Consider the following 44,513-nt stretch of genomic DNA (forward strand, 5'->3'; position numbering starts at 1 on the left):
GAACGGTATCGATCGCCGGTGTCATCGGCTGATGCCGGACCACCGGCTGGAGCCAGCCCGGATACTCGCCGACGGGTGCGAAACCTCCGTTGAAGAACAACAGCAGGAGGAAGAACCCATTGAGTTGCTGGACGGCCTGCCGGCCGGAGGCGACCGTGGCCATGGCGATCACCGGCACCGCGATTCCTACCGCGAATACCATCGCCACCAGGACAGCGCCGATTCCGGCGGCGATACCCTGCTCGAACCGGAACCCGAGCGGGATCGCCACGGCGAACAGGACAACGGTGGCTATCCCGGTGCGCACCGCTTCGGCGAGCAGCCGGCCGGCGAGGAAACCCGGGCGCGGCACCGGCAGCGTCCACATGCGGGCCAGCAGTCCGGTATCGCGTTCGTGGATAAGGCTGATCGCCGTGGCCAGAGTGCCGAACAGGGCGCCCACCAGCGCCACCAGACCGGTGTTGCCGAAGATACTGTCGCCGCCGCCCATCGACGTCACGGTCTTGCCCAGGACCAGCTGGAACATCAGCAGCAGGAAGGCGGGAAAAACTATCGACTGCACCACGATTCCCGGATCACGCGACCAGGAACGCAGGAGCGCACTCGCCTGGACGACCGATTGACGCAGTATCGGCACGGTCTGCCGGGCCGGCCAGGTTGCTGTGTCTGTCATTGTCTCCGTCATCGTTTCACCTGTGCTCGGCCCGCGATCACAATTGCCGCACCGCCGACGGCGAGCAGTGCCACCGACCAGAGCACAACCGCGGTCAGTTCGACATCGGCGCCCGAGGCGAGCGCCCGGAGCGCGTCGGCGTAGACCGACATCGGCTGGTTGCGAACGAACGGCTGTATCCAGTCGGGGAATGCCGCTGCGGCGACCAGGCCGGTGGACGCCATCACCAGGATCAGCTGCGGAATCATGAGAACGCTCGCGATCGATACCGAATTGCGGGCCACGGTGCCGATCGCATCGGTGACCATGCTCACTGCCAGTCCGAAAACAACGACCAGAGCGACGAAGACCAGCGATTCCACGATCGTGCCCTGAAGCCGGAAGCCCAGGGCGCAGCCGATGGCGAGCCCGCCGCCGAGTGCCAGAACCATCCGCACCACCACCCAGGCCATGCGCCCGAGGAACGGCGCGGCGCGCGGGATCGGCAGCGACATCATCCGCTCGTGCACCCCGGCTCGTGCGTCCTGCCCGGCGGACTCGGTGGCGGTGATGGCGGTGAAGAGCCCGGCCTGCAAAAGGATTATCGGGGTGAGGAACTGCGCATAATCGGCCCCACCGAGTTCGAACTGGCGGTGCAGCGGCGTATAGAAACAGAGGAAGAACACGACCGGCCCGAAGACAGCGAAGACGACATCACCCGAACGGACCGCGGCCGAAATCTTCTGGCGGGCGAGAGTCGCAGTGGCCGGTACGAGCCCGACCGTACTCCGAGGCATAGTTGTGCCGGGGGCGCTCGGGGTGGGCGCGTATTCGACTGCGGTCACCATCAGCTCGTCTCGGTGAGTTGGAGGAACACCTCGTCCAGCGAGGGCTGGCGCAGGCCGATATCGACCACGTCGATTCCCGCGGTGTCCAGTCGGTCGATAACGCCGGCGACCGTCGCCATTCCGTTCGGGGCCCGGACCACGAGCCGAGGATGCGCCTGCGCCCCCGCGGCCGTGCCGTCCGATGGTGATTCGACGAGGTCCAGCCCGTCGAGCAGGCCGACGACCCGGGCCGTATCGGTGCGTTCCACGAGGGTTACTTCGCAAACAGCAGCGCCGGCCTGTTTTTTCAGCTGACCCGGTGTGCCGGCGGCCACCACCGAACCACGGTTGAGCATCACGATACGATCGGCGAGCCGGTCGGCTTCCTCCAGATACTGGGTGGTCAGCAGGACCGTGATCCCTGCGTCCCGAAGGCCGGCGACGGTGTCCCAGACCGAGGCGCGGCTGCGCGGATCCAAACCGGTGGTCGGTTCGTCGAGGAACAGGACCTCGGGCCGGGTGACCAGGGCGCTCGCGATATCGACCCGGCGCTGCATTCCGCCGGACAGGGCACCGACCCGCCGGTTGCGCACCGCGGCGAGATCGAACTGCTCGACGAGTTCGTCGATCCGGGTGCGCAGACCCGGGCCGCGTATACCGGTGAGCCGGCCGAATACGGACAGGTTCTCCACGGTGGTCAGACCCTCGTCCAGCGCGGCGTATTGCCCGGTGAGCGAGATGGTTTCGCGTACCCGGGCAGCCTCTGCGATCACATCGTGGCCGCAGATGCGGGCGCTACCGGAGGTGGGTCGTTGCAGGGTGGACAGCAGTGTGACCGTGGTGGTCTTCCCGCTGCCGTTGGGGCCGAGGAGGCCGAGTACCTCTCCGCGGGCAACCTCGAACGAGATCCCGTTGAGGGCCGTCACCTCGCCGTATTTCTTGACGAGATCGACGACCTGGATCGCTGCCACATGTGCTCCTTCTGCGGAGGTCATCGCCTGGGCACCGGATTCTCTGCGGCGTCGAACGATTCTCCGGCCCGCCTCTCGGCACGCGGTAGCCACTCGGTGTGTGGTGACATGGATTTCTGCCTCCCCTGGGAGGGCCCCCGCCGGGGACCCCTGCCGGTACTTAGGGAAGGCTACACTACCTTTTGGTGGTGTGGTGGGGCATCTTTCGTGCAGCGGTCACGCCGGCTCACGCGGCAGGGCTGCCGGGATCAGATCGTCAGTGGCGCGGAACCGGGAAACGTCACCGGCAACGCGGTGAGCGCACGTTGGAAAGCCCCCGGACGCCAGGTGAGATCCCCGGACGGTACGGCGAGACGTATTTCGGGTAATGCGTCGAGCAGTTGGTCGATGGCCGTCTCTGCCACGAGGTAGGCCACCTCTTTCGCCGGGCACATATGCGCGCCGACGCTCCACGCGAGGTGGGCACGGTTATCGGTGTACTCCCCGGTGTCGATCGCCGGATCGTTGTTGCACGCGGCGATGCTGATCATCACCGGCTGATGTGCGGGTAGCCAGACGCCGTCGATCAGGACGGGCCGGCGGGGGAAGGAGACCGCGTAGTTCGCCACCGGCGGATCGGTGAACAACACCTCGTCCACGGCATCCCGGGTCGAAAGGCTCCCGCCGAGCACGTCGCCCGCGAAACGCTCGTCGGTGAGCATCAGCCGGAGCGAATTGACGATCAGGTTCTGCAGCGGTTCGATACCCGCTCCGTAGAAGCTGTATACGTTGTGGAGCATCTCCTCGTCGTCGAGGTTCGCCGGGTCCTGCACCATCCGGGTGACGATGTCGTGACCGGGTTCGTTCTTTTTCAGGTTCACCAGGTCCGCCATGGCCTGTTCCAACATGGCGTTGCCTTTGCCGGCCGCCGCTGTCGATCCCTCGATCATCGTGGCCATTCCTGCCGCCGCGCGCCGGCTGATCTCGGGCGGACAGCCCAGTATGTCGTTGATGAGCGCGAAGGTCAGCGGAAACGCGTACTGCGTGATGAGTTCCGCCGAGCCGGTGGTGCAGAACGCGTTGATGAGCGGTACGGCGATTCTTTCCACTCGACTGTGCAGCGAATACAGATCGACCCCGTTCACCCCGGCGACGGTCGCTTGCCGGTAACGGGCATGCACACGACCGGAGTTCCGGACAGCCGACGGGCGCCATTCCAGCAGGGGCAGTACAGGACAGTCGCGCGGGATATCCTTCTGCCAGATACGAGAATCCGCCGGGAAGTGCTCCGGATCATTGAGGATGCGCACAGCGGTGTGATAGCCCACGACGAGTGTCGCCGGGACGCCGGGAGCCAACTCGACCGGCACCAACGCGCCGTATCGGCGGCGCATTTCGCGATAGGCGGCGTGCGGCGCCTGGGCGATCTCGTCGCGGTAGAACGGAACTCGGGGCTCGTCGGGGGTGGTCTGCGGTGACCCTTGAATGAGCGGAAGTACGGCCGACTGGGAATCGGACGGGGGCGAAAACAACGGTGTCACTCCATATGTAGAGGCGAATGTGGCGCCCGGAAGCGGCTGTGCCGACGCCACCGGACGACCGCGGTGAGACTAATCGACGGAGACTCCTGACCCATACCGACCGCCCGGCATTTGATCACTTCGTAATCGATCCGAGTGTCCGCTACGAGGTCGCCCTCGGAGGTTTTCGCGCGTAGCCGCGAATATGCTGACGACCGCCCGGACACGCAACGGGCGCCCCTGATGATTTCGTCGCGGTCGAGCGCATTTCAGGGACCAGCCGACCAGCGACCGGAGTGCCTCGGCCGCGAAACGTACGGAGGCGACCGGCCGTAAAACCTTCGTAGACTTCGCGCGGCCGAGTGTGTCAACGTTGTAGGTCTACACTCGATCGCGCGTGTCCCGAGGAACGGAGCCTTGTCGTGGCCGGATCGCCGAATGACCGCAGGAAAGCCGGGGCCGGACGCCGGGGCAGTCCGGTTACTCGGGCGGCGGTGCTCAGCGCGGCGGTCGAGATCGTCGACCGCGATGGGGTCGACGGGTTGTCGATGCGGCGGCTGGCCGAGGCGGTGGGCCGCGATCCGATGGTGATCTATCGGCATCTGCCGAACAAGGCCGCTGTTCTCGACGGTATCGCCGAGGTGGTGTTCGGGACCTTGTCGGTCGACGCCGAGGCCTCCGATTGGGTCGCCGAGGTGCGCCGGGTGGCCCGGGAGTTCCGTCGGATGGCATCGGCGCATCCGAGAGTGGTGCCGCTGCTGGTGACGCGGCCGCTGGGCACGCCGCTCGGCTTGCGGCCCCCGGCGGTGGTTCGACCGCTGGAGGATATGCTCGCGCTGCTCACGCGGGTCGGGTATACCGAGGTCGATGCCCTGCATATCTACCGGGCGCTGTTCGGGTTTCTGTACGGCCATGTGCTCAACGAATTGCAGGAGATCGTGGAGCGTCCGGAGGAAACCGACGATCTGTTGCGGCTCGGGTTGTATCGGCTACCGATCGGTGAGTTCCCGCTGATACGCGCATTGGCGCCGGTGCTGGCGGCCTACGACGGGGCGGTGGAGCTCGAGCGTGGTCTGGATATCCTGCTGGCCGGATTGGCGGCGACCTTGCCGGGGCCGGATCACGCGCCGTTGCCCGGTTCCGGTGCTGCCGTTCTCCCCGGACCGGAGGATGCGCCCGCCGCGCGATGACGGGGTGCGTCCGGTCCGCTGGATTGCTCCGGTTGCGGTGCGGCCGGGGTGAGGGTGGCGCTGAGACCGGTGATCAGGATGTCGAGGCCACGTTCGAGTTCGGCGCCGCCGTCGTAGCCGGCCTGCTCGGCGGCCAGTCCGCGCAACAGCGGGAACTCACCGATCGGGAGATGATCCATGCCGAGTCGCGGCAGATCTGTGCCCTCCTCCGGCCGGTCGACGATCTCGTGCAACTCGTTCAGCGCGTGCCCGTACAGGAATCCGAACAGGGCGCGGTGAATGAACAGTGCGTCGCTACCGCTGAATTCGGCCCGGATGAGCAGTTCCAGTATCCGTTCCATCGGACGCAGGGTGCCCAATGGCCGCCGGCCGAGCGGGGTGACGAGCGGGTGGGTGGCCAGTAGTGGCACCACATGTGGGTGTGCGACGGCGAGCCGGCGGAAGTCCCGGGCGACGGCGCGCAGTTGGTGGCGCCAGTCGGGGTCCTCGATATCGACTCTCAGCTGCTCGAGCACGAATTCTGTGACGCCGTCGAGTAGTGCGGATTTATCGGCGGCGTGCCGGTAGGGCGCCATCGGATCGTGGCCCAGCCGCTTGCCCAGGCGTCGCATCGTCAGCTGCTCGACGCTGTCGCGGTCGATGATCTCGAGCGCGGCGGCCAATACCGTCACGCGGGTCAGTGGACGGGCGCGACGGACGCCGCGCTGATCGTCCGATCGGTCCTGGCTGCGGAAGGGGCCTGCCCTTGTGTCGTTCATTGCGCGCACCACCCGTTCATCTGCTGTTGATAACAACGTATGTCTACACTGTAGACATACGTCGTATACGCGTCTACGCTGGTCGCATAACCGGATATATGCGTCGACCGGTCGGCCGATCCGGGCGACCGCGGCCAGACCGCGCATCCGGAGACGGGATCGTCCCGATGGCCGGCAAAAACATGATCATGCACCGGATTCAGGCGGCGAGAGCGAGCCTGAACAAGCTGTCCGGCAAAACGGGCAGCGGCAGTCGCGATCGAGCGCAACGGAGCGTCCCACCGGCACGGATTTTCATCGACCGGGCCAGGAACGCGGCAGGAAACGCGTTCAGACGCTGACCGGTGCGCATATGCACCGGCATCGGTTCGGTCGTGGCACAACACTCGGCAAACTCGAGGTTATGAGCAATGGCAATTACCGAAGTCGGTGTCTACGCACACCTGAGTCCCGCCGATGTCGAAGCGTTCGGCAACGAGCTCGATGCGATACGGCGCGATATCGTGGATCAACGGGGCGCGCGGGATGCGGCGTACATCCGCCGCACCATCGCCTTCCAGCGGGGGCTGGACGTGGTCTCCCGCCTCATCATTGCCCTGAGCAGGGGTAAGACCGGCTGGCTGCTGGGAGCCGGCGGCCTGGCAGTGGCCAAGAGTGTCGAGAACATGGAACTCGGTCACAATATCGGCCATGGTCAATGGGATTGGATGAACGATCCCGAAATCCATTCTCGCAATTGGGAGTGGGATATGGCCGGGGTGTCGGCGCAATGGCGCTACGCCCACAACTTCCGCCACCACGTGTACACGAATGTGCTCGGCATGGACGACGATATCGGTTTCGGCGTGATGCGGGTGACTCGCGATCAGCCCTGGCGACCACGGCTGCTGTTGCAACCGCTGCAGAACCTGTTGCTCGCGGCCACGTTCGAATGGGGGATCGCCTTGCACGATCTGGACTCCGAACGCGACCGTGCGGCCACACCCGCGAAAAAGGACGCGCAGACCAAGGCCTTCGTCCAGAAGATCGGCCGGCAGGCCGGTAAGGATTTCCTGCTTTTCCCGGTGTTGAGCGGGCGGCGGTGGCGGCGCACTCTCACGTCGAAGCCCGAGTGGTATCTGCGGCAGATGCTGGGCACTGCCAACTTCGACGCCGGTCCGCTGCCGGCGTTCTCGAGCGGGAACCTGTGCTATCAGATCGAACACCACCTGTTCCCCGACCTGCCCAGCAACCGCTATGCGGAGATGAGCCACCGGGTGCGGGCGTTGTGCGAGAAGTACGACCTCCCATACACCACGGGACCGCTGTGGCGCCAGTATCTGCTGACCCTGCGCACCATCCACAAACTCGCTCTACCGGACAGCTTCTTGACCGCGACCAGCGACGATGCACCCGAAACGGCCTCGGAGCGAAAATTCCTCGGACGCAATGAATCCGAGGGCGACCACGCCGACAGCAGCGACCGGGCAGTGTCGGCCGACCGGACAGGCTTGCGTTCGACGCTACATGCGATTGCGGCCCGCCCAGCCCGTGTCCGGCCTTCGGCCGGCACCCGCCACCGTGCCCACCGGCGGCATCGCCGAATGGCATTGCAGCGCTGATACCTCCTGGTGGCGCGGTCCGCCTCTCCCGACGAAGAAAGGCAGATATGCACAGATTCGCACCTACCGATCGCCGATTGCCGCACCGCCGCGTTGGCGCGGACGGTCACAGACAACCCGGGAACGGGGTGGACTCATGCCCATGACCACGCAAACCATCTCCTACACGCACTTGTTCCGGCTCAGTGACGACCGGGGAATATTCGAGCACGCGCGGCTTACCGAACCTCGTGTCGACGGCGGCTACTGCGTCGACGATGTGGCACGCGGTGTCGTGGTCGCTGTCCGCGAACCCGAGCCCTCCCAGCAGCTGCTCGACCTCACCACCGTGTATTTCGACTTCCTGATCGACGCGCTCACTCCGGATGGGCGGTGCCACAATCGATGCGGGTCGGATCGGCATTGGCAGGACGAGGCGAGCCTCGACGATCATTGGGGCCGCGCCCTGTGGGCACTCGGCGTCGTGGTCACACACAGACCCGATTTGGCGGAGATCGCGCTGGCGCGCTTTGCGGTTGCTGCCCGGCACCGGCCCCGGTCTGTTCGTGCGATGGCTTTCGGCGCCCTGGGAGCGGCCGAGATTTTGCGGGCGGATCCGAGGAATCGTTGCGCTCGTGAGTTCGCGAGCGATGCTGCGACGCTGATCGGTCCGCCGACGCGCCGACCCGATTGGCGGTGGCCCGAACCACGGCTGCAGTACGCCAACGCCGTACTGGCCGAGGCGTTGCTCGCCGTCGGCTCGCTTCCCGGCAAGGAGCGCATCCTGGCCGACGGGTTGGCGATGTTGCGATGGCTGCTCGCGACCGAGACCGCCGGTGATCACCTCTCCGTGACCCCGGTCGACGGCTGGGCGACCGGGGAGCCCAGGCCGGGCTTCGATCAGCAGCCCGTCGAGGTCGCATGCCTGGCCGACGCCTGCGCCCGTGCCTACGACGTGACCGGCGATCGGCAGTGGAAAGACGCGGTCATGCTGTGCGAAGCCTGGTTCCGCGGCAGCAACGATATCGGCGTCCCACTGCTCGATCCGGACAGCTTCGGATGCTCGGACGGGCTGGAAGCCATCGGTCGCAATGAGAACCAGGGTGCGGAGTCGACGCTGGCGCTGATATCGACCCAACAGCACGCTCGGCGCCTGGTACGGGAACCGTTGTAGCTGCCGAGCGCACCAGCACCTCGACCGAACAGGAGTAACGATTATGAGGTCACAATCGAACGCGATCGACACGCGTCGCCAGGACTGGTCCACTCGGCGGCTGCGGCTCGAACTCGATCCTGTCGGTATGGGGAACGCCGACGGGGCCTGGTGGCCGTACAGCCGTAATCTGGTCGCGGAGCTGGGGGAGTTGCTCTCCGCACTGCGGCCCGGGTTCGGTCCGGTTCTTCGCGTGAGCTATCACCGCGACGAGTGGACCGCCGCACCGGGGGAGCTGGTCAGCGGCGGGCATCGGACCCGGCTCGACGGATATCGGCATATGCCCGCGCGCACTCTCGATATCGCCGGAGTCGGCGCCACCCTGACTCTTCGGATCATCACCCCGGTCGCTGGGGCAGTAACGAGCGCGGTGCAGCACCGCTCGATCCCCGATGGCGGACCGGGGTCGGATATCGACAGGTGGCTGCGGTCACGGCGCCGGGCGACGCCCCGGCGCGGGCGGTGAACAGGCCAGATGCCCGGGTAGTATGGAGGAGCCCGGGCGTTTCGTATGAGACCTCCGAGGACTTGCCACACCCGGCGAATGCCAACAGCGGCGGGCGTGCGACCGAGGAATCGATGGCCGCCGTCGCCGGGCGCAACGCAGAGCGCGCTCAATACGCGTGCGCGTTACGTCGCTGGGACGACGAAGGCGGTCTCATCGCGCCGCTCCCGGAATCCCGGTGCCTACCCCCTCCGCGTCCAAGGCAGTTCCAGGAGCTTGATATGACCCAGAATCCACAGAGCCGGAGCGGTGGTCGCGCAGGCGACCGCGATCCGGGCCGATTCCAGCCCGCTGCCGGTGGCGGGCAACCATTCGCTGCGCCCACGCGCACCCCGCGATTGCTGCTCGGCGACCGTGCCGGGGGTGTCGAGGGTGTCGATGGCGCGTGGTGGCCCAGGACCGACAACCTGACCACCGAACTGCACGACCTGATTGCCGCTCTCACCACGCGGCTCGGAGCGACCACCCGGATCTCGTTCGACTGGAATGTTCTCAGTGCGGCCCAGCGGGGTATCGACCCACCCGACGGGATCGAGATCACCGGCCCGCTTCCGGACCAGCCGGCCCAGATGATGTACGTCTTCGGCCCGGACGATCGCCGGATCCGATTACTGGTGATCGATCCCGCCACCGACGCAGAACAAGCAGAGATGCAGATGCGCAGGGCGGTGCGCGCCACCACACACGATGCGGAGCGATGAACGGTCTGTTCACGGCCGCATGGAAGTAGCTCGCCTCCTGTCGCGCCAACCGGTGGAAAGCGAGCACGGCTTGCGCACAGTCCACCGATTCAGTCCACGGACGGACGGACGGCGGCACGGCGCCGAGTGCTGGAAGTGCGGGCCGTCGGTCCCCAGACCTTCGGTCTGCTTGCTTCGACGAGATCGCAACCGGTGAGCTCGACACCGGTGGGACGGCGGATGACGCTGCCGGAAAGCCCCTGCCTGCGCGGTGGGCCGTCCCATGGCGCACGGCACGGCATCGGTTGCCTGCGCTCTCGCCGTTCATTCGAATCGGGCTGATCCCAACCTGACCGGCCGCGCCGTGGGGTGGCGGAATAGCCGCGCCTCCGCGTGTCCACGCTGGTCGCGCCCATCGTACTCCCGGCGTAATCGCCAACTTGCATATCCGCTGTCTCTGCGGCCGCCCGGGACCGTGGCGAAACGCGGCTATCGTCACAGTTCATGCAGGTCAGTGAGATGAACACCGAGCGGTCCGGCAGCGGTGCGACTGTCCGCCGCGTGCGTGCGGACCAGGCGAGGCGAGTTGCCGATATCCTGCGCCACCAGATCCACGCCGGCACCGTCGGTGACACCCTGCCCGGCGAACAGCAACTGGCCGCGGAACACCGGAGCTCACGTAACACCATCCGTGATGCGCTGGCTCTCCTGCGTGACGAAGGTCTGATCGACCGCGCCCCCCGGGTCGGAACCCGGGTGGCCGCCCAGAAATTCGACCACGGACTGGACGCGCTGCTGGGCCTGCAGGAAACCCTGGAGGGGCGCGGAACAGTCCGCAACGAGGTCCGGGCCGGCCAGCGCATCATCGCCCCGCCGGTGGTCGCTCGACGGCTCGGCCTCGAACCCGGTGAGCAGGTCGTCTACCTGGAACGCCTGCGCTATCTCGGCGATCGGCCGTTGAGCCTCGACCTCACCTACCTGGCCCCCGATATCGGTGCCCGCATCCTCGACCACGATCTCGCCCACACCGATGTGTTCGTCCTTCTCGAACAGCTCAGCGGACACCCCCTCGGTTCGGCGGACCTGACCGTCGAGGCGATACCCGCCGACCGGCACACCGCCGCCACTCTCGACGTCCCCGCCGGCGCACCACTGCTGATGCTCGAACGGCTCACCCGTCTCGACGACGGTACACCGGTAGACCTCGAGTACATCCGGATGCGCGGTGACCGGATCACCCTGCGCGGCAGTCTCTCCCGCACGAACCCCGAATGGAAGGTCCTGTAGATGGCCCTGGCGAACCAGCGCACCGATATCCCCGTGACCATCGACGAATCCCTGTGTATCGAAGGCTGCACCCTGTGCGTCGAGATCTGCCCGCTCGACTCCCTCGCGATCAACCCCGACAACGGCAAAGCGTTCATGCATGTGGACGAATGCTGGTACTGCGGCCCCTGCGCGGCCCGCTGTCCTACGGGTGCCGTCACCGTCAACATGCCGTATCTCCTGAGGTAGACCCACCATGCCCACACTGAAACGCCTGGCCGCGTTGTTCGCGGCCGGGGCGCTCGCCCTCACCGGGTGCTCGCTGGAAGACGCCGCCACCGGCGATACGGTGCGTGTCGTCATCGGATACCAGTCCAAAACGATCAACACCGTCACCGCGGGAACCCTGCTGCGTGCCCAGGGGTATCTGGAGCAGCGGCTGGCGCGGCTCACCGAGAACGGGGGCCCGGCCTACGAGGTCGAATGGCAGGACTACGACACCGGCGCCCCGATCACCGCGCAGATGGTGGCGGAGAAGATCGATATCGGTTCCATGGGTGATTACCCGCTGCTGATCAACGGGTCACGCACACAGGCCGGCGAGCGATCTCGCACGGAATTCCTTTCGGTCACCGGATACAACGCCAAAGGCGCACTGAACATGGTGGTGGTTCCGCCGGATTCGCCGGCCACGGGCCTGCCGGACCTGGCGGGCACGAAGGTATCGGCCAGCGTCGGATCCGCCGGCCACGGCACACTGGTGCAGGCGCTGACCCGTGCGGGGATCGACCCGGTCACCGGTGTCGAGGTGCTGAACCAGCAGCCGCAGGTAGGGGCGTCGGCCCTGGAGTCGGGTCAGGTCAGCGGGCTGTCGCAGTTCGTGGCGTGGCCGGGACTGCTCGTTTTCCAGGACAAGGCGAAGCTTCTCTACGACGGTGCCGAGCTGAATGTTCCGACGTTCCACGGGGTCGTCGCCCGGCAGGACTACACCGCGCAGCATCCCGAAGTGGTCGATGCCTTCCTGCAGGCGCAACTGGACGCCACCGAATTCCTGTGGCGCCAACCGCTGGAGGCGGCGCGGATCGTGGCCGAGGGTTCGCAACTGCCGCAGGAAGTGGTCTACCTGTACAACGGCCCCGGCGGTACCTCCTTCGACACCACTCTCAAACCGAACCTGCTCGCCGCGTTCGCAGACGATGTGCGATACCTGAAGTCGATCGGCGATTTCGCCGACCTCGACACGGCCGCGTTCGCCGACGACCGCCTGATCCGCGCGGCGTTCGCCGCCCGCGGCCAGGACTACGACGCGGCGTTGGCCGACACCACGAACCGCACCAGCGGTTCCGGTAACGAACTCTGGGTCGAAGGGCAGGACACCACCCAGCCGGCCGGTGACCCCACCGACTTGCTGCGGGCGGTGAAAGCCGCCCGCGCACAGGGGAAAACGATCCGCGCCGCTTACGTGGTCGATTCCGAACTGGGCACCCGCTGGTTCGCCGACAAGGCCGTGTGGTTGCGTGACGGCGATACCTACCTGGCATTCACCACTCCGGCGGCCGCCGACCGTCACCGGCAGACGCACCCCACCGCCCGAACCGTCGGCTACGACCAGGCCGTCGCGGAGGTCCGATCGTGACCGTCGCCGCCCCCGCCGATTCCGGCACTGCCTTGCACAGCGACCACCCCCGGTCCCGGCGCGGCACCCGTTCACCGTGGCCGGGCCGGGCACTACGGGTGGGTTCGGTGGCCGGTGCCGTGCTGATCTGGCAGCTGCTGACCGCCGCCGATATCCGGCTGTGGCTGCGATTCGACACTCTGCCCGCCGTCACCGAGGTGCTCGCGGCCTTCGGGCGTCAGCTCGGTACCGAGGTCTACTACCTGGATCTCGCCCAATCGCTGATCCGGATCCTCACCGGGTTCGCCGTCGCGACCGTGCTCGGTGTCGCGAGCGGGATCGCGCTGGGCCGGTCCCGGGTGTTCGCCGGAATCCTCGGCCCGCTCACCGAACTCGCCCGGCCCATCCCCGCGATCGCGGTGGTGCCGATCGCGATCCTGCTGTTCCCCGACGACGAAGCCGGCATCGTCTTCATCACCGCTCTCGCCGCCTACTTCCCGATCATGGTCAGCACCCGGCACGCGGTGCGCGCCCTGCCCACCCTGTGGGAGGACTCGGTGCGCACCCTCGGCGGTAATCGCTGGGATGTGCTGGTGCGCGTGATCTTCCCCGGCGCGCTGCCCGGTATCTTCGGCGGGCTCTCCGTCGGACTCGGTGTCGCCTGGATCTGCCTGATCTCCGCGGAGATGATCTCGGGCCGCCTCGGTGTCGGCTACCGCACCTGGCAGGCGTACACCATCGTCGACTATCCCGGAGTGTTCGTCGGGATCATCACCATCGGCGCCCTCGGATTCGGTACCTCCGCGGCGGTCGAACTGCTCGGCCGCCGGGTCACGCGCTGGCTGCCCAGGGGAGAGGAGAACACCCGATGACCAGCACCCTCACCACCCGAGACCCGCAAACGGACACCGGCGAACACGGGATTGCCCTACAGCTGGACGCCGTTTCGCTGTCCTATACCGGTGACCCGGTGATCCACGATCTCACCCTGGATGTCCGGCCCGGCGAAATCCTCGTTCTCACCGGGCCGTCCGGCTGCGGGAAATCCACGGTTCTGCGGGCACTGGCCGGTCTGCTGACACCGGACTCCGGCCGAGTGCTGGCCGACGGCGATCCGGTCATCACCACCTCCCGCGACCGCGCGGTCGTCTTCCAGGACAACGCGCTGCTGCCGTGGCGCAGTGTGCGCGCCAATATCGAATTGGCGCTGCGGTTACGCGGCGAACCGAAGTACGGGCGCCGGACCGCTGCCGACCGCTGGATCGAGGAGGTCGGTCTCACCGGATTCGGCGATTTCCTGCCCAAGAGCCTGTCCGGCGGTATGCGCCAGCGTGTGCAGCTGGCGCGCGGCCTGGCAGGCGCGCCGCGCGCGGTGATGATGGACGAACCCTTCGGCGCGCTGGACAGCCAGACCCGCGCCACCATGCAACGACTGCTCGTCGAGACCTGGCGCACCCACCCCACCACCGTCGTATTCGTCACCCACGACGTGGACGAGGCGTTAGTGCTCGGCGACCGGGTCGCAGTGCTGGGTCGCGCCGGGCAGCCGCTGCGCGCCCTCGTCGATATTCCGAATCCGCGCGAAACCGCCGACCGGCGCGACGCTCGCGCCCGAATCATGGAGGCCCTGTCGTGACCGCACCCGCCCTGTTCACGGCGCCGGACCTCGCCGATACCGTCCGCCTCGACTGCGATGTTCTCGTCATCGGGGGCGGCACGGCCGGCACGATGGCCGCGCTGACCGCCGCCGAACACGGCGCGAATGTGCTGCTGCTGGAGAAGGCACACGTCCGGCACTCCGGCGCGCTCGCCATGGGGATGGACGGCGTCAACAACGCGGTGATCCCGGGGAAGGCCGAACCGGAGGATTACGTCGCCGAGATCACCCGCGCCAACGACGGAATCGTCGACCAGCGCACCGTCTACCAGACCGCGACCCGCGGTTTCGCCATGGTGCAGCGGCTGGAACGCTACGGCGTCAAATTCGAGAAGGACGAGTACGGGGAGTATGCGGTGCGCCGGGTACACCGGTCGGGGTCCTATGTGCTGCCGATGCCCGAGGGCAAGGATGTGAAGAAAGCGCTGTACCGGGTGCTGCGGCAGCGGAAGAACCGGGAGCGGATCCGGATCGAGAACCGGTTGATGCCGGTGCGGGTCCTCACCGCCGGCGGCCGGGCGGTCGGGGCGGCCGCGCTGAACACCCGGACAGGCGAATTCGTTACCGTCGCGGCAAAGGCCGTCGTCCTGGCGACCGGCCCGTGCGGGCGCCTGGGATTACCCGCCTCCGGTTACCTGTACGGCACCTACGAGAACCCGACCAACGCCGGCGACGGCTATTCGATGGCCTACCACGCCGGCGCGGAGCTGAGCGGGATCGAATGCTTCCAGATCAACCCGCTGATCAAGGATTACAACGGTCCCGCCTGCGCGTACGTGGCGAACCCGTTCGGCGGATACCAGGTGAACGCCCAGGGGGAGCGCTTCGTGGATTCCGACTACTGGTCGGGGCAGATGATTGCGGAGGTGAAACGCGAGATCGATTCTGCGCGTGGACCCATCTACCTGAAGGTGTCACATCTGCCAGACGAAACCCTGCGCACTCTCGAAGGGATTCTGCACACCACCGAACGCCCCACTCGCGGCACCTTCCACGCCAACCGCGGCCACGACTACCGCACCCACGATATCGAAATGCATATTTCCGAGATCGGTTTGTGCGGTGGGCATTCCGCGTCCGGGGTGTGGGTGGACGAGAACGCCCGGACCACCGTGCCCGGTCTGTACGCGGCCGGTGATCTGGCATGCGTTCCGCACAACTACATGATCGGCGCCTTCGTTTTCGGCGAACTGGCCGGTGCCCACGCCACCGGAACCCTCGCCGATGTGCCCGCCCCGGAAACTCTGCCCGCCGACCAGATCGCGGCCGCCCACGAGCTCGTCTACCGGCCGCTGCGTAATCCCGACGGACCGCCGCAACCCCAGGTCGAATACAAACTGCGCCGTTTCGTCAACGACTACGTGGCGCCCCCGAAAACCGCCGCCAAACTCTCGCTGGCGGTGGAAACCTTCGAACGGATGCGCGGCGACCTCGCCGACATGGGTGCGCGCACACCGCACGAACTCATGCGCGCCGTCGAGGTGTCGTTCATCCGCGACTGCGCGGAAATGGCCGCCCGCAGTTCGCTGACCCGCACCGAATCCCGCTGGGGTCTCTACCACGAACGCTCCGATCTCCCCGAACGTGACGACCAGCAGTGGCGCTACCATCTCAACCTCCGCAAACGCGCCGACGGTGCGATGGAGTTCCTGAAGCGTCCGGTCGCACCGTATCTGGTGCCGGTCCCCGGACTCGACGCTCTACCCTCCCTGGACGAGCCGGTCGTCGTCGCGCAACCCGACCTCGTCGGGCACCGCCGCGCCCCGGCAACCGCTACGCCAGAGCCGAGTGGTGTGGCCGCCGAACTCGCCTCCGCCGCCTCGCCGCGGCTCGTCGCGTTGCTCGCCCTGGACGCGCCCACCGCCGCGCAACTGGCGGAATACCTCGGCGATCCCGACGGCCGGGTGCGGGTCGCGGCGATCGCGGCACTGACGGAGAACACTCCCGACGGCTACGCGCCGCTCCTGATGCAGGCACTGGACGACACGGCGGCGTCTGTCCGCGCGGCCGCCGCGGCAGCACTGCGTGAACTCGTGGAAGTCCTGCCTTCCCCGGCGGGCCTCGCCGGCCGGCTCGCTTCCGGCGACCCGGTCGTCCGCGCGGCCGTCGTCGATCTGCTGCGCGCGCTACGCGCGGGCACGGTTGCCGATTTCCGTGCGGCTCTCGGCGATCCCGACCATCGCGTCCGGATCGAAGGTGTGCGAGCGCTGGTCTCGCTCGACGAACGCGACGCGATCGCAGCCGCGGCCACCGACCCCAACCGCGAAGTACGTATCGCGGCGGCGCAGGGCCTGGCCACGATCGGGGACGGGGGTGCCGATATCGTGCGAACGCTGTCCGGCGATCGCGACCCATTGGTGCGGGCCGCTGCGCTGGCCGCGTTCGCCGGCACCGGCGCCGCGACGGCCGATATCGATACCTGTATCGCCGCGCTGCGGGACTCCGCCTGGCAGGTCAGAGTCGGTGCGGCCCGGGGGCTGGCGGCGGCCGATTCCGGCTCGGCAATTACCGCGCTGTCCGACGCGCTCGCGGACCCACACCTGGATGTACGCAAGGCAGCGGTGTTGACTCTGGCGACCTGGCCCGGGTTCGAACCGGCTCGCCTGGCACTGCAAGGGGCGGTGGACGATACCGACGCGGATGTTCGCGCTTACGCGCGCCGAGCCCTCGTGACCTGAATTCATCGCCCGGAACGACAGTGCCCGGTATCGGAGGCCTCGGGGACCTCGCCCGGGCCGCCGGTGCCACCGATCTCGTCCGCGACGCCTCCGAATGGGCAGGACAGGGCTTCGATCTCGTGGTCGACTACGCGGGCTTCGACACCACACAGCAGGCCATCGACGCGGTGAAGCGCGGCGGAATGGTTGTCCAGGTCGGGCTGGGGCGGCCCACGTTCACCGTCGCCTCCGCGACGATCCTCGGTAAGACCCTGGTCGGCTCGCTGGGCGGGACGGTTCAGGACATCGAAGAGGTTTTCGACCTGCTGCTCGCCGGTGAGATCGAACCGGCGTACAGCGAGATCGCCTTCGACGAGATCGGCGAGGGCCTGGAACGGCTGCGCCGCAACGAGGTCACCGGGCGCCTGGTCGCGCGCTTCGGCGCCTGACCGGGGCCCGACCGGCCGGGTCGTTCCGCTCGGGCGGCATCGTGCCCCGACCGCCGGCGACGGAGTGATGGATCGATCGGCGCCCGCCGCTGTCGAGGTCGGCGACACCCGCGGGCCGGATCGGGTGGGCAGTCCGATTCAGCCGCGGCGGGCGGTCGCCAGCAGCTGGTCGACCGTGGCCAGTTTGACCCGCGGCCGGCCCGCGGCGGCGCCGGCGGCGCGTTCGGCGCGATCGATCGCCTGCCATGCGGTGCGGTCGACCATATCGGGTTGCCGCTGCCGGACCAGGTCCGTCAGCGCGGTGCGGTCGCGGACCGGAGCGCGCAGTGCGCCGGCCTTGAAATCGTCCAGGATGGCGGCGACGGTTTCGGCGGCGTCGGCACGGTTCGAGCCGATCACCCCGCGGGGTCCGCGTTTGATCCAACCGGCCGCATAGATTCCGGGAACCGGTGTTCCGGCCGAATCGACGACCCGGCCCGATTCGGTGGGCAGCACCCCGCGGTCGTCGTCGAACGGCAGATCGCCGATCGGCTGCCCGCGGTATCCGACGGCGCGCAGGACCAGCGAAGCCTCCACCTCACCGGTATCAGTGGTCGGCCGGGCGGTAGGTGATCCGGCGGGACCGCTGAGTTCGTTGTGCACATACCGCACCGACCGGACCCGCTCGTCGCCGGCGATCTCGGTGGGGGAGACGCAGTACTGGAACCGGATCCGCTTGTGCCCGTCGCGCAGCGGCCGCGCCGCGTAATCGCCGGCGGCGGCGACCTTGAGCCCGAGCTCGTAGGGTGCTTCCGGACTGTCCAGGAACGCCTGCCCGGCCTCGTCGAGAACCACATCCGCCGGGTCCACGACGATATCGACCCCGGTCAACCTTCCCAGCGCCCGGAATTCGGGGGCGCTGTAGGCCGCCTGCAGCAGCCCGCGCCGGCCGAGGATCACAACCTCCTGGATCTCGCTGCGCCGCAGCGCGGCGAGCGCATGGTCGGCGATATCGGTGGCCGCCAGTTCGCTGGGGTCCATGGTCAGCACCCGCGCGATATCGAGGGCGACGTTGCCGTTGCCGACGATCACCGCCCGCTGCCCGGACAGGTCGAATTCCCGGTCCGCGTAGTCGGGGTTGCCGTTGTACCAGGCCACGAACTCCGTGGCGGAATGGCTGCCCGGTAGTTCTTCGCCCGGGATACCGAGCTTCCGGTCCGCGGGCGCGCCGACTGCGTAGATCACCGCGTGCACGCTGTCCCGGAGTTCTTCGTGCGTGAGGTGACTACCGATTTCGGTGTTGAGATACATCTGCAGGGTGTCGCGTTTGAACGCGGCCGTGAACATATCGGTGACCCCGCGGGTCTGTGCGTGATCCGGCGCCACCCCGTAGCGGGCCAGCCCCCACGGGGTCGGCAGCCGGTCGAACATCTCGACCTCCACCGACCCGGCGGACAGCAACTGTTCGGCGGCATAGCAGGCAGCGGGGCCGGTCCCGACGATCGCGACCCGCAATGTCCCCAGATCCTTGGCGAGGCGCCGCACCGGCGGCGGGGGAGCCATATCCGGTTCGAGTGGATATTTCGCGAAGTATCCGGCGTTGACCTCGAGAAATCCTTCGAGATGTCCGGGCAGATCCTCTTCGGCGTAGATCGCGTCTACCGGGCAGGCCTCGTAGCAGGCCCCGCAGTCGATACAGGTATCCGGATCGATGTAGAGCATTTCCGCGGTCGCGAACTGCGGGTCCTCGGGGCGCGGCCGGATGCAGTCGACCGGGCATTCGGCCACGCAGCTCGCATCATTGCAGCAGCGCTGCGTGATGACGTACGTCATCAGTTCTCCCGGCGCCTGCGCCGGTATCGCACCGTGCACGGCTGCTGCAACTGCACCACCATCTTGGAGTGGTCGTTGCGGTAGCTTTCCGAGGGCTGCACCATCTCGAATTCCCAGTCCCGCAGCAGCACCGAGAAGATCGCCTTCAACTGCATCAGCGCGAACGCGGCGCCCACGCAACGATGCCGGCCGGCGCCGAACGGGATCCAGGTCCAGCGGTTGACCAGATCTTCCTGGTTGGGGTCGATATAGCGGCCGGGGTCGAAACTGTCCGGGTTCGGGAAATCTTCCGGTAGCCGGTTGGAGATCGCGGGGGTCGCCGCGACATGGTCTCCTTCGGAGATGGTGTGTCCGCATACTTCGAATTCGCCCTGCGCCACCCGCATCAGGATGATCAGCGGCGGATGCAGCCGCAGCGTTTCCTTCAGCACCGCCTCCAGCTGCGGGATCTGGCGCAGCGCGTGGAAACTCACTTCCTGGCCGTCGGCGTAGAGCTCGTCGAGTTCCTTCACGACACCCGACAGCACCTCCGGGTGGCGCAGCAGTTCGATCACCGACCACGCGGCGGTACCGGAGGTGGTGTGATGGCCGGCGAACATCATCGAGATGAAGATGCCGGTGACCTCGCTGGCGCTGAAATGCGGTGTGCCGTCTTCCTTCTGCACCGATACCAGCACATCGAGCAGATCGCGATCCTCCTTGTCGGCGGGCGGGTTCGCGATCCGGGTGTTCATGATCTCCTGGACCAGCTCGACCAGTTGCGCCCGGGATTCGTCACGGATCCGGAAGCTTTCGATCGGCATATACGGGTCCACATACGCCAGGGCGTCGGTCCCGCGTTCCAGGTTGTGATAGAGGTGCGCGAACCGGCTGTCGAGTTCCTCGCGGAACTTCGTGCCGATGAGGCAGGCCGAGGAGGTGTAGATGGTGAGTTCGGCGAAGAAATCGAGGAGGTCGATTTCGCCTTCGTCGCCCCAGTTCGCCAGCATCCGGTCGACTTCGCGTTCGATGGTGGCGGCGTGGCCGCGCATCTGATCGCCGCGCAGCGCGGAATTGTGCAGCATCTCCTTGCGGCGTTCCGGGCTGGCATCGAAGACCACGCCCTCACCGAAGATCGGTTTCATGAACGGGTAGGCGGCGGCCTGGTCGAGGTCCTCGTCGGCGGCGCGGAAGAAGAACTCGTTCGCCTCGGACCCCGTGAGCAGGATGACGTGGCGGCCGGCGAGCTCGAACTGGCCGACGTCGCCGCATTCCTCCCGTACCCGGCGCATGAGCGCAATCGGGTCGGTGCGGAATTCCTCCAGATGGCCGTGTTCGTGTTCGCCTCCGGACACCCGCGGCGGTTTCACCGAAGTCATGTGGAAATCCTTCCCCAGATTACTGTCCAGGATCTATGGTAGACACCTGTCCAGACAGTACTACGGCAAGCGGACTGCAATCAAGGTGTGCGACCCGGGCCGGGTTCGTGAACCGCTGACGCAGCCACGCCAGGATGCCATACTGTCCGGACACCTGTACGGAAGAGTGTTCGGCCCGCGGTCAGTCGCCGGCCCCGGAAACGAGAGCAGGTCCATGAGCGGTCAGCAATCCCTATGGGGCCGCGGCGCCGTGGTCGTCGGCGCCACCAGCGGTATCGGTCACGCCGTCGCCCACGCCCTGGCTCGTAACGGTGCCGGAGTAGTCGTGAACGGCCGCAACGAATCCGCCGTCGAACGTACCGTCAACTCGCTCACCCTCGGCGGACAGCGCGCGGTCGGCGTCACGGGCAGCGCGGCCGACGAAACCGTCGCCACCGAAATCGTCGATACCTGCGTGCGTACCTTCGGCACCATCGATATCCTCGTCAACTGCGCCGGCGCCGCCGAACCCGCCGAATCCTCGATTCTGAATGTCAGCACCCGCGATTGGCGGGCCCTGCTCGATTCGCACCTCACCACCACCTTCAACACCTGCCGCGCCGCCGCCCCGAAAATGGTGGCGCAACGCCGCGGCAGCATCATCAACACCAGCTCCTTCGCCTATCTCGGCGACTACGGCGGCACCGGCTATGCAGCCGGTAAAGGCGCCGTCAACAGCCTCACCCTCGCCATCGCCGCCGAACTCGCCGAACACGAGGTCCGCGCCAACGTCGTATGCCCGGGTGCGAAAACACGACTGTCCAGCGGGTTCGCCTACGAAGCCAAGATCATGGAGCTGTATCGCCGCGGCATGCTCGACGAAATGAGCAAGGACGCCGCCCTCGACGCTCCGCCCGCCGAATACGTCGCCCAGCTCTACCTCTACCTCGCCGGCGCGGAAGCCCGGGATGTCACCGGACAGATCTTCGTCGCCGCCGGCGGGTTCGTCGGCCGCTACGACCGGCCCACCCCGAGCATTCTCGGTTTCCGCGACCACAACGACACCCCGCCGTGGACACCCGAGGAACTTCACACAATGATCAGCGGCAGCAGTGAACAGGCCGGGCGGGCATGAGCGAACCGGTACGGGACGTGGGTAGCCGGGGAGAGCCGGCGGTCATGCCGGGCACCCGCCGTTCGAGCGAATTCCCCGAACTCGGCTGCTACGGGCTCGCCGGGCACGCCACCGACCCGCACGCCCTGCTCGACGAAGTCCGCACCGCCGAACACCTCGGCCTGGGCACCCTGTTCCTGTCGGAACGTTTCAACACCAAGGAAGCCTTCACCCTCGCCGGTGCCGCGGGCGCAGTGACCACCGACCTGCGAATCTGCACCGCCGCCACCAACCACAACACCCGCCACCCGCTGGTCACTGCGGCCGGCGCGGTCACCCTGCACCGTCTCACCCGCGGCCGCTACAGCCTCGGCCTGGGGCGCGGTTTCGACGCCCTGTTCGACGTGATCGGCCTACCCCGTATCACCTCCGCACAGCTCCGCGACGCTGTCGATATCTATCGCCGCCTCTGGCGCGGTGAAACCGTCCTCGGACACGACGGCCCTGCCGGGAAATACCCGCTGCTGCAACTGGACCCGTCCTACGACGAGAACATCCCGATCACCCTCACCGCCATCGGCCCCGCCACCCTGCGGCTCGCCGGGGAGATCGCGGACTCCGTCGTCCTGCACACCTTCTTCACCGACGACACCACCGCCCGCGCGGTGCGCACCATCCGCACCGCGGCCGAAACCGCCGGCCGTGACCCCGCGGCTCTCCGGATCTGGTCCGTGCTGGCCGTCGTGGACGAATCGCAGGGCGAACTCGCGCGGCTACGGAAACTCGTCGGCCGCCTCGGCACCTACCTGCAGGGATACGGCGATATCCTCGTCCGGGTCAATGGCTGGGAGCAGCAAGTACTCGACGACTTCCGAGCCCACCCCCTGGTCACCGGAGCCGGTGGGGCGCTGGACGCGGTCGCGAGCCCGGAAACCCTCACCGCCGTCGAGGACTTGTTACCCGGCGAATGGCTCGCCGCCTCGGCGACCGGCACCGCCACGCACTGCGCCACAAGGATCGCCGCTCAGTTCCGGGCCGGGGTCGACGGCGTAATCCTGCACGGCAACACACCTGCCGAGCTGACCCCCGTGCTCACCGCGTGGCGGGAATACCGCAGCAACGAGAAGTCCGCGGGCCCGGCGGACCGATTTCCGGAGAAGTGATCGATGAGTATCCCCACCACCGTCGCCGAACTCACCCCCGAATGGCTCACCACGGCGCTCCGCCGACCCGTCGAGGAGGTAGTCGCGGAACCCGTCGGTACCGGCCAGATCGGGTCGGTGTACCGGCTGCGGCTCACCGGCGCCGGCGTCCCGGACCAGCTGCTGGCCAAACTCCCCGCCGCGGACCCGGGCACCCGGGCGATGCTCGCCGGTGCCTACCGGCAAGAAGTCCGGTTCTACCGCGAGATCGCCACGACGGTCGCAGTCCGCACCCCGCACTGCCACTACGCCGGAATCCACGGCGACGGTAGCGAGTTCGTGCTGCTGCTGGAAGATCTCGCACCCGCCGCCCAGGGCGATCAGATCGCCGGCTGCCCGGTCGCGCACGCCCACCAGGCCGTCGCGAACCTTGCCGGCCTGCACGCGCCGCGCTGGTGCGACCAGTCGCTACTGGAAATCGACGGGTTCAGCCGCAACGGGCCCGAAGAAGCCGCGACACTGGGCGAACTCTACGGACCCACCACCGATCTCTTCGTCGACCGCCTGGGCGATCGCCTCACCGCGGAGGACTGCGATACCGTGCGCGCCTGCGGTGCGGTGATCGCCGACTGGCTGGTCGCCCGGCCCGAACGGTTCGGCCTGGTCCACGGCGACTACCGCCTGGACAACCTCCTGTTCGGCGCCGGGGAACCGGCGGTGGTGACCGCGGTCGACTGGCAGACGGTCAACCTCGGGTTACCCGCCCGCGACCTCGCCTACTTCGTCACCACCGGCCTGGATCCGGAGATCCGGCGAGCCGAAGAAGAAGAGCTCCTCACCACGTATCACCGGCGTCTGCTCGCACTCGGGGTCACCGGCTACTCGCTCGACGACTGCCGCCAGGACTATCGGTTCGCGGCGCTGCAAGGTCCGCTGGTCGCGGTCTTCGGTGCCGCCTACGGCACACCCACCGAACGGGGCGATGCCATGTTCGCGACCATGATCCGCCGCAGCTGCGCCGCCATCCGTGATCTGGATTCGCTCACCGCCCGACCGGCGCCCGTACGCACCCCGCACCCCGGCGCCGCCTGAGCGCCGAAACGCGCTGTACCTGCGGTTGACGCAGTGCCCGGCACGCACCGGAATAACCCCGCCGCCCCCTCGGTTCAAGTAGATGCAAATGCATAGAACCTACGGCGGGAGTGACATCAATGCAGTTCGGAATCTTCTCGGTCAGCGATATCACGCGTGACCCCGTCACCGGCGTGACCCCCAGCGAGGCCGAACGGATCGAGGCGATCGTGCAGATCGCGAAGAAAACCGAGGAAGTGGGTCTGGATGTTTTCGCCATCGGCGAGCACCACAATCCGCCGTTCTTCTCCTCCTCGCCGACTACTCTGCTGGCCCATATCGCCGCCCTCACCGAGCGTCTCATCGTCACCACGGCGACCACCCTGATCACCACCAACGACCCGGTGAAGATCGCCGAGGACTACGCGATGCTGCAGCATCTGTCCAAGGGCCGGATGGACCTCATGCTCGGCCGCGGCAACACCGGGCCCGTCTACCCGTGGTTCGGTAAGGACATCCGGGCCGGTCTGCCGCTGGCCCTGGAGAACTACAACCTGCTGCACCGGCTGTGGCGCGAGGACGTGGTGGACTGGGAAGGTAAGTACCGCACTCCGCTGCAGGGCTTCACCGCCACCCCGCGGCCCCTCGACGGTGTACCGCCGTTCGTATGGCACGGCTCCATCCGCACTCCGGAGATCGCCGAACAGGCCGCCTACTACGGCAACGGGTTCTTCGCCAACCACATCTTCTGGCCGACGGCGCATTCGCTGCAGCTCATCGAGTTCTACCGGCAGCGGTTCGAGCACTACGGGCACGGAACCAAGAAGCAGGCCATCGTCGGACTCGGCGGGCAGGCGTATATCGCGAAGAAATCCCAGGATGCGTGGAACGAATTCCGGCCCTACTTCAACGAGGCTCCGGTCTACGGCCACGGCCCCTCGCTGGAGGATTTCGCCGAGATGACCCCGCTGTCGGTGGGCAGCCCGCAGGAGATCATCGATAAAACCCTCACCTTCCACGACACCTTCGGTGACTATCAGCGTCAGCTGTGGCTGATGGACCATGCCGGACTGCCGCTGAAGACCGTGCTGAACCAGCTCGAGCTGCTCGGCTCGGAAGTGGTGCCGGTCCTGCGGAAAGAACTCGAATCGCGCCGCGACCCGGAATCGGCGCCCGCCCCGACCCATCGGTCGCGGGTCACCGCCGAATACGGCGACACCCCGCCCTGGCAGGCCCGGCCGGGCGCCAACCAGGGTGACAACCTCGCCGGCGCCAGCCCATACCTGGATACCCGGGTATGAGCAGGACCAGCAGCCGACTGGCCAACGACGCCTGGGAGTCGCTGCTCACCGCGCATGCCGCGCTGATGAAGCAGTTCGCCGCCGAAGACGTCTGGCACGGGCTGACCATGCGGGAATACGACGTGCTCTACACGCTGTCGAAATGCCCGGAACCGATCCGGCCCGCCGAATTGAACCGGCACGTTCTGCTCACCCAGCCGGCACTGTCCCGAATGGTGGACCGGCTCGTCGAACGCGGTTTCGTACAACGCACCCGCGACCCGCACGACGGCCGGGGGTCCGGCTCTCCCTCACCGCCGAGGGCCGGGCCCGGCAGCGCCGGGTGGGTGGCCGGCACGCGGTCGGCGTGGCACGGGCGCTGACCGGCGCACTCACCGACGACGAGCTGCGCGCACTCGAACAGATCTGCGGAAAACTCGCCGACACCACGAACAGGAACCAGCAATGACATCGAATGGACAGGTACGCGCCCCCTACCGGTTGGTCGTGGTCAGTGGCGGTACCAGCAACCCGTCCTCGACCCGGATGCTCGCCGACCGGATCTCCACCCGCATCGGCGCATTGGCCGCCCGCCGTGACGCCCGGGTCACCGTCACCGTGATCGACCTGCGGGAGCTGGCCACCGAGATCACCACCGCCCTGGTATCGCAGCTGATGGGCCCGAAGATGACGGCGGCGATCGAGAGCTTGGCCACCGCCGACGGGCTGGTGGTGGCAGCTCCCGTCTACAAGGCCGCCCCGAGCGGGCTGCTCACCTCCTTCTTCCATGTCCTCGACAATGATCTGCTGATCGCCAAACCGGTGATTCTGGCCGCGACCGCCGGCACCTCCCGGCACGCCCTGGTCGTGGATGAGCAGATGCGCGCCCTGTTCGCCTTCCTGCGCACCATGACCGTGCCCACCTCCCTGTTCGCCGCCGCCGAAGACTGGAACGACACCGACCTGAACAAGCGGATCGACCGGGCCGCACTGGAACTGGTGCTGCTCATGGAGAGCGAATTCGCGCACCGGGTGAAGGACGAATCCTGGGATAGTTACCAGCACACTTTCGGCAGTGCGGGCGGTAGCGAAGTGGGTATCGATCTCGATACCGACCTCATGCGTTTGGCGGCCGGCGGATAACCGGTGGCGGCACCTATCGACACCATCGACCAGGTCACCCGGTACCTGGATCTCGCCGGCGTCCTGGCCTGCGCCATGCTCGGCGGTGCGGTGTCCCGCAGTGAGGGACTCGACCTGTTCGGCTTCCTCGTCGTCGGTATCGTCTCCGGGCTGGGCGGCGGAATCATCCGCGACACTCTGCTGCAACAGGGCCCACCGGTCGCGCTCACCGACTACGCCTATCTGCCCACCGCAGTGCTCGGCACGGTCATCTCCTTCGTCATCCACCTCAGCGAAAACGCGTGGGACCGGCTGTTCACCGCCCTCGATGCCGCCGTTATCGGCTTCTGGGCGGTGACCGGTGCACAGAAAACCCTGGCCGCGGGGCTCGGCTGGCTGCCCGCGATCCTGCTGGGTGTCACCACGGCAGTCGGCGGCGGCGCCACCCGCGATGTACTGCTGCGCCGAGTGCCGGCCGTATTCGGCGGTAACGGTCTCTATGCCACCGTCGCGGCCGTCGTGGCCGGCACCATGGTCGTCTGCACCTACCTCGGCGCCCCGGCGATCGGTATCGTCGCGGGCATCGTCTGCTCACTGCTGCTGCGGCTGGCCGCCGTCCGGTTCGGCTGGGGGCTACCCAACGGCCTGGAATGGCAGCCGCACACCCGTTTGGCCGAGGCGTTGCGCGGCGCCCGGCCGCCGCGCCGCCGCCGGCGCGTCCGCCATCGCCGCGCCGAACCGGGAGAATCGAGCACCCGGAGCGGGCCGAACCAGCAGGGACTCACCGATGGATAGCCTGCTCCGCTGAGATGATCGTGCACACCCGAGGTCTACGCGTCTGTCGCCTGCGCGGACTGCCGGCTGGGCAACCGGGTGCATATTGTGGCACGATTTCTGGCGTGACCAGCAAACCCGGTGCCGATCCGCGGTTACGTGACCTCGCCCTGCTGCGGCGTGTCCGGGACCGGATGGACCGCGAGTTCGCGCAACCCCTCGACGTCGCCGCGCTCGCGCGCGGCGTCAATATGTCGGCCGGCCACCTCAGCCGCCAATTCCGCCTCGCCTACGGCGAATCGCCCTACGGCTACCTGATGACCCGGCGGATCGAACGCGCCAAGGCGCTGCTGCGCCGCGGCGATATGAGCGTTACCGAGGTCTGCTTCGCCGTCGGCTGTTCCTCGCTGGGTACGTTCAGCACCCGCTTCACCGAACTGGTCGGTGTACCGCCCAGCACCTACCGGCAGCAGGCCGACGGGGAAGCGGCCGGGATGCCGAGCTGTGTCGCCAAACAGGTGACAAGACCGATCAGGAATCGAGAAGCGCAGGTCACCGCGGCGCGGCTAGCGTCGTCGTCATGAACCTCACCATCCACTCCAGCTACCTTCCACACGACGACCCGGACGCGGCTCTGGCCTTCTACCGCGATCTCCTCGGTTTCGAGGTGCGCAAAGATGTCGGCTACGAAGGGCTGCGCTGGATCACCGTGGGCCCCGTCGGCCAGCCCAGTACTTCCATCGTGCTCACCCCGCCGGCCGTGGATCCCGGTATCACCGACGACGAACGCCGCATCATCAGCGAGATGATGGCGAAAGGCACCTACGCCGGGATCAACTTCGCCACCGAGGATCTCGACGGCACCTTCGACCGGCTCCAGGCCGGTGACGTCGAAGTCATCCAGGAACCCACCGATCAGCCGTACGGTATCCGCGACTGTGCCGTCCGCGATCCCGCCGGAAATATGATCCGTATCCAGCAGGCCGGCTGAAACAACCCGGGCACGCGTCCACATCGCGTGGTAGCGCCCGCAGGGAAAACGTCGATACCCGAGCAGGTGGGCGCCGGATCCACGAGGGCCCGGTGCTCCCCGCGCGGGCACGCCGGAAGGCCGGCGGCGCCCACGCGCACCCGGCCCGGCGAAACGAGAAATGTCACCGCGTTCTGGTTGGATCGACCGGATGACGACAGCGGTGGGGTCCGCGCGGGGCGGCACGCACCAGAGGGAGACCAGGAGAGCAGATGAGTATGGCCACGAAGACCGGTAGACAGACGTCCGAGCCGCATCTCGCCGACAGTCACGATCTGATCCGCGTGTACGGCGCGCGGGAGAACAACCTCAAAGACGTCAGCGTCGAAATCCCGAAACGCCGGTTGACCGTGTTCACCGGCGTCTCCGGGTCGGGGAAGAGTTCACTGGTCTTCAGTACCATCGCCGCCGAATCGCAGCGGCTGATCAACGAAACCTACAGCGCGTTCATCCAGGGTTTCATGCCCAATCAGGCCCGCCCCGATGTCGATGTCCTCGACGGGCTCACCACTGCCATCATCGTCGACCAGGAGCGGATGGGATCCGATCCCCGCTCCACCGTCGGTACCGCCACCGACGCCAACGCCATGCTGCGGATCCTGTTCAGCCGGCTCGGCACCCCGCATATCGGGTCACCGCAGGCGTTCTCCTTCAATGTCGCCTCGATCAGCGGCGCCGGCGCCGTCACCGTGGAAAAGGGCGGGCAGACCGTCCGGGAGCGCCGCAGTTTCAGCATCACCGGCGGGATGTGCCCGCGCTGTGAGGGCCGCGGTTCGGTATCCGATTTCGACCTCACTGCCCTCTACGACGAGAACCTGTCGCTGAACGAAGGCGCCCTCACCATCCCCGGTTACAGCATGGACGGCTGGTACGGCCGGATCTTCCGCGGCTGCGGTTTCTTCGACGCGGACAAGCCGATCAAGAAATACACGAAAAAGCAGCTCAACGACCTGCTCTACAAGGAACCCACGAAGATCAAGGTCGAGGGCGTCAACGTCACCTACGAGGGCTTGATCCCGCGCATCCAGAAATCCTTCCTGTCCAAGGACCGGGAAGCGATGCAACCGCATATCCGCGCGTTCGTCGACAAGGCGATCACCTTCGACACCTGCCCCGATTGTGGTGGTACCCGCCTCAGCGCCGAGGCGCGCTCGTCGAAGATCAAGGGCATCAGCATCGCCGACGCCTGCTCGATGCAGATCAGCGATCTCGCCGCCTGGGTGCGTGATCTGAACGAACCGTCGGTGGCGCCGCTGCTGACCGCGCTCGGGCAGACCCTCGACTCGTTCGTCGAGATCGGGCTCGGTTACCTGTCACTGGAACGTCCCGCGGGCACCCTGTCCGGTGGTGAAGCGCAGCGGACCAAGATGATCCGGCATCTCGGTTCCTCGCTCACCGATGTCACCTACGTGTTCGACGAACCCACCATCGGCCTGCACCCGCACGATATCCAGCGCATGAACGAACTGTTGCTGCAACTGCGCGACAAGGGCAACACCGTGCTCGTCGTGGAGCACAAACCCGAAGTGATGGCCATCGCCGACCACATCATCGACCTCGGGCCCCGCGCCGGTACCGAGGGCGGGCAGGTGATGTTCGAGGGCTCCATCGAGGGCCTGCGCGGCAGCGACACCATCACCGGCCGTCACCTCGACGACCGTGCCGCCCTCAAACCGTCGGTCCGCACCTCTTCCGGTGCGCTCGAGGTCCGCGGCGCCGATTCGCACAATCTGCAGAATGTGGATGTCGATATCCCGCTCGGTGTGCTGGTCGTGCTCACCGGTGTCGCCGGGTCCGGTAAGAGTTCGCTGATCGACTGCGCCGTCGCCCGGCACGACGACGTCGCCATGGTCGACCAAACCCCCATCAAGGGATCGCGCCGCAGCAACCCCGCCACCTACACCGGGCTGCTCGACCCGATCCGGAAAGCCTTCGCGAAAGCCAACGGGGTGAAACCGGCCCTGTTCAGCTCCAACTCCGAAGGCGCCTGCCCCGCCTGCAACGGCGCCGGCGTCATCTACACCGATCTCGGCGTCATGGCGACTGTGGAATCACCGTGTGAGGAATGCGAAGGCCGGCGTTTCCAGGCCGAAGTCCTGGACTACACCTTCGGCGGCCGCAATATCGCGGAGGTCTTCGAAATGTCGGTCGCCGAAGCCGAGGAGTTCTTCGGCGCCGGTGACGCCCGTATCCCCGCGGCGCACAAGATCCTCGACCGCCTGGTCGACGTCGGCCTGGGCTACATCAAGGTCGGGCAACCGCTCACCACCCTGTCCGGCGGCGAACGCCAGCGGCTGAAACTGGCGACCCGGATGGGTGAGAAAGACGGGATCTACGTCCTCGACGAACCGACCACCGGCCTGCACCTCGCCGATGTCGAGAATCTGCTCGGCTTGCTCGACCGGCTCGTCGACTCGGGTAAATCGGTGATCGTCATCGAACACCATCAGGCGGTGATGGCGCACGCCGACTGGATCATCGACCTCGGTCCCGGCGCGGGCCACGACGGCGGGCGGGTGATCTTCGAAGGCACCCCCACCGATCTGGTCGCCGCCCGCTCCACCCTCACCGGCGAACACCTGGCGGCCTACGTCGGGAGCTGACCGAGCCGGAGAACTTGCCCCGGTCACCGGCGGTGAATCACGCCGCCGGTGGCCGGGGCAGTCGTTCCCCGGTCAGCGGGTGAAAGTGCCGAATCCGTCGGAGTCGTAGAACTCCAGCCACAAGCGGTCGCCGTCGAAGCGCGCCTGCGATATCGTTCCCGGGTTCGCGGCCTCGCCGGTGGGGGAGAAGGCGAATGTGTCGCCGTCCCAATGGCGTAGCGGTACGGTCACCTTTCGCGGTCCCAGGGTGAGCAGCAGGTGGTCGCCCTCCACCGCTACCTCGGCCGGGCCGAAATAGTCGTTTCCGTACACCCCCGCATAATCGTCCAGCGGCCCCGCGGGCGCCGGATTCGGCGGGGGCTCTTTACCCACCAGCTCACCGGTGGGTCCCTCGATCTGCGTGAAGGCCTCCTGGTACAGCCCCCACCAGTCCTCCCGGACCTCGCCGAACTGCACCAGATCGGCGAATTCGGCGTTGAGGGTTTCCGGCACCCCGATCGGTGCGGCGTTGGTCAGGGTCACGATCCCCACATTCGCCGACGGGATCAGCGTGAACGCGGTCGCCGCGCCCGCGTTGAACGCCCCGGAATGGCTCAGCACCACCCGGCCGGCCGCCGAGGTGCCGACGTTGAACCCGAAACCGTACATACCGGTGCGCGCATCCGGCGTTTCCGGCGGTGACGATACGGCCTGTGGTGATACCGCGGGCAGCAAAGCTTCCGGCGCGACCACTTCCCGGCCTTCGTACGACCCGTTCCCGAGGACCATCGTCATCCAGCGCGCCATATCCGCCACCGACGAGCTGGCCCCGCCGGCAGGTGACTGCGCGTCCGGCTCCCGCGGGGGGTCGGTGCGCCGGTAGTCCTCGCCTACGCGGGAATGTCCCACCGCGCGATCAGGGGCTGCCGCGAAATCGGCGTAGCGGGAGCTGGTGGCCGTCATTCCCAGCGGCTCGTAGATCGAGCGTTTCGACAGGTCGGCCCAGTCCGTGTGCGCCGCCTCGGCGACCGCGGTGGCCGCCGCCGTCAACCCGAAATTGGTGTATTCGTAGGAGTCCCGGAACGGTGCGAGCGGCAGCAGCCCCAACCGCTCCAGTATCTGCGCCCGGTCGAATCCGAGGTCCTCGAGCTTGTCCCCGGCGTGGTCGGGCAGCCCGGAGCGATGCGCGTACAGATCGCCGATGGTCGCGTGCTCGCTGACGTAGGGATCGTTCAGTGCGAACCAGGGCGCGAGCTGCCGGATCGGTGTATCCCATTCGAGGGGCCCGGCGGCGATCTCGTGGGCCACCACTGTCGCCCCGACCGGTTTCGACATCGACGCCAGCTGGAACACGGTCTCGGGCTCCACCTGCTGCTCGGTGCCCACCTCGCGGACCCCGAAGCCCTCCTGGTAGACGACCTCGCCATCGGCGACGATGGCGACCGCCATACCCGGGATGCCGGTACTGGTCATCAGCTCCTGCGCACGCTGATCGACCCGGTCCACGATATGTTCCACGCGCCCGTCGGGAATGGTGATCCCCGGTGCGCGGGCGGGCTGTGGTGCGGCCGCGCTGGTGCTGGTCGTGGCCCCGGGGACCGGCTCCTCGATCCCGCATCCGGTGGCCAGTGCGGCGGCGGTCGCCACCGCGGCCCCGAGAGCCGTCAACCGACGTCTGTGCACAGCCGCCTCCGAGAGGTTGTCGCCGACACGAGCCCAGCTGCCCGAGCTTATCGCTGCCGGTGTTCGCTTACCGGCAGCGCGGTCCGCGTGGCCGGGTTCGATCCGGTCGGGCGGGTCGGCTTCCGGTGCCGGGCGATCGGCGCTCCCCGCGGCCGCGGTGTCCGGGGCTGCAGCGCGGTATCCATCCGGGCGGTAAAACGGTAAAATAGAACCCGATTCTTTAAAGTGGGTGAAAACTGGTGTGTGGGCGCAGTGTGTGACGTATGGTCGGGTTCTAGAAATAGAACTGGGTTTCAATAATGACGTAGAAAGAGGATCCGATGGCTGCACATCCTGCCGACTCCGGCGAGCGGTACACGCTCATCTCCGCCGACTGCCATGCGGGCGCCGACCATGCCACCTACCGCGAGTACCTCGACCCCCGGTGGCACGACGAATTCGATGCGTGGCGCAACCGGTACCGCAACCCGTACCGGGATCTGCAGGACGACGGCCGCACCCGCAACTGGGACAGCGACCGCCGGATCAACGAACAGGCGACCGACGGTGTCGTCGCCGAGGTCATCTACCCGAACACCGTCCCACCGTTCTTTCCCAGTGCGGCCGTGATGGCGGCGCCGCCGGACAGCGAGGACTTCGAACGCCGGCTCGCGGGTATCCGCGCGCACAACCGCTGGCTCGCCGACTGGTGCGCCGATTCTCCCGCACAGCGCGCCGGTGTCGGCCAGATCTTCCTCAACGATGTGGACCGCGCGGTCGAGGATGTGCAGTGGATCAAGGAGAACGGTCTGCGCGGCGGCATCCTGATTCCGAATGTGGCACCCGATGTGAAATGGGTGAAACCGCTGTACGACCCGGTCTACGACCCGATCTGGCGGGCGTGTGAAGAGCTCGGCGTCCCGGTGAACAGCCACGCCGGTAACGGGTTGCCCGATTACGGGCGGTACAAGACAGCCGGGTTGCTCTACATCACCGAAGTCTCGTTCTACGCGCAGCGACCCTTGGTGCAGTTCATTCTGTCCGGAGTTTTCGAACGTTTCCCGAACCTGAAGTTTGCAATGTCCGAACAGGGATGCGCATGGGCCCCGCGCCTGGTGCGCGAGCTCGATCTGATCGATCACCGGATCAAACGGTCCGGGCGGATCGGTGAGCTCGTGTACGGCCGGGATGAACAGCTGCCGCTGCGCCCGAGCGAGTACTTCCGCCGCAACTGCTGGATCGGTGTGAGTATGCCGTCCGCGGAAGATATGGCGGCCCGTGAGGTGCTCGGTGCCGGCAAGTTCATGTGGGGTAGCGACTACCCCCATTCGGAGGGGACCTACCCGTTCACCCGGGAATGCCTGCGGCAGGTGATGCACGACGTCGACCCCGGTGAGCTGCGGCAGATGCTCGCCTGCAATGCGGCCGACTTGTACGATTTCGATCTCGACGCTCTGGCGCCGCTGGCTGCGGAGTACGGTCCGACCGTGGCGGAGGTGGCGCAGCCGCTGACGGAACTGCCCGATGAACCGAACGATGTGCTGTTGCGTGAGTCGTTCGCCGCGGCGGTGCGCGCATGACCGGCGGGCAGGAGGCGCGCGGCGGTTTCCGGGCCGGGCTCCCGGTTATCGATACCCATATCGGTTTCCGTGAGCCCGGGAAGAACGAGTACGACTTCATCACCCGGCAGACGAAGGATCGGGAAAGCAAGGAGAAGTTCTCTTTTCCCGCCGAGTACATGTTCAAGGGGGTACCGCAGGATCTGCCGACCGATGATCCCGTGGAGGTGACGCTGCGGGAAATGGACCGCCACGGGGTATCGATGGGAATGGTCAGTGTCGCGGGCGAGTCGGGGCGCCGGGCGGTGAAACAGTACCCGGACCGTTTCGTACCGCAGGGCAGCGCCGTGGACCCCAACGACATCATGGGAACCCTGCGTCGGATGGAAGCCGAATTCGAGGAGTTCGGGATCCGTTCGGTGAGTTCTTTTGCTGCCGGGACGTTTCCGCAGGTCGCGCTCAACGCCCCGCAGATGTATCCGATCTACGCCAAATGTGTGGAACTGGATATCCCGATCTTCGCCTGCGCCGGAATTCCGGGTCCGCGGTTGAAGGCGGCGGTGCAGCATGTCGAACTCATCGACGAGGTCATGTTCGATTTCCCCGAACTGGTCTTCGTGACCAGGCACGGGTGCGAGCCCTGGCAGGATCTGGCCGTCAAACTGATGCTCAAATGGCCGAATCTGTACTATTCGACCTCCGCGTTCGCGCCGAAGCACTATCCGAAGGCGATTATCGACTACGCCAATACGCGCGGCGCGGACAAGATCATCTACGCCGGGTATTTCCCGGCGGGGTTATCGCTGGAACGGATCGCGAACGAGATGCCGGCTGTGCCGTTCCGCGACGAGGTATGGCCGAAATTCTTGGCCGGGAACGCGCGCCGTGTTCTGAAGCTGGAAGGTTAGCCGCGGATGGTAACGAGTTGTGTGGGGCTGACCACCGAACACACCGATCTGATGGCGGCGATATCCGCGCTGGCCGCGCAGGCGGCGCCGACCACGCTGACCCGCGAACATTTCGACCTCTCGGCCGCGGGCGTACGCCCGCCGATCTGGGACAAGCTGTGCCGTCAAGGTATTCCCGCGATCCATCTGCCCGCCGAGTTCGGGGGCGGGGGAGCCGGGATCGTCGAGCTCGCGGTGGCGCTCGACGCCGCGGGGCACGGATTGATCCCGGGCCCCCTGCTGCCCACGGTGACGGCAGGTGCGCTCGTGGATCGCCACGGTTCATCCGCGGCCCGCCGCGATCTGCTCACCCGGTTCGCGGACGGCGCCACCGGAGCCTGCGCGCTCGACGCGACGGGTCCGGTGGCCACGGCGGCCGGCGGTGGCCTGCGGGTTTCGGGTCTCAGCGGCCCGATTCTCGGTGGTGTGGGCGCGGATATCCTCGTCCTGGGGGCATCCGGCCCGGAGGGCCCTGTCTGGTTCGCCGTCCCGCCGGATTCTCCCGGTATCACCCGGGAGCAGGTTCCGGGCGTGGACCTCACCCGCGATCTCGGCCGGCTCGAGCTCGACGGCTTGGTGGTCCCGGCCGACCATGTTCTGTCCTGCTCCACCCACCACGTCCGCGATCTGGCCGCCGTCCTGTTCAGCGCCGAGGCCGTCGGCATCGCCCGCTGGTGCCTGGACACCGCCGTGGCGTACGCGAAGGTACGTGAACAGTTCGGCCGCCCGATCGGATCGTTCCAGGCCGTCAAACACAAATGTGCCCAGCTGTTCCTGCGCGTGGAACTTCTGGCCGCGGCGGCATGGGACGGTGCGTGCGCGGCGGACGAGGACGGGCCGGACGGCCCGCAGAGCACGCTCGCCGCGGCACGGACCGCTGTGCAGTGCCTGCCCGAGGCTGCCGATATCGCCTTGGATGCACTCACCGTCCTGGGCGGTATCGGCAACACCTGGGACCACGACCTGCACCTGTACTGGCGGCGCGCCACCGGCCTGTTCACGCTGCTCGGTCCGCACCAGGACTGGTCTTACCGGGCCGGTGAGCTGGCCCTGAACACCGAGCGGGCGCCCGCCGTGGGGGTCGAGGACCGGCCGGATTTGCGGGCCGAGGTCGCGGCGGCGATCGCGGAAGCGACGGATCCGGACAACTCCGACGACCGAACTACGCGCCGGATCCTGGCCGGCCACGGCCTGGTGGCTCCGCATTACCCACCGCCCTACGGTCGCGCCGCCGATGCTGCCGATCAGGTGATCATCGCCGAAGAGTTCCGGCGGGCGGGGATGGCGCAACCCACCACGGTGATCGGGGAGTGGGCGCTGCCGACGATTCTGCAGCACGGCACCGATGCCCAGCGGGAACGGCTGGTGGGCCCGACACTGCGTGGCGAGATCGAATGGTGTCAGCTGTTCAGCGAGCCGGGCGCCGGATCGGATCTCGCGGCGGTGCGGACCTTCGCGGAAAAGGTAGGCGGCGGCTGGTGTCTCAACGGCCAGAAGGTGTGGACCTCGCATGCCCGGGAGGCGCACTGGGCCGTCTGCCTCGCCCGTACCGACCGCAGCGCCGCGAAGCGGGCCGGTATCAGCTATTTCCTGATCGATATGACCACACCGGGTATCGAGGTGCGGCCGTTGCGGGAAGCCAACGGCGAGTCGATGTTCAACGAGGTGTTCCTCGACGACGTTTTCGTACCGGACGATTGCCTCGTCGGCGCGCCCGGGGACGGCTGGCGGCTGGCGCGCACCACATTGGGCAACGAACGGATCGCGATGGGGTCCGGTGCGGTGGGCGCGCGGATCCGGCTCGATCCGGTCGCCGCCGTGGCGGAGCTACCCGCCGCGGCGCGGGCCGCCGCCCTGCCCGCGCTCGGCACGGTGACGGCGACCTCGGGGGCGCTGGATGCGCTCGGCCGCCGCGCTCTGCGTAAACGGATCTCGGGCCTGGAACCCGGCGCGGAAGGCAATGTCTTGAAATACCTGTCGGCGCAACATCAGGTCGAGCTGTCCCGCACCATGATCGAATGGGCCGGTCCTGCCGCGGCACAGACGTCCGGGGAGGCCGGACGGACGCTCGCGGCGTACCTTTCGACACCCGCGATGCTGATCGGCGGCGGTACCGCGGAGATCCAGCTCAACATCATCGGTGAGCGCATTCTCGGACTGCCGCGGGAGCGGACGCAGTGACGGCGGGTGCCACCCGTCCGGCTAGTATCACCGCCGTGACCTCCCGTGGGGCCGAGTTGCCGATGACCACCGAATCGATGACTGCGGGCCAGCTGGGACGCCGTAGCCGGTTGGCCGAGACGGTGATCGAGATGCTGCACGAGATGGAACCCGATCGTATCCAGATGCGGGAGGTTTCCGAACGTTCCGGGGTGGCGTTGGGCACCCTGTACCGCTATTTTCCCGCCAAACAGCAGTTGCTGGCGGCGGCGATGCTCGGCTGGAACAACCGGCTGTCGGAGAAGCTGAAAGCCGAACGCCGTGCGCCCGGCCCGAAGGACGGCGGCAGTATCTGCGAACGCGTGCTGGGCCTGTACCGGCGGGAGATGCGGGCGTTCCAGCGGGGCCCGCATTTCGCCCGGCTGGAGATCGAGCTGTTCTCGTCCACGGATGAGTACGTGATCGAGACCCTGGATCAGCGCGCCACCGCCAACCGTGGTGCGCTGTTCGACCTCCTGGAGGGGGTGCCGCCGGAAACGGCCCGGGTGGCCTCGCTGGCCATCGGCGGCACCATGTTCACCGCGCTCACCTCGTGGACGTCGGGGCGGATCAGTTTCGCGGAGGCGCTCCGGAATGTGGAGGACGTGATCCGGCTCGTCCTCGCGGATTACGCCTGAGCCGACCCGCTCAACCGGCGTGCGGCATCCCGGACGAGTTCCCCGGTCCGCGCGTACCGGTCGGGGGTGAGCCGGGTATCGGGCGCGCTGACCACGATCGCCCCCTGGGGTGCTCCGCCGATATCGAAGATCGCCGCGCCGATACTGGTCGAACCGTGCTGTACCGCGCCCTCGCACAGCGACCACCCGCGCGTGCGGATCCGGTCGTATTCCGTAGCGGTGGGCAGCGCTTCGGCCGATCCGGCGCGGTCGATGCGTTCGGCGGGGGTGAGGTGCGCGAAGATCGCGCGCCCGGCGGCGCTCGTCTCCGGCGGGTGGACCTGGCCGATCGGTAGGGCGGTGCGCACCGTATGGGTACCGTCCGCGACGGTCGCGACCACGAGCTTCCCGCCTTCGAGGAGTGCGAGATGGGTGGTTTCTCCGGTGGTATCGCGCAGGGCGGCCAGTACTGGACGTGCGCGGTCGAGCAACGAGGACGTGCTGTGTGCCTGACCCGCCATCGTGACGATTTTCGCCGAGAGTTCCCATCGCGGCGGGGAATCGGGAAGCGGCCGGATCCATCCGGCTTCGTGCAGGGTCGCCAGGACGCGCTGCATCGCACTTTTGTCCTCGCCGAGCGTCCGGCACAGCTCGGTCAGCCCGGCGGGCTGGTCCGCGGCGATCGCTTCGACCACCTGTAGACCGCGCAGCAGTCCGCTCAGAGTCTTGACCGGAATGTGGATCACCCCTACCTTAGTATCAATAAGAAATACCAAGGTATCGTATAGAGATACTTCAGTCAAGGGTGTGGGCCGTTTTCGGTAGCGCACCGCTGTGTGGAGGAGAACGCCGTGGCAGCACCGCAGCAGCAACTCGATCCCGAATTGTTCGATCCGGAACCCGATCCCGCGGACGTCCGCTACACCGTGATCTCGGTCGACGACCATGTGGTCGAACCGCCGCATCTGTTCGAAACCTGGATGCCGGCCGCGCTGCGGGAGCGCGGTCCGCAGATCCGCGAGACCGCGGAAGGCGCACAGATCTGGGAGTTCGAAGGCAAGACCTACTCCCAGGTGGGCATGAACGCGGTGGCCGGGCGGCGCTCGGAATCGGTGAAGTACGAGCCGTTCCGTTTCGAGCAGATGCGCCCCGGCTGCTACGACATCCACGCCCGGGTCGAGGATATGGATCTCGGCGGTATCTGGGCGATGCTCAATTTCCCGTCCCAGATCACCGGTTTCTGCGGCCGGGTGTTCGCTTTCGCCGCGGACCGCGAAGTCGGTAAGGCGGCCGTGCGGGCCTGGAACGATTGGCTCTACAACGAGTGGTATCTGGCCTATCCGTCCCGCGTGATCCCCGGCGGTATCACCTACCTGGGCGACCCGGTGGAGGCCGTCGCCGAGACCGAGCGCAACGCCGCCCGCGGATTCACCTCGGTCACCCTCCCCGAACGACCCCACGCGATCGGACTTCCGTCGCTGTGGGAGCGCGACTTCTGGGATCCGATCATCCGCGCCTGTGTCGAAACGGACACCGTGATCTCGTTGCACGTGGGCAGTTCGGGAATGTACTCCTACCCGCAGGGCGCGCCCGGCCTCCAGCTGGGCGCCACGATGTTCGGCCAGCTCTCGCTCGGGGCGTGCAGCGAATGGTTGTGGTCGGGATATCCGAAGGACCATCCGACGCTGAAAATCGCGATGAGCGAAGGCGGTATCGGCTGGGTGCCGATGCTGATCGACCGGTTGAACAACATCATCGATCGTTCCGGCTACGGCCTGGGCTGGGCGGAGCGCCCGGCCGACATCCTGCGCCGCAACTTCTGGTTCTGCACCCTCGACGATCCGTCCACGATCGCCCTGCGTGAGGTGATCGGCGTCGACCACATCATGCTCGAGACCGACTACCCGCACGGCGACGGCACATGGCCGCATACCCAGGATGTGATCGAACAGTACTGGGCCGGGATCCCCGCACCCGAACTCCGGAAGATGTGCAGCGAGAACGCGGCACAGCTCTATCGCCATCCGCTGCCCGATATCGTGCTGCCGCGGGACTGAGGAGGTTCGGATGGTTTTCCGCCCGAGCGCCGACCGGCTCGTTCCCGAGCTCACACCGGCCGAGGAGATCGTGCTGCTGGCGCGTGCCCTGTGGCGCGAGGGGTATCGCGACCACCTGGCCGGCCACATCACCCGCAATATGGGTGACGGCACGCTGCTGTGCAATCCGTGGCTGCTGACCTGGCAGGAGTTCGGCCCCGGCGATGTACTCCGGATCGGCCTGGACGGGACTCTGCTCGAAGGGGAGTGGCCGGTACCGCTGGGTATTCCCTTGCATCTCGCCCTGCACCACGCACGACCCGATGTGCAGTTCGTGGTGCACAACCATCCCGAATTCGGGACCATCTGGGGCGATCTCGCGGAAGTACCCCCGGCCTACGACCAGAGCTCGAGTCTCGGCGGCGGGGAACTGGTCGTGGTCGACGAATACGCGGGTGCCGTGAACAGTGCGCAGGCCGCGACCGCGGCGATCGCGGCGGTGGGCGACGCCGATCTGGCGCTGCTCGGCGGGCACGGTGTCCTGGTGATCGGCAGTACCGCGCGAGCGGTGTTCCTGCGGGCGGTGGCGCTGGAGCAGCGGGCGAAGAATGCGTGGATGGTGCGGGCGGCCCGCGGGCCGGAGAAGTCGGCACTCCCCGATTGGTGGATCGACCGGCAACGCCGCAGCGACGGGAACGGGTTCCACGGATTCTGGGAGGCCGCGGTCCGGGCGGAGCTACGTGACGATCCGGAGCTGGAGCAGCAGATTTTGTCGTTGCGGGAGTAAGTGCACGGTCTTGTGGCTTGTTCGCGGCGGGAATCGCCGGAGTTGTTCCGTGAACCGGCTACCAAACAAGTGCTTGGTTGGATAGAATCGTGTTTCAGCAGTCCTTATCGATCGAGAGGGCAGCACCTTCATTTTTCGGTCAAGGAGGACTCCCATGGGCAAACCGGTTGTCGTCGATACCGCGCGTTCCCCGATCGGCCGCCGTGGCGGATGGTTGTCGGGGCTGCACGCCGCCGAACTGCTCGGGGCGGTACAGAAGGGCATCCTGGACCGGCTGGCGCTGGATCCCGCGCTGATCGAACAGGTCGTCGGTGGCTGCGTCACCCAGGCCGGTGAGCAGTCGGCGAATATCACCCGGACCGCATGGCTGTATTCGGGACTACCCGAGCGCACCGGCGCCACCACCATCGACGCCCAGTGCGGATCCGGTCAGCAGTCGGTGAACATCGTGGCGGCCCAGATCGCCGCCGGGGTGATCGACGCGGGTATGGCGTGCGGCGTCGAGGCGATGTCGCGGGTACCGCTGCTGTCGAACATCCCCGATAACGTCGGCCGGCCCCGTCCCGGCGATTGGTCGCTGGATCTGCCCACACAGTTCGTCGGCGCCGACCGTATCGCGCACCGTCGCGGTTTCACCCGCGCCGATCTCGACGAATTCGGGTTGCGCTCCCAGCAGCGCGCCGCGCGGGCCTGGCAAGAAGGCCGGTTCGACCGGCAGATCATTCCCGTCGAGGTCCCGGGCGGCGACGGGGCCGCGCCCGGCACGGTATCCCGCGACCAAGGGCTGCGGGATACCTCCCTGGAGGCGCTCGCCGCGCTCGCTCCCGTTCTGGAGGGCGGTCTGCACACCGCCGGGACCGCATCACAGATCTCGGACGGTGCGGCGGCCGCCGTGCTCATGGACGAAGACCTCGCGCGTTCGCTGGGGTTGCGGCCGCGCGCCCGCATCGTCCGGCAGTGCCTGCTCGGCAGTGAGGTCCCCTATCTGCTCGACGGCCCGGTCCTGGCGATCGAACATCTGCTGGCCCGCACCGGGATGTCACTCGGCGATATCGACGTCGTCGAGGTCAACGAGGCATTCGCGGCGGTCGCCCTGTCCGCGGCGCGCACCCACGGGATCGACGAGGACCGGCTGAACGTCAACGGCGGGGCGATCGCGCTGGGACATCCGGTGGGCTCCTCGGGGGTCCGGCTGGTCGGGGCGGCGATCGACGAGCTCGAACGCCGCGACGGCGAGCATGCCCTCGTCGCCGTCTGCGCCGGTGGCGCCATGGTCTCCGGTGCCATTATCGAAAGGGTCTGACACCATGCAGCTCACCGGGTTCGAGGGCAAGGTGGCCGTGGTCACCGGCGCCGGCCGGAAGCGATCCATCGGCCGCGAAACCGCGCTGGCGCTGGCCCGCGCCGGATGCGATGTGGTCGTCACGGGCACCGGACGCAGCCGGTACACCGAGGAAGAACGCGCCGGCGGCTGGCGCGATATCGACTCGGTCGCCGACGAGATCCGCGCACTGGGGCGCCGCGCTACTGCGGCGGTCTGCGATATCGCGGACGAACAGGCAGTCGACACCCTGGTTCGGCAGGTACTGGACGACTACGGGCGCGTGGATATCGTCGTGAACAATGCCGCCACCGCGCGCGCCGGGGACCGGGTGCCGGTGCTCGACCTTCCCACCGAGGCATGGGATGCGGTGATGCGGGTCAACCTGCGGGGCACCTTCCTGGTGAGTCGTACGTTCGCCCGCGCCATGGTCGAGCACGGTACGGGCGGCAGTATCGTCAATATTTCGTCGATCGCCGGGAAACTCGGTGGCGCGAACACTGCGGCCTATGCCGCCTCCAAGGCCGGTGTGCAGGCGTTGACCTCGTCGATGGCGAAGGAGCTGGGTCCCGCCGGGGTCCGGGTGAACGCGGTCTGCCCCGGGGTGACCGGGACCAGCCGGCTCGACGATCTGTCGGCGGAAGCGTGGCAGAACTATGTCGAGGCGAATCTGCCGCTGCAGCGGGTCGGGGACGCGCGTGAAGTCGCCTGGGCGGTGGTCTTTCTCGCCAGCGAACAGGCCGGCTGGGTCACCGGCCAATCCTGGAATGTCGACGGTGGTCAGTTGACCGTTCGCTGACCGATCCGCCGTAGTACATTCACCGCCCCGCTGCGGTCTCCGAGGAAAGGGATCTTCCCCATGTCCGATCGATCGACGACACCCGAGCCCCCCGCGGCCGTCAAGGCCCGTCTCACCGCGCTCGGCGCCGATCTCGAAATCGCCCGGGAGCCGGTCCGGGGTATTGCCATGCCGGTGTTCCGGCATCGCAGGCGTGCCCTGACGGAGCTGCTGATCGAATCGGCCCGTTACGGCGACAGCGAATACCTCGTCAGCGGCGAAACCCGCTGGAGCTTCGCCGAACATCTGGACCGCGTGGCATCGCTGAGCGAAGCACTGCGCACCACCTACGGGATCGGCAAGGGCGACCGCGTGGCGATCCTCGCCGCCAACCGCGCCGAATGGATTCTCACGTTCTGGGCGACGACCTCGCTCGGCGCCATCACCGTCGGAATGAACTCGATGTGGTCCGCCCGCGAAATCGCCTACGGGATCGAGCATTCCACCCCGAAGATCGTCGTCGCCGACGAAGCGCGCCGGGCCCTGCTGGGCGAGATCGAGCCCCCTGTGCTGTCGATCGAGACGGATATTCCGCGGCTGGCCACGGCCGCGCCCGGTACGCCGCTACCGGAAACCGAGATCGACGAGGACGATCCGGCGGTCATCCTCTACACCAGCGGCACCACCGGACGCCCCAAGGGCGCCGTGCATTCGCATCGGAACATGATCGCCGCGGTCGACTTCTACCGGTTGAACGACGCCGTCGCCGCCGAAATGGGCAGCCCCCCGGGCGCCCGGCGGTTCCTGCTCGCCACCCCGCTGTTCCATATCGCTGCCTTGCACAATCTCGCCGTCCCCCGGCTCGCGTTCGGCGATACCGCGGTGATCCACACCGGCCGTTTCGATATCGACCGGGTGCTGCGGCTCATCGAAACCGAACGTGTCACGAACTGGGGTGCGGTGCCGACGATGCTGCACCGTCTCCTGGAACACGGCGACCTGTCGGGATACGACCTGTCGTCGCTGCGGATGATCTCGGTGAACAGCGCGCCCTCGTCCGCGTCGTTCAAGGAACGGCTACGGACGGTCCTGCCGGTCGCCGCGAGGTCGCTGGGAACCAGTTACGGGCTCACCGAATCCTCCACGGCGGCGACCTTCGCGACCGCGGCCGATCTGCAGGCCCGCCCCGAAACCGTCGGCACCCCGGTACCGACGATGAGCGTGCAGATCCGGGACGAACACGGTGCGCCGGTGCCCGACGGGACCGAAGGCGAGATCTGCCTGCGCGGCCCGCTGGTGATGCTCGGCTACTGGAACAACCCGGAGGCCACCGCAGCCACGATCGCCGCGGACGGCTGGATGCACACCGGCGATCTGGGCACCATGAACGACGGCTACCTCTGGGTGAGCAGCCGCCGCTCCGATCTCATCCTGCGCGGCGGGGAGAACGTGTATCCGATCGAGGTCGAGAACGCGTTGAGCGAACACCCCGCGGTACGGGAATGCGCCGTGCTCGGTGTCGCGCACGCGGACCTCGGCCAGGAAGTGTGCGCGGTGGTGGTCACCGGTGCAGCAGATGCGGTGGCTGCCGCGGAGCTGAATGCGTTCGTCGCCGAGCGGATCGCACGCTACAAGGTGCCCACGCGGTGGGAGATCACGACCGAACCGCTACCCCGTAACGCCACCGGGAAGGTCAAGCGACTCGATGTGATCCAGGCATACGCGGGTGGCGGCGACTGAACGACAACGGCGCGCGCTCGGACCGGCGAACCGGTATTTCGCGCACATCACCACCTGAGTGCGGGCGGCGGCGGTCCGCGCCCG

General features: G+C 67.3%; 40 protein-coding genes. 31 read left to right on the plus strand and 9 right to left on the minus strand.

The annotated features are described in order from the left end of the window. The 4 genes from ON22_RS11755 to ON22_RS11770 form a co-directional block, all read right to left on the minus strand. Positions 1–673, minus strand: a 673-nt coding sequence (locus ON22_RS11755; protein WP_043740057.1) for an ABC transporter permease, incomplete at its 3' end; no start/stop codon positions are given. An 8-nt stretch (positions 674–681) separates the two neighbouring features. Further along, complete coding sequence (locus ON22_RS11760) at positions 682–1,500, minus strand: ABC transporter permease (protein ID WP_033246134.1); 819 nt, start codon at positions 1,498–1,500, stop codon at positions 682–684. Continuing rightward, a complete protein-coding gene (locus ON22_RS11765) occupies positions 1,500–2,450 on the minus strand; it encodes an ATP-binding cassette domain-containing protein (protein WP_231508712.1) in 951 nt (316 codons plus the stop codon). The genes ON22_RS11760 and ON22_RS11765 overlap by 1 nt, the downstream gene beginning before the upstream one ends. A 248-nt stretch (positions 2,451–2,698) precedes the next feature. Further along, positions 2,699–3,961: a cytochrome P450 family protein gene (locus tag ON22_RS11770; protein ID WP_033246247.1), complete on the minus strand. Its 1,263-nt coding sequence runs from the start codon at positions 3,959–3,961 to the stop codon at positions 2,699–2,701. Between the two features lie 410 nt (positions 3,962–4,371). Here ON22_RS11770 and ON22_RS11775 point away from each other — a divergent pair, with 410 nt between their 5' ends. Then, entirely contained in the window at positions 4,372–5,139 is a 768-nt protein-coding gene (locus ON22_RS11775; protein WP_051157514.1) for a TetR/AcrR family transcriptional regulator C-terminal domain-containing protein, read from the plus strand. On the opposite strand, the gene ON22_RS11780 is transcribed toward ON22_RS11775, so the two are convergent. Beyond that, on the minus strand, positions 5,070–5,897 hold the full coding sequence (locus ON22_RS11780) for a TetR/AcrR family transcriptional regulator (RefSeq protein WP_081595513.1): 828 nt from the start codon (positions 5,895–5,897) through the stop codon (positions 5,070–5,072). The two genes, ON22_RS11775 and ON22_RS11780, sit on opposite strands and share 70 nt — an antisense overlap. A 410-nt stretch (positions 5,898–6,307) precedes the next feature. On the opposite strand from ON22_RS11780, the gene ON22_RS11785 reads away from it, so the two are divergent. The 11 genes from ON22_RS11785 (at position 6,308) to ON22_RS11835 (ending at position 17,519) form a co-directional block, all read left to right on the plus strand. Further along, positions 6,308–7,498, plus strand: coding sequence for a fatty acid desaturase family protein (locus ON22_RS11785; RefSeq protein WP_033246132.1), 1,191 nt, complete (start codon positions 6,308–6,310; stop codon positions 7,496–7,498). Positions 7,499–7,640: 142 nt separating this feature from the next. After that, the gene (locus ON22_RS11790; RefSeq protein WP_033246131.1) at positions 7,641–8,651 is read left to right on the plus strand and encodes a hypothetical protein; all 1,011 of its coding nucleotides are present in this window, start codon (positions 7,641–7,643) and stop codon (positions 8,649–8,651) included. Between the two features lie 43 nt (positions 8,652–8,694). Next, on the plus strand, positions 8,695–9,156 hold the full coding sequence (locus ON22_RS11795) for a DUF5994 family protein (protein ID WP_051157516.1): 462 nt from the start codon (positions 8,695–8,697) through the stop codon (positions 9,154–9,156). A 260-nt stretch (positions 9,157–9,416) separates the two neighbouring features. Further along, a complete protein-coding gene (locus tag ON22_RS11800; protein WP_231508711.1) occupies positions 9,417–9,896 on the plus strand; it encodes a DUF5994 family protein in 480 nt (159 codons plus the stop codon). Positions 9,897–10,379: 483 nt separating this feature from the next. Further along, positions 10,380–11,162 carry a GntR family transcriptional regulator gene (locus tag ON22_RS11805; protein ID WP_051157520.1) on the plus strand — a complete coding sequence of 261 codons (783 nt, stop codon included), beginning with the start codon at positions 10,380–10,382 and terminating at the stop codon, positions 11,160–11,162. Then, positions 11,163–11,390: a 4Fe-4S dicluster domain-containing protein gene (locus ON22_RS11810; RefSeq protein ID WP_033246130.1), complete on the plus strand. Its 228-nt coding sequence runs from the start codon at positions 11,163–11,165 to the stop codon at positions 11,388–11,390. 16 nt (positions 11,391–11,406) lie between these two features. Beyond that, a complete protein-coding gene (locus ON22_RS11815; protein WP_033246241.1) occupies positions 11,407–12,777 on the plus strand; it encodes an ABC transporter substrate-binding protein in 1,371 nt (456 codons plus the stop codon). Positions 12,778–12,809: 32 nt separating this feature from the next. Continuing rightward, positions 12,810–13,628, plus strand: coding sequence for an ABC transporter permease (locus tag ON22_RS11820; RefSeq protein ID WP_051157528.1), 819 nt, complete (start codon positions 12,810–12,812; stop codon positions 13,626–13,628). Continuing rightward, positions 13,625–14,392, plus strand: coding sequence for an ABC transporter ATP-binding protein (locus ON22_RS11825; RefSeq protein ID WP_051157522.1), 768 nt, complete (start codon positions 13,625–13,627; stop codon positions 14,390–14,392). The genes ON22_RS11820 and ON22_RS11825 overlap by 4 nt, the downstream gene beginning before the upstream one ends. Further along, entirely contained in the window at positions 14,389–17,091 is a 2,703-nt protein-coding gene (locus tag ON22_RS11830) for a fumarate reductase/succinate dehydrogenase flavoprotein subunit (RefSeq protein ID WP_051157523.1), read from the plus strand. The genes ON22_RS11825 and ON22_RS11830 overlap by 4 nt, the downstream gene beginning before the upstream one ends. Positions 17,092–17,111: 20 nt before the next feature. Next, positions 17,112–17,519 carry a zinc-binding dehydrogenase gene (locus ON22_RS11835; RefSeq protein ID WP_051157524.1) on the plus strand — a complete coding sequence of 136 codons (408 nt, stop codon included), beginning with the start codon at positions 17,112–17,114 and terminating at the stop codon, positions 17,517–17,519. A gap of 138 nt (positions 17,520–17,657) precedes the next feature. On the opposite strand, the gene ON22_RS11840 is transcribed toward ON22_RS11835, so the two are convergent. Both ON22_RS11840 and cyp51 read right to left on the minus strand, forming a co-directional pair. Beyond that, positions 17,658–19,331, minus strand: coding sequence for an FAD-dependent oxidoreductase (locus tag ON22_RS11840; RefSeq protein WP_033246237.1), 1,674 nt, complete (start codon positions 19,329–19,331; stop codon positions 17,658–17,660). Next, positions 19,331–20,689, minus strand: coding sequence for a lanosterol 14-alpha demethylase (gene cyp51, locus ON22_RS11845; protein WP_033246128.1), 1,359 nt, complete (start codon positions 20,687–20,689; stop codon positions 19,331–19,333). The genes ON22_RS11840 and cyp51 overlap by 1 nt, the downstream gene beginning before the upstream one ends. 214 nt (positions 20,690–20,903) lie before the next feature. On the opposite strand from cyp51, the gene ON22_RS11850 reads away from it, so the two are divergent. The 10 genes from ON22_RS11850 to ON22_RS11895 all read left to right on the plus strand — a co-directional run bounded on the left by ON22_RS11850 (position 20,904) and on the right by ON22_RS11895 (position 30,804). Further along, the gene (locus tag ON22_RS11850) at positions 20,904–21,803 is read left to right on the plus strand and encodes an SDR family NAD(P)-dependent oxidoreductase (RefSeq protein WP_033246127.1); all 900 of its coding nucleotides are present in this window, start codon (positions 20,904–20,906) and stop codon (positions 21,801–21,803) included. After that, on the plus strand, positions 21,800–22,945 hold the full coding sequence (locus ON22_RS11855; protein WP_081595515.1) for a TIGR03857 family LLM class F420-dependent oxidoreductase: 1,146 nt from the start codon (positions 21,800–21,802) through the stop codon (positions 22,943–22,945). The genes ON22_RS11850 and ON22_RS11855 overlap by 4 nt, the downstream gene beginning before the upstream one ends. 3 nt (positions 22,946–22,948) lie before the next feature. After that, positions 22,949–24,016 carry a phosphotransferase gene (locus ON22_RS11860; RefSeq protein WP_033246125.1) on the plus strand — a complete coding sequence of 356 codons (1,068 nt, stop codon included), beginning with the start codon at positions 22,949–22,951 and terminating at the stop codon, positions 24,014–24,016. Positions 24,017–24,135: 119 nt separating this feature from the next. Further along, entirely contained in the window at positions 24,136–25,296 is a 1,161-nt protein-coding gene (locus tag ON22_RS11865; RefSeq protein WP_033246124.1) for an LLM class flavin-dependent oxidoreductase, read from the plus strand. Next, on the plus strand, positions 25,293–25,658 hold the full coding sequence (locus ON22_RS11870; RefSeq protein ID WP_231508710.1) for a MarR family winged helix-turn-helix transcriptional regulator: 366 nt from the start codon (positions 25,293–25,295) through the stop codon (positions 25,656–25,658). Before ON22_RS11865 ends, ON22_RS11870 begins: the two co-directional genes overlap by 4 nt. An 82-nt stretch (positions 25,659–25,740) precedes the next feature. Continuing rightward, positions 25,741–26,418 carry a CE1759 family FMN reductase gene (locus ON22_RS11875; RefSeq protein ID WP_033246123.1) on the plus strand — a complete coding sequence of 226 codons (678 nt, stop codon included), beginning with the start codon at positions 25,741–25,743 and terminating at the stop codon, positions 26,416–26,418. A gap of 3 nt (positions 26,419–26,421) precedes the next feature. Further along, positions 26,422–27,192, plus strand: coding sequence for a trimeric intracellular cation channel family protein (locus ON22_RS11880; RefSeq protein WP_197039714.1), 771 nt, complete (start codon positions 26,422–26,424; stop codon positions 27,190–27,192). 173 nt (positions 27,193–27,365) lie between these two features. Further along, positions 27,366–27,755: a helix-turn-helix transcriptional regulator gene (locus ON22_RS11885; protein ID WP_231508718.1), complete on the plus strand. Its 390-nt coding sequence runs from the start codon at positions 27,366–27,368 to the stop codon at positions 27,753–27,755. Next, positions 27,752–28,162 carry a VOC family protein gene (locus ON22_RS11890; protein WP_033246121.1) on the plus strand — a complete coding sequence of 137 codons (411 nt, stop codon included), beginning with the start codon at positions 27,752–27,754 and terminating at the stop codon, positions 28,160–28,162. Before ON22_RS11885 ends, ON22_RS11890 begins: the two co-directional genes overlap by 4 nt. Positions 28,163–28,413: 251 nt before the next feature. Beyond that, the gene (locus ON22_RS11895) at positions 28,414–30,804 is read left to right on the plus strand and encodes an ATP-binding cassette domain-containing protein (protein ID WP_033246120.1); all 2,391 of its coding nucleotides are present in this window, start codon (positions 28,414–28,416) and stop codon (positions 30,802–30,804) included. Between the two features lie 72 nt (positions 30,805–30,876). Here the strand turns inward: ON22_RS11895 and ON22_RS11900 are convergent, their stop codons facing one another. Further along, positions 30,877–32,451, minus strand: coding sequence for a serine hydrolase (locus ON22_RS11900; RefSeq protein ID WP_231508709.1), 1,575 nt, complete (start codon positions 32,449–32,451; stop codon positions 30,877–30,879). Between the two features lie 335 nt (positions 32,452–32,786). On the opposite strand from ON22_RS11900, the gene ON22_RS11905 reads away from it, so the two are divergent. The 4 genes from ON22_RS11905 (at position 32,787) to ON22_RS11920 (ending at position 37,788) form a co-directional block, all read left to right on the plus strand. Continuing rightward, positions 32,787–34,025 carry an amidohydrolase family protein gene (locus ON22_RS11905; protein ID WP_033246118.1) on the plus strand — a complete coding sequence of 413 codons (1,239 nt, stop codon included), beginning with the start codon at positions 32,787–32,789 and terminating at the stop codon, positions 34,023–34,025. Continuing rightward, entirely contained in the window at positions 34,022–34,912 is an 891-nt protein-coding gene (locus tag ON22_RS11910) for an amidohydrolase family protein (protein ID WP_051157525.1), read from the plus strand. Before ON22_RS11905 ends, ON22_RS11910 begins: the two co-directional genes overlap by 4 nt. A 21-nt stretch (positions 34,913–34,933) precedes the next feature. Next, complete coding sequence (locus ON22_RS11915; protein WP_255218528.1) at positions 34,934–37,132, plus strand: acyl-CoA dehydrogenase family protein; 2,199 nt, start codon at positions 34,934–34,936, stop codon at positions 37,130–37,132. A 62-nt stretch (positions 37,133–37,194) separates the two neighbouring features. Further along, on the plus strand, positions 37,195–37,788 hold the full coding sequence (locus tag ON22_RS11920; RefSeq protein WP_033246234.1) for a TetR family transcriptional regulator: 594 nt from the start codon (positions 37,195–37,197) through the stop codon (positions 37,786–37,788). Here the strand turns inward: ON22_RS11920 and ON22_RS11925 are convergent. Further along, positions 37,779–38,513, minus strand: coding sequence for an IclR family transcriptional regulator (locus ON22_RS11925; RefSeq protein WP_033246116.1), 735 nt, complete (start codon positions 38,511–38,513; stop codon positions 37,779–37,781). The two genes, ON22_RS11920 and ON22_RS11925, sit on opposite strands and share 10 nt — an antisense overlap. Before the next feature lie 105 nt (positions 38,514–38,618). Between ON22_RS11925 and ON22_RS11930 the strand changes: the two genes are divergently transcribed. The 5 genes from ON22_RS11930 (at position 38,619) to casG (ending at position 44,429) form a co-directional block, all read left to right on the plus strand. Beyond that, a complete protein-coding gene (locus ON22_RS11930) occupies positions 38,619–39,824 on the plus strand; it encodes an amidohydrolase family protein (RefSeq protein WP_033246233.1) in 1,206 nt (401 codons plus the stop codon). A gap of 10 nt (positions 39,825–39,834) precedes the next feature. Then, positions 39,835–40,590 carry a class II aldolase/adducin family protein gene (locus ON22_RS11935; protein WP_033246115.1) on the plus strand — a complete coding sequence of 252 codons (756 nt, stop codon included), beginning with the start codon at positions 39,835–39,837 and terminating at the stop codon, positions 40,588–40,590. 154 nt (positions 40,591–40,744) lie between these two features. Then, positions 40,745–41,893 (plus strand): steroid 3-ketoacyl-CoA thiolase, encoded by a 1,149-nt coding sequence (locus tag ON22_RS11940; protein WP_033246114.1) that lies wholly within the window; start codon positions 40,745–40,747, stop codon positions 41,891–41,893. Positions 41,894–41,897: 4 nt separating this feature from the next. After that, entirely contained in the window at positions 41,898–42,710 is an 813-nt protein-coding gene (locus ON22_RS11945) for an SDR family NAD(P)-dependent oxidoreductase (RefSeq protein WP_033246113.1), read from the plus strand. Positions 42,711–42,770: 60 nt separating this feature from the next. After that, positions 42,771–44,429, plus strand: a complete 1,659-nt coding sequence (casG, locus tag ON22_RS11950) for a steroid-24-oyl-CoA synthetase (RefSeq protein ID WP_033246112.1) — start codon at positions 42,771–42,773, stop codon at positions 44,427–44,429. The last annotated feature ends 84 nt before the right edge of the window (positions 44,430–44,513 follow it).

Origin of the sequence: Nocardia carnea NBRC 14403 (assembly GCF_000308515.1) — a bacterium.
In the GTDB taxonomy this organism is placed as follows: Bacteria; Actinomycetota; Actinomycetes; order Mycobacteriales; family Mycobacteriaceae; genus Nocardia; species Nocardia carnea.

Excerpts from the sequence above, each read along its gene's own strand:
- ON22_RS11760 (WP_033246134.1), bottom strand. The coding sequence starts at position 1,500 with ATGGTGACCGCAGTCGAATACGCGCCCACCCCGAGCGCCCCCGGCACA.
- ON22_RS11780 (WP_081595513.1), bottom strand. The coding sequence starts at position 5,897 with ATGAACGACACAAGGGCAGGCCCCTTCCGCAGCCAGGACCGATCGGAC.
- ON22_RS11785 (WP_033246132.1), top strand. The coding sequence starts at position 6,308 with ATGGCAATTACCGAAGTCGGTGTCTACGCACACCTGAGTCCCGCCGAT.
- ON22_RS11790 (WP_033246131.1), top strand. The coding sequence starts at position 7,641 with ATGACCACGCAAACCATCTCCTACACGCACTTGTTCCGGCTCAGTGAC.
- ON22_RS11795 (WP_051157516.1), top strand. The coding sequence starts at position 8,695 with ATGAGGTCACAATCGAACGCGATCGACACGCGTCGCCAGGACTGGTCC.
- ON22_RS11800 (WP_231508711.1), top strand. The coding sequence starts at position 9,417 with ATGACCCAGAATCCACAGAGCCGGAGCGGTGGTCGCGCAGGCGACCGC.
- ON22_RS11805 (WP_051157520.1), top strand. The coding sequence starts at position 10,380 with ATGCAGGTCAGTGAGATGAACACCGAGCGGTCCGGCAGCGGTGCGACT.
- ON22_RS11810 (WP_033246130.1), top strand. The coding sequence starts at position 11,163 with ATGGCCCTGGCGAACCAGCGCACCGATATCCCCGTGACCATCGACGAA.
- ON22_RS11825 (WP_051157522.1), top strand. The coding sequence starts at position 13,625 with ATGACCAGCACCCTCACCACCCGAGACCCGCAAACGGACACCGGCGAA.
- ON22_RS11840 (WP_033246237.1), bottom strand. The coding sequence starts at position 19,331 with ATGACGTACGTCATCACGCAGCGCTGCTGCAATGATGCGAGCTGCGTG.
- cyp51 (WP_033246128.1), bottom strand. The coding sequence starts at position 20,689 with ATGACTTCGGTGAAACCGCCGCGGGTGTCCGGAGGCGAACACGAACAC.
- ON22_RS11850 (WP_033246127.1), top strand. The coding sequence starts at position 20,904 with ATGAGCGGTCAGCAATCCCTATGGGGCCGCGGCGCCGTGGTCGTCGGC.
- ON22_RS11855 (WP_081595515.1), top strand. The coding sequence starts at position 21,800 with ATGAGCGAACCGGTACGGGACGTGGGTAGCCGGGGAGAGCCGGCGGTC.
- ON22_RS11860 (WP_033246125.1), top strand. The coding sequence starts at position 22,949 with ATGAGTATCCCCACCACCGTCGCCGAACTCACCCCCGAATGGCTCACC.
- ON22_RS11865 (WP_033246124.1), top strand. The coding sequence starts at position 24,136 with ATGCAGTTCGGAATCTTCTCGGTCAGCGATATCACGCGTGACCCCGTC.
- ON22_RS11870 (WP_231508710.1), top strand. The coding sequence starts at position 25,293 with ATGAGCAGGACCAGCAGCCGACTGGCCAACGACGCCTGGGAGTCGCTG.
- ON22_RS11875 (WP_033246123.1), top strand. The coding sequence starts at position 25,741 with ATGACATCGAATGGACAGGTACGCGCCCCCTACCGGTTGGTCGTGGTC.
- ON22_RS11885 (WP_231508718.1), top strand. The coding sequence starts at position 27,366 with ATGGACCGCGAGTTCGCGCAACCCCTCGACGTCGCCGCGCTCGCGCGC.
- ON22_RS11890 (WP_033246121.1), top strand. The coding sequence starts at position 27,752 with ATGAACCTCACCATCCACTCCAGCTACCTTCCACACGACGACCCGGAC.
- ON22_RS11895 (WP_033246120.1), top strand. The coding sequence starts at position 28,414 with ATGAGTATGGCCACGAAGACCGGTAGACAGACGTCCGAGCCGCATCTC.
- ON22_RS11905 (WP_033246118.1), top strand. The coding sequence starts at position 32,787 with ATGGCTGCACATCCTGCCGACTCCGGCGAGCGGTACACGCTCATCTCC.
- ON22_RS11910 (WP_051157525.1), top strand. The coding sequence starts at position 34,022 with ATGACCGGCGGGCAGGAGGCGCGCGGCGGTTTCCGGGCCGGGCTCCCG.
- ON22_RS11920 (WP_033246234.1), top strand. The coding sequence starts at position 37,195 with ATGACCACCGAATCGATGACTGCGGGCCAGCTGGGACGCCGTAGCCGG.
- ON22_RS11935 (WP_033246115.1), top strand. The coding sequence starts at position 39,835 with ATGGTTTTCCGCCCGAGCGCCGACCGGCTCGTTCCCGAGCTCACACCG.
- ON22_RS11940 (WP_033246114.1), top strand. The coding sequence starts at position 40,745 with ATGGGCAAACCGGTTGTCGTCGATACCGCGCGTTCCCCGATCGGCCGC.
- ON22_RS11945 (WP_033246113.1), top strand. The coding sequence starts at position 41,898 with ATGCAGCTCACCGGGTTCGAGGGCAAGGTGGCCGTGGTCACCGGCGCC.
- casG (WP_033246112.1), top strand. The coding sequence starts at position 42,771 with ATGTCCGATCGATCGACGACACCCGAGCCCCCCGCGGCCGTCAAGGCC.